Annotated in this window: 61 protein-coding genes (1 of these 61 running past the window's edge); 25 read left to right on the top strand and 36 right to left on the bottom strand. The window is 31.9% G+C overall.

Annotated features, from left to right (window positions below; translation table 11 throughout):
- Together M890_RS0109085 and M890_RS0109080 are read right to left on the bottom strand one after the other, a co-directional pair.
- Positions 1-118, bottom strand: the 5' portion of a protein-coding gene (locus M890_RS0109085; protein WP_084553636.1) for a sensor histidine kinase. Its footprint begins 857 nt before the window's first position; only the first 118 of its 975 coding nucleotides appear in the window; its start codon is at positions 116-118; the stop codon falls past the left edge of the window.
- A 73-nt stretch (positions 119-191) separates the two neighbouring features.
- Positions 192-875, bottom strand: coding sequence for a response regulator transcription factor (locus M890_RS0109080; protein ID WP_028283234.1), 684 nt, complete (start codon positions 873-875; stop codon positions 192-194).
- A gap of 365 nt (positions 876-1,240) precedes the next feature.
- Between M890_RS0109080 and M890_RS16465 the strand changes: the two genes are divergently transcribed.
- The 3 genes from M890_RS16465 (at position 1,241) to M890_RS0109060 (ending at position 4,849) form a co-directional block, all read left to right on the top strand.
- Positions 1,241-2,947, top strand: coding sequence for a T9SS type A sorting domain-containing protein (locus tag M890_RS16465; RefSeq protein ID WP_051437497.1), 1,707 nt, complete (start codon positions 1,241-1,243; stop codon positions 2,945-2,947).
- A gap of 92 nt (positions 2,948-3,039) precedes the next feature.
- Complete coding sequence (locus tag M890_RS16460) at positions 3,040-3,789, top strand: T9SS type A sorting domain-containing protein (RefSeq protein ID WP_051437496.1); 750 nt, start codon at positions 3,040-3,042, stop codon at positions 3,787-3,789.
- Between the two features lie 79 nt (positions 3,790-3,868).
- Entirely contained in the window at positions 3,869-4,849 is a 981-nt protein-coding gene (locus tag M890_RS0109060) for a LuxE/PaaK family acyltransferase (protein WP_028283233.1), read from the top strand.
- 146 nt (positions 4,850-4,995) lie between these two features.
- Here M890_RS0109060 and tyrS read toward each other — a convergent pair whose 3' ends face one another.
- Positions 4,996-6,306, bottom strand: coding sequence for a tyrosine--tRNA ligase (gene tyrS / locus M890_RS0109055; RefSeq protein WP_028283232.1), 1,311 nt, complete (start codon positions 6,304-6,306; stop codon positions 4,996-4,998).
- An 87-nt stretch (positions 6,307-6,393) separates the two neighbouring features.
- On the opposite strand from tyrS, the gene M890_RS0109050 reads away from it, so the two are divergent.
- A complete protein-coding gene (locus M890_RS0109050; RefSeq protein ID WP_028283231.1) occupies positions 6,394-7,401 on the top strand; it encodes an NAD-dependent epimerase/dehydratase family protein in 1,008 nt (335 codons plus the stop codon).
- On the opposite strand, the gene M890_RS15975 is transcribed toward M890_RS0109050, so the two are convergent.
- From M890_RS15975 to M890_RS0109035, 3 genes are read right to left on the bottom strand one after another with little or no spacing between them, the layout of a single operon-like run.
- Entirely contained in the window at positions 7,376-7,804 is a 429-nt protein-coding gene (locus M890_RS15975) for a DUF4296 domain-containing protein (RefSeq protein ID WP_051437495.1), read from the bottom strand. The genes M890_RS0109050 and M890_RS15975 overlap by 26 nt on opposite strands.
- 2 nt (positions 7,805-7,806) lie before the next feature.
- Positions 7,807-9,153 carry a dihydroorotase gene (locus M890_RS0109040; protein ID WP_028283230.1) on the bottom strand — a complete coding sequence of 449 codons (1,347 nt, stop codon included), beginning with the start codon at positions 9,151-9,153 and terminating at the stop codon, positions 7,807-7,809.
- Positions 9,154-9,156: 3 nt separating this feature from the next.
- Positions 9,157-9,882 carry a polyprenol monophosphomannose synthase gene (locus M890_RS0109035; protein ID WP_028283229.1) on the bottom strand — a complete coding sequence of 242 codons (726 nt, stop codon included), beginning with the start codon at positions 9,880-9,882 and terminating at the stop codon, positions 9,157-9,159.
- A gap of 108 nt (positions 9,883-9,990) precedes the next feature.
- Here M890_RS0109035 and M890_RS0109030 point away from each other — a divergent pair, with 108 nt between their 5' ends.
- Positions 9,991-10,641, top strand: a complete 651-nt coding sequence (locus M890_RS0109030) for a DUF4271 domain-containing protein (protein ID WP_028283228.1) — start codon at positions 9,991-9,993, stop codon at positions 10,639-10,641.
- Between the two features lie 17 nt (positions 10,642-10,658).
- A complete protein-coding gene (locus M890_RS0109025) occupies positions 10,659-11,408 on the top strand; it encodes a uroporphyrinogen-III synthase (protein WP_028283227.1) in 750 nt (249 codons plus the stop codon).
- Positions 11,409-11,487: 79 nt separating this feature from the next.
- On the opposite strand, the gene pckA is transcribed toward M890_RS0109025, so the two are convergent.
- Both pckA and M890_RS0109015 read right to left on the bottom strand, forming a co-directional pair.
- On the bottom strand, positions 11,488-13,104 hold the full coding sequence (pckA, locus tag M890_RS0109020) for a phosphoenolpyruvate carboxykinase (ATP) (RefSeq protein WP_028283226.1): 1,617 nt from the start codon (positions 13,102-13,104) through the stop codon (positions 11,488-11,490).
- A gap of 74 nt (positions 13,105-13,178) precedes the next feature.
- On the bottom strand, positions 13,179-13,571 hold the full coding sequence (locus M890_RS0109015) for a DUF423 domain-containing protein (RefSeq protein ID WP_028283225.1): 393 nt from the start codon (positions 13,569-13,571) through the stop codon (positions 13,179-13,181).
- A gap of 78 nt (positions 13,572-13,649) precedes the next feature.
- Here M890_RS0109015 and M890_RS0109010 point away from each other — a divergent pair, with 78 nt between their 5' ends.
- Both M890_RS0109010 and M890_RS0109005 read left to right on the top strand, forming a co-directional pair.
- The gene (locus M890_RS0109010) at positions 13,650-15,014 is read left to right on the top strand and encodes a saccharopine dehydrogenase family protein (protein WP_028283224.1); all 1,365 of its coding nucleotides are present in this window, start codon (positions 13,650-13,652) and stop codon (positions 15,012-15,014) included.
- A 216-nt stretch (positions 15,015-15,230) separates the two neighbouring features.
- The gene (locus tag M890_RS0109005; protein ID WP_028283223.1) at positions 15,231-15,701 is read left to right on the top strand and encodes an Lrp/AsnC family transcriptional regulator; all 471 of its coding nucleotides are present in this window, start codon (positions 15,231-15,233) and stop codon (positions 15,699-15,701) included.
- Positions 15,702-15,752: 51 nt separating this feature from the next.
- Here the strand turns inward: M890_RS0109005 and M890_RS0109000 are convergent, their stop codons facing one another.
- The 4 genes from M890_RS0109000 to leuS all read right to left on the bottom strand — a co-directional run bounded on the left by M890_RS0109000 (position 15,753) and on the right by leuS (position 22,009).
- Positions 15,753-16,736, bottom strand: coding sequence for a T9SS type A sorting domain-containing protein (locus M890_RS0109000; RefSeq protein WP_198018207.1), 984 nt, complete (start codon positions 16,734-16,736; stop codon positions 15,753-15,755).
- A 209-nt stretch (positions 16,737-16,945) separates the two neighbouring features.
- Positions 16,946-17,674, bottom strand: a complete 729-nt coding sequence (locus M890_RS0108995; RefSeq protein WP_051437494.1) for a Bax inhibitor-1/YccA family protein — start codon at positions 17,672-17,674, stop codon at positions 16,946-16,948.
- A gap of 79 nt (positions 17,675-17,753) precedes the next feature.
- The gene (locus M890_RS0108990; protein WP_232219144.1) at positions 17,754-18,464 is read right to left on the bottom strand and encodes a zinc metallopeptidase; all 711 of its coding nucleotides are present in this window, start codon (positions 18,462-18,464) and stop codon (positions 17,754-17,756) included.
- A 635-nt stretch (positions 18,465-19,099) separates the two neighbouring features.
- On the bottom strand, positions 19,100-22,009 hold the full coding sequence (leuS, locus tag M890_RS0108985; RefSeq protein WP_028283219.1) for a leucine--tRNA ligase: 2,910 nt from the start codon (positions 22,007-22,009) through the stop codon (positions 19,100-19,102).
- Positions 22,010-22,137: 128 nt separating this feature from the next.
- Between leuS and M890_RS0108980 the strand changes: the two genes are divergently transcribed.
- The 6 genes from M890_RS0108980 to M890_RS0108955 all read left to right on the top strand — a co-directional run bounded on the left by M890_RS0108980 (position 22,138) and on the right by M890_RS0108955 (position 25,971).
- Positions 22,138-23,013 (top strand): cell division protein FtsX, encoded by an 876-nt coding sequence (locus M890_RS0108980; protein ID WP_028283218.1) that lies wholly within the window; start codon positions 22,138-22,140, stop codon positions 23,011-23,013.
- A gap of 130 nt (positions 23,014-23,143) precedes the next feature.
- The gene (locus M890_RS16735; protein ID WP_157243273.1) at positions 23,144-23,287 is read left to right on the top strand and encodes a hypothetical protein; all 144 of its coding nucleotides are present in this window, start codon (positions 23,144-23,146) and stop codon (positions 23,285-23,287) included.
- Between the two features lie 43 nt (positions 23,288-23,330).
- Positions 23,331-23,591, top strand: a complete 261-nt coding sequence (locus M890_RS0108970; RefSeq protein WP_028283217.1) for a DUF3098 domain-containing protein — start codon at positions 23,331-23,333, stop codon at positions 23,589-23,591.
- Positions 23,592-23,684: 93 nt separating this feature from the next.
- Positions 23,685-24,479, top strand: coding sequence for an undecaprenyl-diphosphate phosphatase (locus tag M890_RS0108965; RefSeq protein ID WP_028283216.1), 795 nt, complete (start codon positions 23,685-23,687; stop codon positions 24,477-24,479).
- 4 nt (positions 24,480-24,483) lie between these two features.
- Positions 24,484-25,179 carry a tRNA pseudouridine(55) synthase TruB gene (truB, locus tag M890_RS0108960; protein ID WP_028283215.1) on the top strand — a complete coding sequence of 232 codons (696 nt, stop codon included), beginning with the start codon at positions 24,484-24,486 and terminating at the stop codon, positions 25,177-25,179.
- 69 nt (positions 25,180-25,248) lie between these two features.
- A complete protein-coding gene (locus tag M890_RS0108955) occupies positions 25,249-25,971 on the top strand; it encodes an energy transducer TonB family protein (protein ID WP_028283214.1) in 723 nt (240 codons plus the stop codon).
- A gap of 40 nt (positions 25,972-26,011) precedes the next feature.
- Here the strand turns inward: M890_RS0108955 and M890_RS0108950 are convergent, their stop codons facing one another.
- Complete coding sequence (locus M890_RS0108950; RefSeq protein ID WP_028283213.1) at positions 26,012-26,629, bottom strand: thioredoxin family protein; 618 nt, start codon at positions 26,627-26,629, stop codon at positions 26,012-26,014.
- Between the two features lie 265 nt (positions 26,630-26,894).
- Between M890_RS0108950 and M890_RS0108940 the strand changes: the two genes are divergently transcribed.
- Entirely contained in the window at positions 26,895-27,458 is a 564-nt protein-coding gene (locus tag M890_RS0108940; protein ID WP_028283211.1) for a DNA-3-methyladenine glycosylase I, read from the top strand.
- Here M890_RS0108940 and aat read toward each other — a convergent pair.
- The 3 genes from aat to M890_RS0108925 all read right to left on the bottom strand — a co-directional run bounded on the left by aat (position 27,455) and on the right by M890_RS0108925 (position 29,685).
- Positions 27,455-28,081 (bottom strand): leucyl/phenylalanyl-tRNA--protein transferase, encoded by a 627-nt coding sequence (gene aat / locus M890_RS0108935; protein WP_028283210.1) that lies wholly within the window; start codon positions 28,079-28,081, stop codon positions 27,455-27,457. The genes M890_RS0108940 and aat overlap by 4 nt on opposite strands.
- A 326-nt stretch (positions 28,082-28,407) precedes the next feature.
- Positions 28,408-28,785, bottom strand: a complete 378-nt coding sequence (locus M890_RS0108930; RefSeq protein ID WP_028283209.1) for a DUF3127 domain-containing protein — start codon at positions 28,783-28,785, stop codon at positions 28,408-28,410.
- A 45-nt stretch (positions 28,786-28,830) separates the two neighbouring features.
- Positions 28,831-29,685, bottom strand: coding sequence for a flavin reductase family protein (locus tag M890_RS0108925; RefSeq protein WP_028283208.1), 855 nt, complete (start codon positions 29,683-29,685; stop codon positions 28,831-28,833).
- A 121-nt stretch (positions 29,686-29,806) separates the two neighbouring features.
- On the opposite strand from M890_RS0108925, the gene M890_RS0108920 reads away from it, so the two are divergent.
- Together M890_RS0108920 and M890_RS0108915 are read left to right on the top strand one after the other, a co-directional pair.
- Positions 29,807-30,991, top strand: coding sequence for a sensor histidine kinase (locus M890_RS0108920; RefSeq protein WP_028283207.1), 1,185 nt, complete (start codon positions 29,807-29,809; stop codon positions 30,989-30,991).
- Positions 30,992-31,339, top strand: a complete 348-nt coding sequence (locus tag M890_RS0108915) for a hypothetical protein (RefSeq protein ID WP_028283206.1) — start codon at positions 30,992-30,994, stop codon at positions 31,337-31,339. It begins immediately after the preceding gene.
- Here M890_RS0108915 and M890_RS0108910 read toward each other — a convergent pair.
- A complete protein-coding gene (locus M890_RS0108910; protein ID WP_028283205.1) occupies positions 31,334-31,723 on the bottom strand; it encodes an HIT family protein in 390 nt (129 codons plus the stop codon). The two genes, M890_RS0108915 and M890_RS0108910, sit on opposite strands and share 6 nt — an antisense overlap.
- Before the next feature lie 135 nt (positions 31,724-31,858).
- Positions 31,859-32,332 (bottom strand): transcription elongation factor GreA, encoded by a 474-nt coding sequence (gene greA / locus M890_RS0108905; protein WP_028283204.1) that lies wholly within the window; start codon positions 32,330-32,332, stop codon positions 31,859-31,861.
- 153 nt (positions 32,333-32,485) lie between these two features.
- Here greA and M890_RS0108900 point away from each other — a divergent pair, with 153 nt between their 5' ends.
- Positions 32,486-32,932: a hypothetical protein gene (locus M890_RS0108900; protein WP_028283203.1), complete on the top strand. Its 447-nt coding sequence runs from the start codon at positions 32,486-32,488 to the stop codon at positions 32,930-32,932.
- Positions 32,933-32,986: 54 nt separating this feature from the next.
- Here M890_RS0108900 and M890_RS0108895 read toward each other — a convergent pair whose 3' ends face one another.
- The 8 genes from M890_RS0108895 to M890_RS0108860 all read right to left on the bottom strand — a co-directional run bounded on the left by M890_RS0108895 (position 32,987) and on the right by M890_RS0108860 (position 40,275).
- Positions 32,987-35,245, bottom strand: a complete 2,259-nt coding sequence (locus tag M890_RS0108895; RefSeq protein WP_028283202.1) for a TonB-dependent receptor — start codon at positions 35,243-35,245, stop codon at positions 32,987-32,989.
- A gap of 311 nt (positions 35,246-35,556) precedes the next feature.
- Positions 35,557-35,964 (bottom strand): alternative ribosome rescue aminoacyl-tRNA hydrolase ArfB, encoded by a 408-nt coding sequence (gene arfB / locus M890_RS0108890; RefSeq protein WP_028283201.1) that lies wholly within the window; start codon positions 35,962-35,964, stop codon positions 35,557-35,559.
- A 1-nt stretch (position 35,965) separates the two neighbouring features.
- Entirely contained in the window at positions 35,966-37,519 is a 1,554-nt protein-coding gene (locus tag M890_RS0108885; RefSeq protein WP_028283200.1) for a DUF4301 family protein, read from the bottom strand.
- Positions 37,509-38,087 carry an ATP/GTP-binding protein gene (locus M890_RS0108880; RefSeq protein WP_028283199.1) on the bottom strand — a complete coding sequence of 193 codons (579 nt, stop codon included), beginning with the start codon at positions 38,085-38,087 and terminating at the stop codon, positions 37,509-37,511. Before M890_RS0108880 ends, M890_RS0108885 begins: the two co-directional genes overlap by 11 nt.
- Positions 38,048-38,680 carry a nicotinamide riboside transporter PnuC gene (pnuC, locus tag M890_RS0108875; RefSeq protein ID WP_028283198.1) on the bottom strand — a complete coding sequence of 211 codons (633 nt, stop codon included), beginning with the start codon at positions 38,678-38,680 and terminating at the stop codon, positions 38,048-38,050. Before pnuC ends, M890_RS0108880 begins: the two co-directional genes overlap by 40 nt.
- Positions 38,664-38,924, bottom strand: a complete 261-nt coding sequence (locus M890_RS0108870; RefSeq protein ID WP_028283197.1) for a YkoF family thiamine-binding protein — start codon at positions 38,922-38,924, stop codon at positions 38,664-38,666. The genes pnuC and M890_RS0108870 overlap by 17 nt, the downstream gene beginning before the upstream one ends.
- A 2-nt stretch (positions 38,925-38,926) precedes the next feature.
- The gene (locus M890_RS0108865; protein WP_036597369.1) at positions 38,927-39,649 is read right to left on the bottom strand and encodes a phosphoglycerol geranylgeranyltransferase; all 723 of its coding nucleotides are present in this window, start codon (positions 39,647-39,649) and stop codon (positions 38,927-38,929) included.
- Positions 39,649-40,275 carry a 4'-phosphopantetheinyl transferase family protein gene (locus tag M890_RS0108860; RefSeq protein WP_028283195.1) on the bottom strand — a complete coding sequence of 209 codons (627 nt, stop codon included), beginning with the start codon at positions 40,273-40,275 and terminating at the stop codon, positions 39,649-39,651. The genes M890_RS0108865 and M890_RS0108860 overlap by 1 nt, the downstream gene beginning before the upstream one ends.
- Before the next feature lie 132 nt (positions 40,276-40,407).
- Here M890_RS0108860 and ahcY point away from each other — a divergent pair, with 132 nt between their 5' ends.
- Complete coding sequence (gene ahcY / locus M890_RS0108855) at positions 40,408-41,724, top strand: adenosylhomocysteinase (protein ID WP_028283194.1); 1,317 nt, start codon at positions 40,408-40,410, stop codon at positions 41,722-41,724.
- A gap of 117 nt (positions 41,725-41,841) precedes the next feature.
- Positions 41,842-42,324 carry a DUF1569 domain-containing protein gene (locus M890_RS0108850; RefSeq protein ID WP_028283193.1) on the top strand — a complete coding sequence of 161 codons (483 nt, stop codon included), beginning with the start codon at positions 41,842-41,844 and terminating at the stop codon, positions 42,322-42,324.
- Positions 42,325-42,360: 36 nt separating this feature from the next.
- Here the strand turns inward: M890_RS0108850 and rpmA are convergent, their stop codons facing one another.
- From rpmA to M890_RS0108835, 3 genes are all read right to left on the bottom strand, one after another.
- On the bottom strand, positions 42,361-42,621 hold the full coding sequence (gene rpmA / locus M890_RS0108845; protein ID WP_028283192.1) for a 50S ribosomal protein L27: 261 nt from the start codon (positions 42,619-42,621) through the stop codon (positions 42,361-42,363).
- A 42-nt stretch (positions 42,622-42,663) separates the two neighbouring features.
- Positions 42,664-43,323 carry a 50S ribosomal protein L21 gene (rplU, locus tag M890_RS0108840; protein WP_028283191.1) on the bottom strand — a complete coding sequence of 220 codons (660 nt, stop codon included), beginning with the start codon at positions 43,321-43,323 and terminating at the stop codon, positions 42,664-42,666.
- A 100-nt stretch (positions 43,324-43,423) separates the two neighbouring features.
- A complete protein-coding gene (locus tag M890_RS0108835; RefSeq protein WP_028283190.1) occupies positions 43,424-43,873 on the bottom strand; it encodes a DUF4199 domain-containing protein in 450 nt (149 codons plus the stop codon).
- Positions 43,874-44,066: 193 nt separating this feature from the next.
- Between M890_RS0108835 and M890_RS0108830 the strand changes: the two genes are divergently transcribed.
- Positions 44,067-45,401 carry a M16 family metallopeptidase gene (locus tag M890_RS0108830; RefSeq protein ID WP_028283189.1) on the top strand — a complete coding sequence of 445 codons (1,335 nt, stop codon included), beginning with the start codon at positions 44,067-44,069 and terminating at the stop codon, positions 45,399-45,401.
- Between the two features lie 20 nt (positions 45,402-45,421).
- Positions 45,422-47,503 (top strand): M16 family metallopeptidase, encoded by a 2,082-nt coding sequence (locus tag M890_RS0108825; protein WP_028283188.1) that lies wholly within the window; start codon positions 45,422-45,424, stop codon positions 47,501-47,503.
- 32 nt (positions 47,504-47,535) lie between these two features.
- Here the strand turns inward: M890_RS0108825 and M890_RS0108820 are convergent, their stop codons facing one another.
- Positions 47,536-48,432 (bottom strand): DMT family transporter, encoded by an 897-nt coding sequence (locus M890_RS0108820; RefSeq protein WP_036597368.1) that lies wholly within the window; start codon positions 48,430-48,432, stop codon positions 47,536-47,538.
- 97 nt (positions 48,433-48,529) lie between these two features.
- On the opposite strand from M890_RS0108820, the gene M890_RS0108815 reads away from it, so the two are divergent.
- Positions 48,530-49,102, top strand: coding sequence for a cation transporter (locus tag M890_RS0108815; protein ID WP_028283186.1), 573 nt, complete (start codon positions 48,530-48,532; stop codon positions 49,100-49,102).
- A gap of 98 nt (positions 49,103-49,200) precedes the next feature.
- Here M890_RS0108815 and gldD read toward each other — a convergent pair whose 3' ends face one another.
- From gldD to mutY, 4 genes are all read right to left on the bottom strand, one after another.
- The gene (gldD, locus tag M890_RS0108810) at positions 49,201-49,779 is read right to left on the bottom strand and encodes a gliding motility lipoprotein GldD (RefSeq protein ID WP_028283185.1); all 579 of its coding nucleotides are present in this window, start codon (positions 49,777-49,779) and stop codon (positions 49,201-49,203) included.
- Between the two features lie 44 nt (positions 49,780-49,823).
- On the bottom strand, positions 49,824-51,128 hold the full coding sequence (locus M890_RS0108805) for a gliding motility-associated protein GldE (protein ID WP_028283184.1): 1,305 nt from the start codon (positions 51,126-51,128) through the stop codon (positions 49,824-49,826).
- A gap of 9 nt (positions 51,129-51,137) precedes the next feature.
- Positions 51,138-51,584, bottom strand: a complete 447-nt coding sequence (locus tag M890_RS0108800) for a single-stranded DNA-binding protein (RefSeq protein ID WP_028283183.1) — start codon at positions 51,582-51,584, stop codon at positions 51,138-51,140.
- Positions 51,585-51,676: 92 nt separating this feature from the next.
- Entirely contained in the window at positions 51,677-52,717 is a 1,041-nt protein-coding gene (gene mutY, locus M890_RS0108795) for an A/G-specific adenine glycosylase (protein WP_028283182.1), read from the bottom strand.
- 137 nt (positions 52,718-52,854) lie between these two features.
- Between mutY and M890_RS0108790 the strand changes: the two genes are divergently transcribed.
- Positions 52,855-53,145: an HU family DNA-binding protein gene (locus tag M890_RS0108790; protein WP_028283181.1), complete on the top strand. Its 291-nt coding sequence runs from the start codon at positions 52,855-52,857 to the stop codon at positions 53,143-53,145.
- Positions 53,146-53,500: 355 nt separating this feature from the next.
- A complete protein-coding gene (locus M890_RS0108785; RefSeq protein ID WP_028283180.1) occupies positions 53,501-55,045 on the top strand; it encodes an Rne/Rng family ribonuclease in 1,545 nt (514 codons plus the stop codon).
- A gap of 198 nt (positions 55,046-55,243) precedes the next feature.
- On the opposite strand, the gene M890_RS17010 is transcribed toward M890_RS0108785, so the two are convergent.
- Both M890_RS17010 and M890_RS0108775 read right to left on the bottom strand, forming a co-directional pair.
- On the bottom strand, positions 55,244-57,154 hold the full coding sequence (locus M890_RS17010) for an OmpA family protein (RefSeq protein ID WP_028283179.1): 1,911 nt from the start codon (positions 57,152-57,154) through the stop codon (positions 55,244-55,246).
- Positions 57,155-57,173: 19 nt separating this feature from the next.
- The coding region (locus M890_RS0108775; protein WP_028282651.1) for a PorP/SprF family type IX secretion system membrane protein at positions 57,174-57,671 on the bottom strand (498 nt) is incomplete at its 5' end.

Raw genomic sequence — 57,671 nt, 5'->3', positions numbered from 1 at the left:
AAATAAATTTTTCTACCCTAAACTGTGTTATTAAAAACGATACGCTAAAGGTTGCGAAAGCAAAAAGAGCTATTTGTCCTATGTTTACAAGATAAAACGCATATAAAAACAGACCCATAAAAAGGGTCAGGAAGATTGTTATTAAAAACGAGGTTTTTAATGCAAACTTGTAAGTCTTTTTTAAGTTCAAATTATTCTACAAATTTATAACCAACACCTTTGACGGTTTTAAAACTGTCGTCGCCAATTTTTTCACGAAGTTTTCTAATATGCACGTCTATTGTACGACCACCAACAACGACTTCGTTACCCCAAACACGATCTAAAATATCTTCTCTTTTAAATACTTTACCTGGTTTAGAGGCTAATAAAGATAATAATTCAAATTCTTTTCTAGGTAAAACAATCTCGTCACCATCCAAAATAATTTTGTACTCCTCTCTATTAATTATTAGTTTACCAATGGTCATTAATGACTTGTTAGTCTCTTCTGTTTTTAAACGACGTAACAACGCTTTAACTTTACTAACTAATACTTTTGGTTTAATTGGCTTAGTAATATAATCATCTGCACCTGCATCAAAACCAGCTACTTGCGAATAATCCTCTCCTCTAGCTGTTAAAAACGTAATAAGGGTTGCGCTTAATTCTGGAATTTTCCTGATAGCTTCACACGCTTCAATCCCATCCATTTCTGGCATCATCACATCTAGAATAATAAGCTGTGGTTTTTCTTTTTTAGCTTTTTTGACTGCTTCTAATCCGTTTTTAGCTGTAATAACTTGATAGCCTTCGTTGGTTAAATTATAACCTACAATTTCTAAAATATCTGGCTCATCATCTACTAAAAGGATTTTTATATCTTTTTTATTCATGTATGTATTCTAATGTTTTAATTGTGGGTCACTTGGTATTTTTTTTAGTAATCGTCTAAAAAACAAACCTTATATCCGGTTAATTTTAAAGACTTTAATCTTGGATTACATAATGGTTATATTAATGTAAAGATAAAACTATTACTAAAACATTTTATTATTAAACGATTAATAACATTAAGATAACATGACACTTAAGTCAAAAAAATTATAAGACTCCTAAAATCAGTTATTAACTATAAATCTGATAGCCAAAGCATTAAAATGATGTTATTTTAACATTAAGAAGCCGGAAAGCATTATAAATAATTGGGTTAAGTGTATTTTCTATGTATCTTTATGGCTTAATTTTATATCCATTAATTATGAAAAAACTTTACTTTTTAATTACTTTATTTACAGCTACTGCCACTTTTGGACAAGAGTTATTGGTAAATGGAGATTTTGAAACTTGGACAGACCCAACAACACCGACTTCTTATGAGCTTATTCAGAGTGTTGAACAAGAATCTACTGAAGTACACACAGGTACTTTTGCTGCTAAACACACAGGAGGTACTACCAAAATCAGTCAAACTGTAACTGGAATTACAGCTGGTACATCTTATACAATATCGCTGTGGTACAAAATAGATGGTGCATTTGGAGATGGTACTGATGCAAGAATTTGGAGTTATTGGAAAGCTGGAAGTAGTAACATTTCAGATAATGCCAATGAATTAAGAGGACCAAATAATGCTTATTTTGATGCTAACGGAAACCAGTGGACAGAATACACTGTTACTCTTACTGCTCCTGCAACTGCAGACACTTTTTATTTCGAAGTTAGAACTTATGGAAGTGCTGTAGTATATTGGGATGATTTTTCTGTTTTCCAAGAATCTACTGCTGTACCAACACTAGGAGTTACGTCTCCAAACGATGGTGACAATGTTGCTGGACCTGACGTTAATGTTGAGCTAAGTGTACAAAACTTTGTAGTAGCAAACGGAACTGGTGATGGTCACATACACTATACTGTTGATGGTGGATCAGTTGTAATGAAATACGATACTACTCCAATTGTTTTAACTGGTTTATCTACAGGAGAACACACTATTGACTTACAATTAGTAGATAATAGTCACATGCCTTTATCTACTCCTGTAACAGCTACAACTACCTTTAATGTATATGAAGTACAAGCTTTACCTTTTACTGAAAGTTTTGATTATACTGCAGGAGAAACTATTGCACAACAACCAGCTTGGACTAACTACTTTTCTGGTGATGATGCGTTAGTAGAAACAGGTAGTTTAACTTATCCTGGAATAACAGCTTCTGGAAACTCAATGTCTTTTGACGGTTCTGGTGCAGACCCAGTTGTAGATTATACACCTACTGCTGCAGGAAAAATATATACATCTTTTATATTACAAGTTACTGCTTTAGATGCAGGTGCTACTGATGGATACTTTGCGACGTTAAGAACTGACTCTGGAAGTTACGAATCTAGATTATGGATAACTCCAACAGGTGCTACAACTTACAGAATAGGAATTAGTAATGGTGGAACATTAACACAAATTGCTCCTACAGATTTAAATGTTGGCGACACTGCTTTTATTGTGTTTAACTATGATATTGATAATGATACAGTTAGCACTTGGGTAAATCCAGTATTAGGTGGTGTAGAGCCTACTGCAGATGCTACAGAAGCTTCAGGAAGCACAGGTAACACTTTTTCTCAGCTTTTAATCCGTCAAGATAGTGCTACAGAAACACCATTTATTATATTGGATGAATTAAGAATAGCAACTACATGGAGTGAAGCCTCTTTAACAACTCAAGAATTTAACACAGCAGCAAACTTTAGCATCTATCCAAATCCAACAAATACAGGATTTGTAAACATTACGACTAAAGCAAATACTGCTGTTAATGTTACTGTATTTGATGTATTAGGAAAACAAGTTTTATCTAAAACACTTAACAACAACACATTAGATGTTACTAACTTAACAACTGGTGTTTATATATTAAAATTAAACCAAAACGGAACGTCTACTACTAAACGATTAATAGTAGAATAATCCCATATTAAGGTATTGTTAAAAGAGTTATCTGTTATCAGATAACTCTTTTTTTTTGTATAGATTTGATGCTAAATTTAACAACACATTTTATGAAAAAAATTTACTTTTTACTTTTTACTCTTTGTTTTACAAACTTACTTTTAGCACAAGGGTCTGAATCTTTTACAAATCATGACTTATCTGGCACCTCATATGCTACGGGTTCATTTGTTGGCGACAATAATATAACATGGAACTATGTCGCTTGTAGAGATGAAAATGGAGATAGCAACAATGCTGGAATTGATGGAAAAGCATTAATGCTTAGAAGGTCTTCTGACAACAGTTCTGTTTCCGCACAATCTGGAGCAAATGGTGTTAAAAGTGTTACAATGAAACTGTACAAAGGATTTACTGGTGCAGGTGGTAGACAAGTTGAATTATTTGTTAATAATGTATCTCAAGGTTCTTCTATTAGTTTTGATGACAACGGAGAACACATATTTACTGTGGATAATATTAATATTGTTGGAGACGTTGTAATTGAAGTTAGAAACACAACATCTAAACAAGTTATCGTTGATGACATAACTTGGACTGCTTACACTTTATCTACTGACACTTTTAAACAATCAGAATTCTCTGTATTCCCTAATCCAACGTCTAACGGATTTGTAAATATCAAAACTGCTAACAACCAACCAGTAACGGTTGTTGCTTATGATGTTTTAGGAAAGCAAGTATTAAACACAAAGTTAACGACTAGTCGTTTAAACGTGTCTAATTTAAAAGCTGGCGTTTACATTTTAAAATTAACGCAAAATGGAGCGACTACTACAAAAAAATTAGTAATAGAATAAGTTTTATTATACCTCACAAAAAAAGCGTTGCAATAGCAACGCTTTTTTTATTTTATATACTTTTGTGTTTTACAATTAAATGAATATTACTAAGGACATATTTACAATTACTACTCCTGATCAGTTTAAGGCAAAAGCCTTAGAGGTGTTTCGCTTTCAGTTTGATAATAATGCAATTTATCGTTCGTTTTGCGATTTACTGTATATTAACCCAAGTGATGTATCAGACTTACATGAGATTCCGTTTTTACCTATTCAATTTTTTAAATCTCATCAGGTTTTAAGTACAACCAATCCTATAGAAACTACATTTACAAGTAGTGGTACCACAGGACAGATTACTAGTAAACATTTAGTGTCTGACTTAAGCGTGTATGAAACTAGTTTTAAGTTAGGTTTTAAGCACTTTTATGGTGACATAAAGGATTACACCATTTTGGCCTTATTACCCAATTATTTAGAACGCGAAGGTTCCTCTTTAGTTTATATGGTAGATCACTTAATTAAAGACTCCAATAAACCTCAAAGTGGTTTTTACTTAAATAATTTAGACCAGTTAAAGAACAAATTAATCTCTCTTGATCATGCTGGAGAAAAGGTGTTGCTTATTGGCGTTACTTTTGCGCTTTTAGACTTATTAGACTTACACACTTTTAACCTTAAACATACTATTGTTATGGAAACAGGTGGCATGAAAGGACGTCGTAAAGAGGTTATTAGAGAAGAACTTCACAATACTTTAAAAGCTGGCTTTGGCGTAGATGCTATCCATAGCGAATATGGTATGACAGAGTTATTAAGTCAAGCTTACTCTAAAGGTCATGGTATTTTTAATTGTCCACCTTGGATGCGTATTTTAACTAGAGATACTGAAGATGCTTTAACCGTTTTTAATAGTCCTAAAACTGGTGGTATTAATGTTATTGATTTAGCTAATATAAATTCTTGCAGTTTTATTGCGACCCAAGACCTAGGTAAAGCACATGATAATGAAGACTTTGAAGTGATTGGCAGGTTTGATAATAGTGATATTAGAGGCTGCAACCTAATGGTCTTGTAAGGTATTAATAAAAGAGACGACCAACTACATATGAAAAAGAGAAATTAGTTTTTAGTTGGTTAACTGAGTTCATAAAAAAAGCCTGCTTATTTTAAGCAGGCTTTATTATTTATAATAGTATTTGAGATATACACCCTCAGCATTTATTAAATAGCTTTAATGATAAAGGTTGTTTTTTTACCTCTGTTAATTACAATGTACTTATCGTTAATTAAATCGTCTTTAGTAATTATATAATCTTCTTTTACTTTATCCTTATTTACAGACACCGAGTTTTCTTTTAATGCACGACGTGCTTCTCCATTACTGGCTAAAAAATCAGTTTCGGCAGCTAATGCAGCAATCATGTCTAAACCAGCTTCGATTTTGTCCATAGACACTTCGGCTTGTGGCACACCTTCAAAAACATCTAAAAATAAATTTTCGTTTAGCTGCTTAATTTCATTTTTAAAATCTTTACTAAATAATATTCCTGATGCTTTTTCAGCATTTTCTAATTCTTCTTTACTGTGTACAAAAGTAGTCACCTCTTCTGCTAATCGCTTTTGTAAGGTTCTAAAACCTGGATTCTCTTTATGATCTAATATTAAAGCCTCAATGGTATCTTTATCTAAAAAGGTAAAAATTTTGATGTACTTTTCTGCATCTTCGTCTGAGCTGTTTAACCAAAATTGGTAGAATTTATATACACTGGTTTTATCAGTATCTAACCAAACATTACCACCTTCGCTTTTACCAAATTTACTTCCGTCTGCTTTTGTAATTAATGGACAGGTCATAGCGTAAGCTTTAGCTGTGTCGTCACCAACATTCATACGTCTTACTAATTCTGTACCTGTGGTGATGTTTCCCCATTGATCACTTCCACCCATTTGTAATTTACAATTAAGGTTTTTGTGTAAATGGTAAAAATCGTATCCTTGGATTAATTGGTAAGTAAACTCAGTAAAACTCATACCTACATTACCTTCTTCTCCAGACAGACGTTTTTTAACACTATCCTTAGCCATCATGTAGTTTACAGTAATACGTTTACCTACGTCACGCGCAAAATCTATGAATGAAAACGACTTCATCCAATCATAATTATTAACTAAAACTGGTGCGTTTATATCGTTAGAGTTAAAGTCTAAAAAACGAGACAATACAGACTTAATACCTGCTACGTTATGATTAAGTGTTGCTTCGTCCAATAAATTACGCTCGTCACTTTTACCAGAAGGGTCTCCAATCATACCTGTTGCTCCACCTACTAAAGCTACTGGTTTGTGACCTGCTTTTTTTAAATGCACTAATAATATAATTGGCACTAAACTACCTATGTGTAACGAGTCTGATGTTGGGTCAAAACCAATATAGGCTGTGGTCATCTCTTTATCAAGTTGCTCTTCGGTTCCTGGCATGATATCGTGTACCATCCCTCTCCATCTTAATTCTTCTACAAATGCATTAGCCATTTTAGTGTGGTTTTATTATTGAAGACGCAAAGATAAAAATCGTGCCATAAACTACATACAATATCTAATATTTATTACCTTAGAGGTATGATTTTAGTTACAGGAGGAACAGGTTTAGTTGGTGCGCATTTATTATTTAATTTATTAAATGAAAATCAATCTGTACGTGCTATTTATAGAAACGAAAAAAAGTTTGAAACCGTTAAACGTATTTTTAGTTATTACACTAAAACACCTGACATACTATTTAATAGTATTGAGTGGGTAAAAGCCGACTTAAATAATATACCAGATTTAACTGAAGCTTTTAATGGTATTACCCATGTTTATCATTGTGCTGCATTTGTGTCTTTTGAGCCAAATAAATTTGAACTACTTAGAAAAACTAATATTGAAGGGACAGCAAATATTGTGAATCTTTGTTTATCAAATCATGTAAAAAAACTATGCTATGTTAGCTCCATAGCTGCTATTGGTACACCAACTACAACTGAAACTTTAATTACTGAAGACACTGATTGGAATAAGGAATTTGATAATAGTGTTTATGCAATTACCAAATATGGTGCAGAGCTTGAAGTTTGGCGTGGCACACAAGAAGGTTTGGATGCTGTTATTATAAATCCAGGTATTATAATTGGTCCTGGTATTTGGAATTATGGTAGTGGATCGCTGATTACCATGGTAAAAAAAGGGATGACCTATTATACTACAGGAAGCACAGGCTATGTGGACGTTAAAGATGTTGTTAATTGCATGATTAAGCTTATGCAAAGCAGTATTGTTAACGAACGCTACATTGTTGTTTCCGAAAACTTAACTTTTAAAGATTTTATATACAAAACTGCGCACTACCTAAATGTAACACCTCCAAAAAAGAAAGCCACAAAGCAAATATTAGCTTTAGGTTGGCGATTAGATTGGTTGCGACATAAACTAACAGGAAAACGACGCTTATTATCTAAACAAACAGCACATTCTGCTTTGTCACAAAGCCAATTTAGTAATAGTAAGATTATAAACGCAATTGATTATAATTTTACAAGTATAAACAATAGCATAGAACAAACTACTTTGCTGTTTTTACACGCTTAACCTTGTCCTTAAGGGTTTCTTTAAGTTCTTTATCTTTAATAAGGTTTTCTTTTTTCTCTACGTCTTTGTAAAAAGTCCTTAAACTTTCAAGGCTATCCCTTACGTCTTTGTAAATTTGGGAATACTCATCAATATCATATGCATAGTAGTTATTACTATTTGCAAATATGGTACTGTCTATTTTGTGTTTTTTATACACAAAAGTATCTGGAACAATCCCTTTGTTTTCAAGCTCGCGCTTATTAATTCCTTTAGCAGATGATACTAATGCTAACTCTACCAGAACATCAACCATTTTATCCTTACTCATTAAATTTTCAGGTTTTTTAGGTCTATCAATTCCGTAACAAGACACAAATAACAAGGTTATAAATATGTATATTACAATGTTCTGTTTTAACATAACTATCTATTAAAAGTTAAGCGTTGCGCGTAGTTAGTATCATAAAACTTAAAGTTTTTGTATGCTAAACCACCATTTACAAACGTATGAGTAATTCTAGATTTAAAAGTTGTACCTTCAAAAGGAGACCATCCACATTTATATAAAATATTGTCTTTGTTGACTGTCCATGGGTTGTTTAAATCTACTACAACTAAGTCTGCAAAATAGCCTTCTTTGATATATCCACGTTTTTCTACTTCAAATAAGATAGCAGGATTGTGACAAAACTTTTCTACAATTTTCTCGATAGAAATATCTCCATCATGATACATTTCAAATAATGCTGGTAATGCATGCTGTACTAAAGGTCCTCCAGATGGTGCAGAGGTATATACATTTGATTTTTCTTCAAAAGTATGTGGTGCATGATCTGTTGCGATGACATCAATTTTATCATCTAATAAAGCTTTAAGTAACTGTTCACGATCTTTTTCGGTTTTAACCGCAGGATTCCATTTAATTAGTGTGCCTTTATCGTCATAATCTTTATCGCTAAACCAAAGGTGGTGTATGCAAACCTCTGCAGTAATCTTTTTATCTTTTAAAGGTAATTTATTGTCAAACAACTCGGTTTCCTTTCCTGTTGATAAATGAAACACATGTAAACGTGCACCTGTTTTTTTAGCCAATTCTATAGCCTTAGAAGAGGAAATATAACAAGCGTCTTCACTTCTAATTATAGGATGAAAATTAACAGGAATATCATCTCCATAACGCTCCTTATAAATGTCTAAGTTTTTTTGGATGGTTGCTTCGTCCTCACAATGTACTGAGATTAATAAATCTGTACTCTTAAATATTTTTTCTAAAACCTCTGGATTATCAACAAGCATATTACCTGTTGACGATCCTAAAAATAATTTTAAACCTGCAACTTCCTTTTTATTGACCTTTAAAATTTCTTCTAAATTGTCGTTAGTACCACCAAACATAAAAGAATAGTTAGCCCAAGATTTTTTAGCAGCAATTGCAAATTTTTCGTCTAATTTTTCAATAGTTGTTGTTTGCGGATTAGTATTTGGCATCTCTATAAAAGAGGTGATACCACCAGCAATTGCAGCTCTAGATTCTGTCTCTATATTTGCTTTATGCGTTAAACCTGGCTCTCTAAAATGCACTTGATCATCAATTGCTCCTGGAATGACATATTTACCCTCTGCGTCAAAAACATTAACATCTGCAGATTTTGGGCTAATAGAATGATCAATTTTTGTAATAAACTGACCTTCGATTAATATATCACCATTAAAAATTGTGCCTTCATTAACGATTTTTGCATTTTTAATAAGTGTCTTTTTGTTTTGCATTGTTTAATTGGATTTGAATAAACTTTTTAATTTCATACTAATAACTCCGAATATAGCTTCAGATATTATGCCAGAACTTAATTTAGATTCACCTTTTGTTCTATCGGTAAATATGACAGGCACTTCCACTAATTTAAACTTTTTTAAATACGCTTTAAATTTCATTTCTATCTGAAACGCATAACCTACAAACTTAATTTGGTCTAAATTTAGTTGTTCTAAAACCTGTCTTTTATAACATATAAAACCAGCTGTAGCGTCATTAATACGCATTCCGGTTATTAATCTTACATAAATAGAAGCACCATAAGACAATATTACACGTCCTAAAGGCCAATTGACTACATTGACACCCTTTACATAACGCGATCCTATTGCTATGTCTGCTTGATTAGTATGACAAGCATCATATAAACGTATTAAATCCTTTGGGTTGTGAGAAAAATCTGCGTCCATCTCGAAAATATATTGGTAATGCTTTTTTAAAGCCCATTTAAAACCATGTATGTAAGCGGTACCTAATCCAGATTTTTCCTTTCTAACCTCTAAAAATAATTGATTATTATATTCTGATTGTAATGCTTTCACTTTTACTGCTGTTTGATCCGGTGAATTATCATCCACCACCAATACATCAAATGCTTTAGGAAGCGCAAACACTGCACTTAAAATAGCTTCTATATTCTCAATTTCGTTGTATGTTGGTATAATAACAACAGCGTCCTGCATCAATACTAATTAAAATTTAGGCAAATGTACATTTTTATAAAATTACTTAATTATAAAAATTACTTAATTATTAATCGATTTGATATTAAAAAATAATAATTTTATGCCATGCTAAGAGACCTATATACTGTTGATATATTAACCCTAACCTTTATAGGTTGCCTAATCATTGTAGCGCTATCAAAGTCCCTATTTACTAAAAGATTTAATGAGTTTATTTTACTACTATTTAACTCTAGACACACTAACCAATATATAAAAGAACAACGTTTTTTTGATTTATTTGAAGGGCTATTATTTTTAAATTTTATTATAAATTTAGGACTGTTATTACACATCTATTTAAGCAATCAAGCCTCAAATGCCATTCCACAAATGGATGTCTTTAAATATGCATTACTAATAGGATTGTTTTTAATTTTGAAGGTCCTTTTTGAAAGGTTACTATCTAGCGTATTAGATATTGAACCAATTATTGATAAGTATATTTTTGAAAAAACCAGCTTTCAAAATTTTATTGGACTACTACTTTTACCTCTTAACGCACTGCTAATCTACAGCATACCACCTAGCCATATTGTTTTAATTACACTGCTTGCTATCCTACTATCTATACAATTATTTGGATTGTTTTTATTTATTAAGAACAATCTTAATGTCTTTAGGAAGAGCTTGTTTTATTTTATTTTGTATCTTTGCACTCTCGAAATTGCACCCTATGTTGTTTTATATAAAATTATTACAACTAATTGGGTCTAAATAAAATTATACAACGTATGAAAGTGAAAACGATTTTAGTCTCGCAACCGGAACCTAAAATAGAAAATTCGCCTTATTTTGATCTTTCTGAAAAACAGAAAGTTAAAATTGACTTTAGACCTTTTATTCATGTTGAGGGTGTGCCATCCAAAGATATCAGACAACAAAAAGTAGATTTAAAAAACTACTCTGCTATTATTCTAACTAGTAGAAATGCAGTAGACCACTTTTTTAGAGTTGCAGAAGAAATGCGCTTTAAAGTGCCAGATTCTATGAAATACTTTTGTCAATCTGAAGCAGTTGCTTACTATTTGCAAAAATATGTTGTTTACAGAAAGCGTAAAATTTATGTTGGTAAACGTAATTTTGCTGACTTATCACCTTTAATAAAAAAATATAAGGATGAAAAGTTTTTACTACCTACAACTGACAAGTTAAAGCCAGAGGTGCCGGAAACATTAAATGCACTTAATATAGACTGGAAAGAAGCTGTATTTTACAAAACAGTTATTAGTGACTTATCAGATTTAGAAAATGTAACTTACGACATATTAGTGTTTTTTAGCCCAAGTGGTATTGAGTCTTTATTCCATAACTTTCCGGAATTTAAACAAAACGATACTAGAATTGCTGTTTTTGGTAACACAACCATTAAAGCTGTTGAAGAAAAAGGATTACGTGTAGATATTGCTGCGCCAACACCTGAAACACCATCTATGACTATGGCACTTCAAAAATATATTGACAAGGTTAACAAAGGTAAATAAACCTTTAAACTATAATACATTAAAAAGCGCCAATTGAAAATTTCAATTGGCGCTTTTTTTATTAACACTTTATCTATTACTATTCAGCATAACGTTGTGGTCCACCACGTCTAATTTCTTCACTAGCATAAGATTCAAATTTCTCAAAATTCTCTCTAAATGCATTAGCTAGTTTAAATGCTGTTTTGTAATATTCTTTATCATCCTTCCAGGTTGCTCTTGGGCTTAACACCTCATCAGGCACTCCTGGACAAGTTCTAGGTTGTGCGACACCAAATACAGAATGGATGTGATAATCTTTATAATTATACAGTCCTAAATCTCCATTAAGCACTGCACTAATCATAGCACGCGTATATTTTAATTTAATTCTGCTTCCTACACCGTAAGAACCACCAGTCCAACCCGTGTTAATCAACCACACGTTAACGTTAGCATCTTTCATTTTTTTACTTAACATCTCAGCATATTTTGTTGGATGTAAAGGCATAAAAGGCGCTCCAAAACAAGCAGAAAAACTTGGTACTGGCTCAGTAATTCCTGCTTCTGTACCTGCTACTTTTGCAGTATAACCAGATATAAAATGGAATGCCGCTTGAGCTGGAGTTAATTTAGATATTGGAGGCAATACTCCAAAAGCATCTGCTGTTAAAAAGAAAATATTCTTAGGGTTCTCTCCTGTAGATGGTACTCTAATGTTTTCAATATGATGTATTGGATAACTTACACGCGTATTTTGTGTAATAGAAGTATCTTCAAAATCAACCTCACCTTCATCATTCATGATCACGTTTTCAAGGATAGCTCCTTTTTTAATCGCACCAAAAATTTCTGGTTCTTGTTCTCCAGACAAGTTAATTACTTTAGCGTAACAACCACCTTCAAAATTAAATACCGTATTTTCTGCAGTCCAACCATGCTCATCATCTCCAATTAAACTTCTGTCAGGATCTGTAGACAAGGTTGTTTTACCAGTTCCAGAAAGTCCAAAGAAAATTGCAGTATCTCCATCCTTACCAACATTTGCACTACAGTGCATTGGTAATGTGTTTTTATAAACTGGTAAAATAAAATTTAGTGCAGAGAAGATTCCTTTTTTAATTTCTCCTGTGTAACCTGTACCACCAATTAAAGCAATTTTTCTAGTAAAATCTAAAATTGCAAAGTTATGCTGACGTGTACCATCCACTTCTGGATCTGCCATAAAACCTGGTGCATTAACTACAGTCCATTCTGGTGTAAAATCTTTTAATTCGTCTTCAGTTGGTCTTAAAAACATATTATAAGCAAACATGTTACTCCATGGATACTCATTTATAACACGAATGTTTAGTTTGTAGTTTTCATCTGCACAAGCAAAACTATCTCTAACAAAAACTTCTTTGTTAGATAAGTAAGCTGTTACTTTATCGTATAGTTTTTGAAACTTATCAGCATCAAAAGGAATGTTGATATTTCCCCACCACACTTTATCCTCAGTAATACTGTCTTTTACAATAAAACGGTCCATTGGAGAGCGTCCTGTAAACTCGCCTGTATTTACCGCTAAGGCTCCAGATGAAGCTACTTTACCTTGACCTTTTTCTAGAGTTTCCTCTTGTAATTGATCTGGTGTTAATTGATATTTTACTTGGGCATTTTTGATTCCGTATTGTTCCAACGCAATCGTTTTCGTAAATTGGGTATGGTCTACCATAATTTGTGTGTGTTGTGTATGTGTTGTTTGAGTTGCAAAGTTAAAATTATTACACTAGAAACGCCAAACAAATACTAATTATTCTGTTTGATCTTTAAAATATTTATCAACAGGACAAGCCATGACAAGATTAATAGTAAGCCTCCTATTGGTGTTACAAACGCTATCGATTTAAAATTAAAAGCGGTTAATGTGTTAGTTGCCAATCCGTAAATAGAGCCTGAAAACAAGAGTATACCTGACAACACCAAGTAAAAGATAATTGTTTTAGATTTTTGCGTTACAAAACTATGACTTCCTATTACCAATAGTAATAACGCATGGTACATTTGGTAACGCACACCAGTTTCATAACTTTGGACCGCTTCGGCAGAGACTAAAGCTTTTAATCCGTGTGCTCCAAAAGCGCCTAAAACAACACTTAATAATCCTAAAATAGTTCCTAAAAGTAATAGCTTCTTATTCATATAAATACTTCGTTTTCGTTTTTATCCCAATTAAAATTTTCTACATTCGTAGTTCAAAAATACTCAACAAATCTCATTATGCGAAAGATATTAGTCATAGGTTCCGGAAAATCAACCTCATACCTTATTAAGTACTTATTAGATAAATCAGAAACCGAAAATTTACATATTACGGTTGGTGACTTAAACGTAGAAAGCGCAAAAATAATGATTGGAAATCATACTAACGCTTCGGCAATTAGCTTAGATGTATTTGATCCAATATCTAGAGAACACGCTATTAAAGCAGCAGATATAGTTGTATCAATGTTGCCTGCAAGATTTCATATAGAAGTTGCCAAAGACTGCATTACTTTTAATAAAAGTATGGTTACTGCATCCTATGTTAGTGATGAGATGCAAGCTTTAGACCAAGATGCAAAAGACAAAGGATTGGTGTTTATGAACGAGATTGGTGTGGATCCAGGATTAGACCACATGAGTGCTATGCAAGTTATTGACGGTATACGTGATAAAGGCGGAAAAATTATATTATTTGAATCGTTTACAGGTGGTTTAGTAGCACCAGAGAGTGATAATAATTTATGGAATTATAAATTTACCTGGAACCCAAGAAACGTCGTTACAGCAGGTCAAGGTGGAGCAGCAAAATTTCTTCAAGAAAACACATACAAATACATACCATACAATCGTTTATTTAGACGCACCGAGTTTTTAGACGTGGAAGGATTTGGACGCTTTGAAGCTTATGCCAATCGCGACTCGTTAAAATACCAAAGCGTATATAATCTTGACAATGTAAAAACATTATATCGTGGGACCATGCGTCGTGTAGGATTTTCTAGAGCTTGGCAAGTCTTTGTTGCATTAGGTATGACTGACGACAGTTACACTATTGATGATAGTGAGAATATGACCTATCGTGACTTTGTCAATGCCTTTTTACCCTACAGTCCAACAGACTCTGTTGAGCTTAAATTTAGACATGCTTTAAAAATAGATCAAGACGATATTATTTGGGACAAGTTTTTAGAGTTAGACCTATTTAGCAAGACTAAAATGGTCGAACTTAAAAAAGCAACTCCTGCACAAATATTACAAAAAATATTACTAGACAGCTGGACATTAGATCCTCAAGACAAGGACATGATTGTCATGTACCACAAATTTGGTTATGAGCTTGATGGTAAAAAACACCAAATAGACTCTACAATGGTTACCCTTGGCGAAGACCAAACTTACACAGCTATGGCAAAAACCGTAGGACTTCCTGTGGCAATTGCAACCTTAGCCATTTTAAATGGTAAGATTACAACTCCAGGTGTACAAATACCAATTACTAAAGAGGTCTATACTCCAATTCTAGAAGAATTAAAAGATTACGGAATTACTTTTAAAGAAACCGAAGTCCCTTATTTAGGCTACAACCCATTAAACATTTAATTTATTTGGGCATTACCACACAACACTTACAAGGTTTTAATTAACCTTTAAGTGTTGCTTAGGTCAGGCTGTACATTATATCTTTTTTGCTTTTAATGGCAAAAAAGGATGCCATTTCCATCCTTAATGCAATTAAAAACAGGATCTTTAACAAACCAAGTTTCAGTTTAAAATAGAATACTTAAATTTATCTTTTAAAATTTAACTCATTTCATCTTGAAAACTACAAACAATAACATTACAATAGATGGTATCGATAAAAAGATACTTCGTGCTTTAATGCAAGATGCTAGAACACCAGTTTTAGAAATTGCACGTCAAGTTGGTATTTCTGGAGCTGCCATACACCAACGCTTAAGAAAACTAGAAAAATCTAAACTTATTGCAGGCTCTAAATTTGTTATAAATCCAAAAGTATTAGGCTATACAACTATGGCGTTTGTAGGTATTTATCTGGATAAAGCCATGAGTAATCCAGAAGCAGTTAAACAACTAAAAAAAATACCAGAAGTATTAGAATGTCATTACACAACAGGAAACTGGAGTATATTAATAAAAATACTATGTAAGGACAACGAGCATTTAATGCATTTGCTAAACAATGATATACAATCTATTGCTGGAGTATCAAGAACAGAAACCTTTATTTCTCTGGACCAACAAATAGAAAGACAAATTAAAATATAATAAAAGCGCCTTTAAAAAAGGCGCTTTTATTATTCATCTTAAAGGTTTTTATTATTTAATAATAACCTTTTTAACAAGGTTACCTTTACCTGATGTAATAGTAACAAAATACAGTCCAGCAGTTAAATCTGCACTTAAATCTAAGACAGTACTTGTTGTTATATTATTTAAATCAATAGTTTTAATCACACGTCCATTAATATCAGACACTTTTACAGCCTCTAAAGCAATTCCGTTATTTTTAATTGTAATTTGTCCATTAGAAGGATTTGGATAAACAGATAGTGCAGCATCTAAATCAAATGATTGTGTGTTTAACGTCAAGCCAGGTATAAAAGTTATAGCATCTAATGCTAATTGCTCTACTCCAGAATTAGAAGAAAACTCAATTACCAATTGTGCTTTGCATGCTGCATTAGCAGATAAATCTGCTGACAGTGATTGCCAAGATCCTTGCAAACCAGGTAAATCATCTATACCATTAGTCTCTGTAGTGGTATCAATTAACGTAAGCGTTGGTGAGGCGCAATCTGAAAATTGAATAGTCACTCTAAAAAAGTCTAAAATATCCCAATTAGTATCATCTAAAAAATATTGCATACTAAACTGTGGATTGGTACCAACAAGATTTACTTGGTCAAAAGTCATAGTAACCGTTCCATCTACATCATCCATAAAAAAGGCTTGAGTCCCTTCAGGTGGAGCAAAACCTAATTCAGACTGGATGGAAGCAGAAGTTGCCACTCCAAAATAATCTCCATCAGAAAAACCAACAGGACCATTAGGAGTCGTTGGATCTAACACAATAGAGTATCCCAATGTTGTGCCAGAACTGGCTTCAGTAACATAAACCAAACCACAGGTGGCATTATAATTAGTTAAAGTATGAGCTGTTGTAGTATTTGTGTCAAAATATTGACATGCGTTACTTACTGCGTCAAATGTTACACCTGGAGTGTTTTCAAAACCATTGCCAACTTGCGACATAATTAACGAGGGTAACAGTAAAATCAAAAAGAGTAGTTTATTTTTCATGATAGGTAAAATTAATAGCATAACAAATTTAACATATTGATTAACACTATATAATAATTTTTGATATTAATTTTAAAAATAGTCCTTCAAACAACAAACAACTATAAAACAGTAGATTACATTTTTATTAACAACTATAACATTTAAGTTTATAGATAAAAAAAAGCACCTAAAATTTAGGTGCTTTTTTTATATTACTTGTATAATTTTTAGTCTCTTGACATAAATATTCTAAGAATGTACCAAAATAACAACATTAAAGATGCAAATAACCCTAATGCTGCAGGTATATAATCTTCAGTAGTGTACTTGTCTTTAATTTGAGACGTTTGATATAAAATAGATCCTCCTGCTAATAAACACATACCTACAGAAAACCAAAGTCCTAGTGTAAATCCTCCAAATAATGATCCTGCAACGATTAATCCTAAAGCTATAAAACCTCCAATGGTTAAACCTGCTTTTAAAAATGAAAAATCTGTTTTAGTCATCATTACCACAGCAGTTAACCCTGTAAATAATGCTAATGTTACTAAAGCTGCTTGCTGTAAAATATCTGGACCAGAATCCATGTAAAAAGCTGCAATGTAAATCATTGGTACAAAAATAACAGCCTGAGCTAATATATATACGCCATAGGCTAAATATTGTTTGTTTTTATCTGCTGTTTTCATTGCTGTACTTTCAGCATAAGTTGTTACTAACATAAAACCACCTAAAAGCAATAGCCACTTATAACCTTCGGTCATTGATAACATAAACTCTATTACTGTTTGGCTTTGTAAAAGTAGATATTCAAACAAAACAAATACTAAAACACCTCCAGCAACGTGTCCATATGTTTTTTTATAAAATGCGACTCTATCAGCTTCAGATGCCACATTTACTAATGTATTCCCTTGATAATTTTCAAAAGAATTCTCAAAATTGTTTTCCATTATTATTGATTATTTAATTGGTTATTCAAATGTAAAAAAAGAAAACCATATTGTATTATTTATCCAGAATTAAAGTGAGTTAATCACGTCTACCTAAAATTTGCATAGCCCAATATAATAACGATGCTAACGCTCCAATTGCTGCTACTAAATAAGTTCTGGCAGCCCATTTAAGTGCATCTTCAGACCCTTTATATTCTTCTGGAGTAACAATGTTTTTTGCTTTTAACCAAGCTAATGCTCTGTTACTTGCATCATATTCTACTGGTAAAGTGATAAAACTAAAAAGTGTTGCAAATCCCATCATAATCAAACCTGCAATTGCAACATAAAGCCCACTTGCACCTAGTGCTCCAGAAGCCATTAATGCAATACCACCAATTATTACCCATTGTGACATGCTAGAGGTAACTTGTACAATTGGCACTAATTTAGATCGCATAGTAAGATAACTATAAGCAGTTGCGTGTTGTACTGCATGTCCACACTCGTGTGCTGCTACTGCAGCTGCTGCTGCATTTGCGTGACTATACACGACTTCACTTAAATTTACAGTTTTATCCACTGGATTATAGTGATCCGTTAGTTGTCCTTTGACAGAAATAACTTTTACGTCTCTAATACCATTATCTGCTAGCATTTTTTCTGCAATTTGTGCTCCTGTCATACCATTACGCAAATGCACTTTAGAGTAATATGCAAACTTACTTTTTAACTTACTACTTACTAAACTACTAATTAAACCTATAACACCAATTAGTATATAGTAACCCATATATCCTGAAAACATATTTTTTTAAATTTTAAAATTGATAGTATAAATATAGCAAAAAGTAAGCCAATTTAAAGGACAGAAAAAATGTCAGACCAAGCCTTTATTTTAATTAACCGTTTAAAATTGCCGAATCAAGTGTTTACATTAAGCTGTAAGACTAATCTGTCTTTAGTTTATCATAACTCAGAAAATAATCTTCTTCACAAGGTGTCATTGCGTGAGGGTAACTATAAACGCAACATCACATCGAATGGTTTGTGAGGCACGAGCAAATTGTATCAAGAGGTCTATTGGTTCTCGATACAATTCTCCTACGTCGAATCACTCGAACTGACGTTTTCCTAATTACTCTTGATTATATCCTAAAATTAGCTCATTGAAGAAATTACTTCGTTCCTCGCAATGACGTTTGCCTTTTAATTATACTAAACAGTTATATTTTTAAAAATAATTATTAACGCAACGTCACATCGAATGGTTTGTGAGGCACGAGCAAATTGTATCGAGAGGTCTATTGGTTCTCGATACAATTCTCCTACATCAAATCACTCGAACTGACGTTTTCCTGATTACTCTTGTTAGTATCCAAAAATTAGCTCAATAAAGAAATTGCTTCTTTCCTCGCAATGACTGTATTTTTTATAATAACGTTAGCCTACAATATTTACAATTTTACCTGGAACAATAATCACTTTTTTAGGTGTACGACCATCTAATTGTGCTATTGTTTTTTCATGAGCCATTACTGTTTTTTCTATATCGTCTTTAGACATATCCATTGGTAACTCTAAGGTAAAACGCATTTTTCCGTTAAACGAAATTGGATAATTTTTGCTACTTTCAACTAAATGACTTGCATCAAACTTTGGAAATGCTACAGTTGCAATGGAACCTTCATTACCTAATTGGCTATATAATTCTTCAGTAATATGAGGTGCATAAGGCGACAATAAAACCAATAGTGGTTGTAACACTTCTTTACTTGTGCATTTTTGAGCAGTCAACTCGTTAACAGCAATCATAAATGTTGAAACCGAAGTATTAAAAGAGAAATTCTCAATATCTTCTTCAACCTTTTTAATGGTTTTATGTAACGTTTTTAAGTTGTCTTTTGTTGGTGTTGCATCGTTTACAAGTAAACCATCTTCTCCAACATACAGCTTCCATAGTTTTTTTAAGAATCCATGCACACCTGTAATACCTGCAGTATTCCATGGTTTAGCTTGCTCTAAAGGTCCTAAAAACATTTCGTATAAACGTAAACTATCAGCTCCATACTGCTCGCAAATATTATCTGGATTTACGACGTTGTATTTGGATTTAGACATTTTTTCGACTTCGCGACCTACTTTATAAACTCCATCTTCTAATATGAATTCTGCATCTTTAAAGTCTTCACCAAATTCTCCATCATTTTTTAATCCTTCGATATCTAATTCATCTGAAGCATTAACATATTGCACTTTTACGTGAATAGGTGCTACTTTTTTATCATTAATTAATCCTTTAGACAGATAGGTATTTGTACCATCTTCACGATAAACAAATGCACTAGTCCCAAGAATCATCCCTTGGTTAATTAGCTTTTTAAAAGGTTCTTCTACTCCAACAAATTCTCTATCTTTTAAAAACTTCACCCAAAAACGAGAGTACAATAAATGTCCTGTGGCATGCTCACTTCCTCCGATATAAAGGTCTACGTTTTCCCAGTAATTAAGTGCATCTTTACTTGCAAAATCTTCTCCTCTATTGGCTTTTTCTTCCATATAACGGAAAAAATACCATGAGCTTCCAGCCCAACCTGGCATTGTATTTAGCTCTAAAGGATGTATAGTTGTATTATTAATTTTATCGTTGCTAACTACAGTATTTGTAGTAGTATCCCAAGCCCAAATGTCTGCACGACCTAAAGGTGGCTCTCCTGTTTCGGTTGGTAAATATTTTTCTACTTCTGGAAGTGTAATTGGTAAATATTGTTTGTCAATCATTTGTGGCATTCCGTTAACGTAGTATACTGGAAATGGTTCTCCCCAATATCTCTGTCTAGAAAATACTGCATCACGCAATCTGTAGTTAGTTTTTCCTTCGCCTTGACCTAATTGCTCCAACTCAAAAATAGCACGTTTAGATGCTTTTTTGTAGTTCATTCCATCTAGGAAATCGCTATTTGCAATTTTTACATTGTCTTTACTCGCGTAAGCTTCTTCGCTAATATCTACTCCTTCAAAAATATTTGGAATAGGTATATTAAAATGTTTTGCAAAGTCGTAATCACGTTGATCACCACAAGGAACAGCCATTACAGCACCTGTACCATAACCAGCTAAAACGTAATCTCCAATCCAAATTGGAATTGGTTTTTTACTAAAAGGATGCTCTGCATAAGCACCTGTAAATACACCAGATATAGTTTTTACATCTGCCATACGATCGCGCTCGCTACGTTTTGAAGTTGCTAATATGTATGCCTCAACGTCTGCTTTTTGCTCTGGTGTTGTTATGGTTTGCACCAACTCATGCTCAGGAGCTAACGTCATAAAACTTACACCAAAAATAGTATCAGGTCTAGTTGTGAAGACTTCTATTTTTAGAGGATGGGATTCCGAAACAAGTTCGGAATGACTTTGGACTTCGTCATGCTGAACTTGTTTCAGCATCTCACTCGTCATTTTAACATTAAAAGTTACACTTGCTCCAACAGATTTTCCAATCCAATTACGTTGACTTTCTTTTAGCGACTCTGTCCAATCTATAGTTTCTAAACCTTGTAGTAAACGTTCTGCGTAAGCAGAAATACGCATACTCCATTGCGTCATTTTCTTTCTTATTACTGGATGACCACCACGTTCTGACACTCCGTTTACAATCTCGTCGTTTGCTAAAACAGTTCCTAAAGCAGGACACCAGTTAACTTCAGTTTCGGCTAAATACGTTAATCTGTATTGTAATAATATTTCTTGTTGTTTTTCTGATGAAAACCCATTCCAATCGTCAGCAGAAAATATTTCGATATTATCATCGCAAGCGACATTTAATCCAGATTCTTTTGGACAATTTCCGTTTAATTTAAAAACGTAAATCAACTCCTTTATATCTTTTGCTTTATTATCATTAAAACAATAATAAGATTCAAATAACTGAATAAAAATCCATTGAGTCCATTTGTAATATTCTGGACTTGATGTACGGACTTCACGACTCCAATCAAAACTAAATCCAATTTGATCTAGTTGACGTCTGTAGGTTTTTATATTAGTCTCTGTAGTAATTGCAGGATGTTGACCTGTTTGTATTGCATATTGCTCTGCAGGTAAACCAAAACTATCATAACCTTGTGGATGTAATACATTAAACCCTTTATGACGTTTATAACGTGCATAAATATCTGACGCGATATAACCTAATGGATGACCAACGTGTAATCCTGCTCCAGATGGATAAGGAAACATGTCCAAAACATAGTATTTTGGTTTGTCACTAGAATTTGAGGCTTTAAATGTTTGGTTTTCTGCCCAATATTTTTGCCATTTGGCTTCGATGTCGTTAAAATGGTATTGCATTTTTGTGTTTTACAGCTTAATTAAGCAACAAATTTAAACTTATTATAAGACTATTAAAAGTTTGACGTTCTAAATCAAAGGGATTTCAATTTCTTTTATATTTTTACATTATAAACTAACATCAATTTATGAGCTCTTCTTTTGAAAGATATCAAAAACGTAGATTAATTTCTTCATACTTTTCTGTAGTACTAAGTATTGCATTAGTCTTATTTTTATTAGGTATTTTAGGTCTTTTAGTCCTTAATGCTAAAAAAGTAGCCGACTTGTTTAAAGAGCAAGTAACGGTTACCATTTATTTAAAAGACAACGCAAAAGATGTCGAAGTCAAGCAACTTGAAAAAAGTTTAGCATTGGCAGATTATGTAAAATCTACCGAATACATCTCTAAAGAACAAGCTGCAGAGTCTATGAAAGCAGAAAATGGTGAGGATTTTATGGAGTTTTTAGGATTTAATCCTTTACAAAATAATATTGATGTTAACCTTAAAGCAGACTTTGTAACATCTGATAAGTTAGAAGAATTAGCTGCAACTGCACTAGAAAAAGGTTTTGTTGAAGAAGTTAGGTATGACAAAGACTTAGTAACCTTAATGAATAGTCGCGTTAAAAAAATTAGCTTTTGGGTGTTATTACTAAGTGCTATTTTTACTTTAATTGCAGTGTTACTTATTAATAGTAGTATTAGACTGTCTGTTTATGCTAAACGATTTACTATAAAAACTATGCAAATGGTTGGAGCCACCAAACGCTTTATACGCAGACCTTTTGTATGGAAAAGCATTAAACTAGGTATACTTGGTGCTATCCTTGCTTTAGTAGGCTTAGGCTTTATCGTGTATTACGTAGACCAAGCTTTTCCAGAATTAGTTTTACGTCAAAGCCCTGTTTTAATAGGTGGTTTATTTTTAGTAATCTTTTTATTAGGTATCCTTATTACTTGGATAAGTACACATTTTGCAACACAACGTTTTTTAAATTTAAAGACCGATCAACTGTATTAATTTAACAGCTTTTAACTAAAGCGTTAACAATACTTTGCACTTTAGCGCGTTATATTTACTTAACCAAAAAATAACGCACTATTAACCAACTAATACTTTAAAATGATTAATAAATCTAAAACTAATGTTTATGAAAAGAATCACATTTGTATTAATAGGTATGGTTGCAATTGTTGCTTATTTAGCAACTACAACTAGTAAATTTGAAACTAAAGTAGCGCACACTGATAAAGTGACTATTAAAAAACATCAAACAAAATTTATTTACGATTAATTTAAATAGTTTAAATTTGTCGCAAATCAACACAAACAATACTTTGGGAGAAAGCAAAAAAAACAATAAAAACAGTTTAAAAACCGAATTAGTTTTTGGTAAACACAACTATAAATTTATGTTTATAGGCTTAGCTTGCATTGCTTTAGGCTTTATATTAATGTCTGGAGGTGGTAGCGATGACCCAAACGTATTTAGTGATGCTATTTTTAGTTGGAGACGCATCCGTTTGGCTCCTGCTTTAGTTATTATTGGCTTTGGAATACAAGTCTATGCTATATTATCTAAGCCTAAAACGGACTAACATTCTCTTTTGTTTTTAGTATATCGAAATTTGAGTATTAAATTTCAACTTCAATATAACATTTGGTCATAGTATTTTAATACTTTTGCCAACATGGATATTTTCGATTCAATTTTATTAGGTATAGTACAAGGATTAACTGAGTTTCTTCCTGTGTCTTCAAGTGGTCATTTAGAAATAGGTAAAGCCATTTTAGGCGATAAAAGTATTCCTGAAGAAAGTTTACTATTTACTGTTGTCCTTCATTTTGCTACTGCTTTAAGTACCATTGTTATTTTTAGAAAAGATATTTTAGAGATTATAAAAGGATTTTTATCCTTTAAATGGAATGACGACACCAAATTTGTAACAAAAATTGCAATCTCTATGCTACCTGCTGCATTTGTTGGTTTGTTTTTTGAAGAACAACTAGAGCAACTTTTTGGTGGCAATATCCTATTAGTAGGTTGTATGTTACTAGTTACAGCTGTTCTTTTATTTTTTGCAGATAAAGCAAAAAACACAAACAAAAATGTATCCTTTAAAGACGCACTTATAATAGGTGTATCTCAAGCAATTGCTATGTTGCCTGGTATATCTAGAAGTGGAGCAACCATATCTACTTCAGTATTATTAGGTAATGACAAAACTAAAGCTGCAAGGTTTTCATTTTTAATGGTTGTGCCTTTAATTTTTGGTAAAATAGCAAAAGACATTTTAGGAGGTGATTTAAATTTTGACAGTCAAAATATTACTGCCTTATCTGCTGGATTTATAGCTGCTTTTGTCGCAGGATTATTTGCTTGCACATGGATGATTAGCTTAGTTAAAAAAAGTAAGCTCTCATATTTTGCTATTTACTGTGCTATTGTTGGTATAATCGCAATATCATTTGCAATTTTAAACTAAGTAAATGACTAAAGAAGACTATTTAGCAGGACAGGTTTTACTTATTGACAAACCATTACAATGGACATCTTTTCAGGTGGTCAATAAATTACGCTGGGAAATCCGTCAAGCCTTTGGCATTAAAAAAATTAAAGTTGGTCATGCTGGGACTTTAGACCCTTTGGCAACAGGTTTATTAGTTATATGTACTGGTAAAATGACCAAGCAGATAGACGCTTTTCAAGGTCAAATTAAAGAATATACTGGTACTATTGTTTTAGGAAGCACAACACCTTCTTACGATTTAGAAACCGAAATTGATAAAACTTTTGAAACTAGTCACATTACCGAAGATTTAATACACCAAACCACAACACAGTTTATAGGAGAGATTGATCAATATCCTCCAATATTTTCTGCATTGAAAAAAGAGGGAAAACGTCTTTACGAATATGCTAGAGCTGGTGAAACGGTTGACATTAAATCTAGAAAAATTACTATTCAAGAATTTGAAATCACAAAAATTGATGGATTAAATATTGACTTTAGGGTTGTTTGTAGCAAAGGTACTTACATACGATCTTTAGCTAATGATTTTGGAAAAGCATTACACTCTGGTGGTCATTTGTCTGTATTACGTCGCACTAAAATTGGTGAATTTGATGTTAAAAAAGGACTTTCTATTGACGATTTTATTAAAAACCTCCCAAAAAAGGATTAAAACACGTCTTTTTATACTTTGCAAACGTATATACAACACTAACTATTAGTTATTAATCGTTTGTAATACATGTCTTTTAAAAATTCTCATAAAGCGTTAGCTATAACATTATTAATTTCAGGTACACTGATACTATCTGTATTGAATGTGACTATTTTTAAAACAAATATAACGGTTACCGAGACTTTATATGCTATTGAAAAAGTTGAAGATGTTATTGAAAATGAAACAGAATTAACACCAACTAAAAACACTAAAAAAGCAACTAACAAGGCCTTTAATACCACTGAAAATTATAAACATTACGCTCAAGCCTACAAACCAATAGCTCCTCCTGAAGATTATACCAATCCAAAATTAGAAACCTATAAAAATAAAGTCGAAAGCGATGAATCTTCTGAAGCAAATAATGGTCATTCTGCAATCTCTGAAAAGACATTAACAAGCTTTAATAGTGTTAATGAAATACTTAATAAACGCTCTCAAAATAAAAGCGTAAAACAAAGTCATGTGGCAAACACTAACAGTTCTATTTACTATTCATTAAAAGGACGTATAGACCTATCCCTACCAATTCCCGTCTACTTATGCGACGCTCAAGGTAAAATTGTGGTTAACATAACTGTAAATAGTAATGGTCATGTTATTGATGCTTACATAAATAACGCATCCACCTCTAACAATGTATGCCTGCAAGAACACGCTTTACAATATGCAAAAGAGGCTAAGTTTAATACCTCTGAAAAAGCAAAACAATTAGGCTCTATTACCTTTGAATTTAAAGGTAAATAAATGCATTCCCTTTTAGTAAAAAAGAGAATAGATGGATAATTTAGCTAATTAAAGTGACTAAATCAGCAATGACCGTTTGTCCTTTATCCTTATTATACCATTGTTGTAATTCTTCTTTAAACTCTGGTGTTAAAATACCATGCTTTGCTTTATAATCATTTACCAACAACGTTGCAGTACTTGGTCTGGGACCATAAGTTGCAATAACATCTTTAGTTGCAGTATCTAAAATAATTAGCTTAGCTATAGATCTAGATCCATTGGTTAAAAATTGATCCATTAACGCTTCATTGTCATCTCTTAGTACAACTCTAAAGTTAATACCTTGATTTAATTCAGCAATTTTATTAATTACAGGTATCACGTGTGCAGCATCACCACACCAACTCTCTGTAATGACAATCCAAGTTTGGTTAAACTTTTTATGTTTTATAGCATCAGCAACACCTTCTCCTATCTTAATTGTTTTATCCCAACGCTTCATGCGCTTGTTGTTAAGCATAGTATAATTTGCCAAAGCCTCAGTAACTTCATGACCTGTATTGGAGTTATTTTCGACTTTAGTCATAACTAATTCTCTATACTCAACATAGCTCATGCTATTATCTAATCCATCTTCTATAATTTGTTTGATAATTGTATTTTTAAGTGTTTCCATAGTACAAAAATACAGCAACTATTATGATTTATAAGTTACTGTTGTTACATTAGTAGATATTATTAAAACTTCCTTACAATGTTAACTTTAAGAACCTTTAAACCTATTTTATTTGTTGGTTATTTTAGTTTATTGGCTTGTAAAAGTTTAAATTTAATTCCAAATTACCATATATTTAAAAACCTATACTTGTTTGATTTAAGACATGTAATAGTCCTTATATACTTACTAATTAGCATAAAGGAATATCGAAAAACGAAACAAAATGAAAAAACATAAATGCGGTTGGTGCGTTGGAGATGATTTATATGAAGCTTACCATGATAAAGAGTGGGGAAAACCTGTATATGATGACGCTACACTATTTGAGTTTTTAATTCTAGAAACCTTTCAAGCTGGCCTTAGTTGGATTACAATTTTACGTAAACGAAACAATTTTTTTGATGCATTTGATCAATTTGATTACAAGAAAATAGCTAATTATAATGAAGACAAAAAATCTGAATTATTACAAAATGCTGGCATTATTAGAAATAAATTAAAAGTAAATGCCACTATTACTAATGCGCAATTATTTATGGACATCCAAAAAGAATTTGGGAGTTTTAGCACTTATTTATGGGCTTTTGTAAACAATACTCCTATAAAAAACAAAGTAGCGTATTACAAAAATGCTCCAGCAAATACTCCTGTAAGTGATGCCTTAAGCAAAGATTTAAAAAAACGAGGATTTAAGTTTGTAGGATCAACCGTTATGTATGCTTTTATGCAAGCTGTAGGCATGGTAAATGATCATGAAGTAGATTGTTTTAGATACAACGAGGTTTAAGTTAAATACTTTAAAAACTGATCTCTAGAAATATCAATCGCACCTAAACTTTCTAAATGATTAGTGTATACTTGGCAATCTATAAGCTTATAATTGGTATTTTGAATAAAACTTATAAATCCTACTTTACTAGCATTACTAACTTTAGTAAACATACTTTCTCCACAAAAAACTCCATTACCCAAATCCACACCATATAATCCACCAACAAGGGTATTATCTAACCACACCTCAATAGACTTAGCATAACCTAATTGATGTAAGTTAGTATAAGCTTCAATCATACCATTAGTAATCCAAGTATCATCTTGACCAGGACGCTTTACAGCTGCACATGCAGCTATTACAGCATTAAAATCTTTATTAACTGTCACAACAAAGTCTGTATTACGTATGACTTGTTTCATACTTTTAGACACTTTTAAATCTTCTGGAAATAATACAAATCTTGGATCTGGAGACCACCACATTATAGTGTTATCGTCTTCAAACCAAGGAAAAATGCCTTTTTGATAGGCATTTAACAAGCGTTTGGCACTTAAATCTCCTCCAATAGCCAAAAGACCATCCTCTGATGCTTTAGTAACATCTGGAAACGCATTATCACTATTTAAAAATTCCATTTACAACAATTTAATTTAGAGATTAAAAATGACATTGACTTAAAAAAACTACAAAAAGCAGTATGATTTAAATTTATAACGTTAAATATCAGGTATTTGTACGAATTTAAAATTATTTTTTAGATATTTATGTAGTCTTTATATTGATAATTAGTTTAATAATGTTTTTAAAATTTATAACTTAAAGACAAACTGAAACCCACTAATCTAAAAAGTCTTGTTTAACCACAAGGCTTTTTTTTATAAAAAAAAACCTCAAAACAAAAGTCATGAGGTTTAAATATTTTACACAGTACAAAATTACTGTATATAAGACTGATTATTACCTAAAATGGTAAATCGTCGTGATCTTCATCTTTTACATTACTAGCTGGCTCAAAAGCTTGAGCTGGTGGCACTTCTGGCATCCCTTGAGGTGCTGCTCCTGCTTGTACTCCTTCAATTCTCCAACCTTGGATAGAGTTAAAATATTTAGTTTCACCTTGAGGGTTAACCCACTCTCTACCACGTAAATTGATATTTACTTTAACATCTTGACCTACTTGATAGTTGTTTAATAAATCACATTTATCTTGAACAAATTCTACTAAAATATGTTGAGGATACTGCTCTTCAGTAGTTACTACTAATTCTCTTTTTCTAAATCCGTTGCTACCAAAACTTTGCGTTTCTCCTATTAGCTTCACTTTACCTTGTACTTCCATTTTCTATATAATTATTAAATATTCGTCTAATTAAATATCGTAACTTTACGATAACAACACTTTCCAAGCGCTTTCTACATCACTATAACTTAAAAAGTCTTTTGCCTTTTTATGTTTTTGCTCAGTCGACAAAGAACTTAAATTATGTTGGTTTTTAAAAGCCTGAATGCTATTTTCCTCAGGTAAGTTTTCAACATTTCCTAAAAGACCTAAATCATTACCTGTTAAAATAGCGCTTTCTCTGATAGCTTTTGGCAAAGCATCAACACCAATACCAAGGGTTGATAAGGGTTTTGGAATTTCAAAAAATCCAGATTTTGCTCTACTATAATAACTACCTCCTGCTCTAGATACTAAATCTAGTTTATTTTGATCAATTGCACCATTTTCATCTAAAACATCCTCTGACACATGCATTTTAACAACTTCACAAATAATTAAATTACCTGCTCCTGCGTTTTCACCAAGGTGTACAATTTGATTGACTTTACACTCCATTTGCACAGGACTTTCTGCAACCCTAAATGGTTTTACCAAATCTGATTTTAACATGGTAAGACCAGCTTTTTCAAATTCGTTTACACCTTCTGGATATTCTGTACTACTTAAAGACATTTGTTGTACAATATCATAATTAACAACATTAATAACAACCTCTTTAGTGGCTTCTGCATTAACCAAAGTATGCTTAATAGTATTATCTCTAACGCGTCTTGCTGGCGAAAAGATTAATATTGGTGGATTAGCACTAAATACGTTAAAAAAGCTAAAAGGTGATAAGTTAGGTTTTCCATTTGCATCTATTGTACTAGCAAAAGCAATTGGTCTAGGAGCCACAGCACTAAGCAAATAGCTATGTAGTTTAGCAGTAGAAAATTCTTGTGGAGTAAAAGATAACATAGTCGTGTTTTATTTACTACAAAAATACACAATCTGTCAGTCAACTAAAAGGCAATTAGTAACCAACCTCCACAATATTATTAACAGAATTGCATTATATTAACACCAAAAACTTACAATCATGTTTTTTACAAAACATCGTCAGCTAATCCGCTGGATAATTATTGTTGCTTCATTTGCTATTATATCTTTAATACTATGGAATACCTATGTGTTTTTTCAGAAGTTTAAAGCCGAAGAACGCAGAAAAATGCAAACGTGGTCTTATGCACAAAGTGATTTTTTAAATAGTTTTAAAAATGGTTTGGATGGCGAAGTAAACAATGTCACAACCTTTATAATTACAGACTCTACCTCAACCACACCAATGATTTTAGTATCTCCTAAAGGAGAAATTAGTAGCTTTAATAATCTTGACACCTTAGGAATTAAAAATGTAGATGCTTTTTTAAGAAAAAGCAAATTACAGTTTGAAAAAGAAAATAATCCGATTGCATTATCTTATTTTAATAATAAAACTAATAGCGATGAAGCTATTGGAACACTTTACTACGGAAACTCTCCGCTTTTAAATAAACTAAAATATTATCCATTAGCACTATTATTGATTATTGTCTTATTTGGAGCTGTGGTTTACTTTTTTTATCGCAGTTCTAAAATTGCTACTCAAAATAAATTATGGTCAGGGATGGCTAAAGAAACTGCACATCAAATCGGGACTCCATTGTCGTCATTAATTGGTTGGACCGAAATTTTAAAAGGCGAAAACACCAATCCTGAATATATAAAAGAAATTGAAAAAGACATTAGTCGCTTACAAACTATTACAGAGCGATTTAGTAAAATAGGGTCGCTTCCAACATTAGAAAAAGTAGATATAGTTGCCGAAACTAAGGAGGCTTATGATTATTTAAAAACTAGATCATCTAGACTTATAAATTTTGACATTAAATTACCAGAACATCCTATATATGTTAATTTAAACACCCAATTATATGGTTGGACAATTGAAAACTTAGTAAAAAATGCAATTGATGCCATGAAGGGAAAAGGTGATTTACAAGTCAGTATCACACAGTTAGAACAACGTGTAAAAATAACTGTTACAGATACAGGAAAAGGAATAAGTAAAAACGAATTTAATACTATCTTTGAGCCTGGTTATACAACTAAAAAACGTGGTTGGGGACTTGGCTTATCATTGGCAAAACGAATTGTAGAGGACTTCCATAATGGTCGTATAAAAGTTTTAAACTCTGAAAAAGGTAAAGGTACCACTATGCAGATTAGCCTAAAAACAATATAAATGTCTGATAGATTACTTACAATAAATACCGTTGATTTAAACAATAATTGTCCAGAGTGCTTTAGTACCAAAGGTTTACAATTAACCTTTAAACAACGTTTTATTGAGACTGCTTTTTATAAAAGTATTACACAAGAGGTGAACACTGAAATGCATTGTACTGTTTGCAATACAACTATTTATCCTGCACGTTGGACAGACGACATTGAGCGCGTTTATGACTACCAAATGAAAGCTTTCCAACCAAAAAAATCATCTAAAAAATATAAAAGTCTATTTTGGATTTTAATTGGTGCAGTTACCATCTTAATAGCTTCAATACTAAGCGTTATAGTTTACCAATTATAAATTAGCAGCAATTGCTTTTGCTAAAGCTTCAAAATCTTCTTTTTGTAAAGCTACTTTATTAATAAACCGTGCATCTTCCATTGTATTTAATGGTATTAAATGTACATGTACATGTGGTACTTCTAAACCGATTACACTTACTCCTACACGTTTACATGGCACTGTTTTTTCTAAAGCTATTGCTACTTTTCTAGAAAATAGCATTAAGGCAGTGTACGTTGCTTCATCTAAATCAAAAATTTTGTTTACTTCCTTTTTAGGAATACATAAGGTATGCCCTTTAGCATTTGGATTAACGTCTAGGAAGGCTAAAAAATCTTCAGTTTCGGCTACTTTATAACACGGAATTTCTCCGTTAACTATTTTTGTGAAAATGGATGACATATTTGTTTCGGTTTAAAAACTAAAGATAAAAAAAGATTCCTGCTAACCTGAAATTTGTTTCAGAATAAACAGGAATCTTCAAAAAATTTACATTTTTATATATTTCCGCTTTAGCGTTATAATTAAAATTAAATATTATCTACTAATTTCGACAATATCAAACTTAATTATGCCACTTGGCACTTGTATTTCGGCAACATCACCAACAGATTTACCTAATAATCCTTTACCAATTGGACTGTTTACAGATATTTTACCTGAGGCTAAATCAGCTTCACCATCTGCTACTAAAGTATAGTTCATCTCCATACCATTGGTTTGATTTTTGATTTTTACTTTAGATAAAACTAATATTTTTGAGGTGTCCATTTGTGACTCGTCAATTACACGTGCTCCAGCCATTTGATCTTCCAGTTTTGCTATACGCATTTCTAGCATACCTTGCGCTTCTTTGGCTGCATCATACTCGGCATTTTCACTTAAATCACCTTTATCTCTAGCTTCTGCTATAGCTTTAGAGGCTTTAACACGCTCTACATCTTTAAGCTGCTTAAGTTCGTCACGCAACTTTTTTAATCCTTCTGCTGTATAATAAGATACTTTACTCATATTTTTATCGTTTAAATAAAAGGACGCTAAAACAATTTAGCGTTAAACACAAAAATCTCGTCGACACGAGATTTAGTCTTACAAATATACAAAATATTTAACTCAACATTGTAATTGTTGTAAATTGCAATCCTAAAAAATTAATAAATTTATATGTTAAGGTCTATAACTACATTAATATGCTGCTTTGTTTTAGTAACCTCTTGTCAAAAAAATGATGATGGTGATAATAACAATAATTTTATACCTGATATTAATTTTGACACTTTTGACTCAATAAACACAACATTACCACAATATAATGATTTACAGTTTCCTGGTGGCAGTATTGTTATTAATGGTTTTGGTTATAATGGTATTGTAATTTACAACACTGGTAATACTTATTATGCATTTGAAATTACAGATCCTAACCACGTCCCTTCTGGTTGCTCCATTTTAAATGTTGAAGGTACCATTGCCACTTGTAATTGTGAAGATGGGAATAGCTATAGCATTGCTGGTGGAGGAGTTCCTTTTGACGGTACTACTGGACAATATAGCTTAAAACCTTACTTTGTTGAAACAAATGGTAATGTAATTAGAGTGTATAGCAACTAAAAAAGCACCTCTAATTTAGAGATGCTTTTAAAGGGTTGTTATAAAAATTATTGATTAAAATTTTAAGGTTACACCTGCTAAAAAGTTAGTGGTTGCTTGTGGATAATAAAAATTTTCTGTGATTGGTGCATCATTAGAGTTTTCTGGTCTGTAAAAATAGCTATACGTATAACCGTTAGACACGTATTTATTATTAAACACATTGTTAACTAACACATTAAAAGCAACCTCTTTAATCCATGTTGGTTTGATACGGTAAGACAGATTTAGGTTATTTACAAAATAGCCATCCATACTTTTACTGTCACTTGATGTATTGTCCAAATATTGTTGACCAACATACTTAGATAATAAAGCGATGTTAGCATTTTTAATTGGCGAGTAGGTTAATGTACTACCAAATATTACATTTGGAGAAAATGATATGTCTGTATCTTCATAGGTTGTTACAACAGCCTCATAAGATACTGTATCATATGTATTAGGATCGTACTGTGTGTCATAAACAATATAATCAAACGCTTTAATTTTGTTTTGGCTAAATGTTGCGTTGGCATCTATCCTAAATTGATCAGATAATTTATATCCTGTTTGTATCTCGATACCTGCTCTGTAACTATCAGCAACGTTTTGTCTAATTGGGTCACCAACATCGTCTAAATCCCCTGTTAATACTAATTGATCTTTATAATCCATATAGTATAAGTTAGCGTTTAGGTAAAAGTTAGAATTTTGTAATTTATAACCAAACTCAAAATCGTGTAATTGTTCTGATACAGGCGTGATTGGATTTTTAGTTAAATCGTCACGATTAGGCTCTCTATTACCAACAGCATAAGACCCATAAACATTACTATAGTTGTTAATCCTATAGGTTAATCCCATTTTAGGATTAAAAAAGTTATATGTTTTTTTAACGTTAATATCTAATAAATCCGAGCTAGTTCCAACAGACTCATAATCCACGGTTCTGTATTGCAAATCTAGTAATGCAAATAAATTTGAATTGATATTGTACTCTGCTTTTAAGTACGTATTAAAATCTTGCTTATCGCCATAACTAAAATAGTAATTGCTTCTTACAGGTATTGGTGTTTCAAACGAATCCCAAATAACTTCACCAAAATGATCCCCTTTATAAGAATTATAACCTCCACCTAAATACAAATTTAAGTTGTCTTTTTGGTAATTAAGTGAATATACTATTGCTGTAAAATTGTTATCTAACCAACGTCTTCTAATAACATCACCTTCATCTGAAGCATTTGCATTATTTGGAAAATAATCACCTAACTCTTCATCATCTTTATATTGCTCATAATAACCTTTACCTCTTGTAAAATTTCCAGAAATATTAGCCGAAAACATTGCGTTAAATTGATGTGATGCATGTAATTGGTAGTGCGTTTGTTGGTAACTATCAATCTCGTTATCGTAAGTATAAAAGTTATATGTTCTACCTGAGTTTAATAAATTTTCAGCTTCAGCATCACTTGGATAATTTCTATCAATAAAAGCCTGAATTCCTTCTAAATCGTTATTAACAACTGCTTCTGGTGTTCCGTACCACGATTGGTAAGTCTCTTCTTTTCCTCCAAAAACAATAGCTTTTATGGATGTTTTTTCATTAACAAAACCAGCCTCTGTATAATAACTATTTAAGTCTGCTCTAGCTCTATCAATATATCCATCACTTTGTATATTAGACACTCTAGCTTCAGCATAAAAATTATTCTTAATTCCAGAACCAATACTAATATTATGCTTTCTAGTTCCAAAACTACCAACAGCATTTGTTGTTGTAGCATAACCATCAGTCGATGGATTAAGTGTTTTTAAGTTTAAACTTGCACCAAAAGCACCAGATCCATTAGTAGATGTTCCAACACCACGTTGTAATTGGATATCCTCTACAGAACTTACAAAATCAGGCATATTAACCCAGAATGTCCCTTGACTTTCTTGGTCATTGTAAGGTATTCCGTTGATAGTAACATTTACACGTGTCGCATCACTACCTCTAACTCTAATCCCTGTATAACCAACACCTGCTCCTGCATCACTTGTTGTTACTACGGATGGTAATTGATCTAATAATACTGGTAAATCCTGACCAAGATTTATGGACTCTAACTCTTCTTTTGTGATGTTTGAAAAAGCTACAGGAGTCTTATCTTTTGCTCTAGTAGCAGATAGTAAGACTTCGTCAAGTTTTGTGATTTTTGTTGAGTCAGACTCAACTGTTTTTTTGTCTTGTGCATTAACACTGACCGATAACACTAATAGTGTTAAAAAAAGAAATAAATTTTTCATTACGATTAAATTACTAATCGAATAAAAAGAGGTAATTATTCTTAATTGTTATTAATTAAAATTTGTAATATACAGACGATCTATACATTACATAGTAACACAAAAAATGTGTTTCAAATTTCCTAAACAGCATTACCTGTTCTAGGTTCAATGGGTATGATCTCAGCCGATATAGGCACCCCTTTTTTGAGAACGCTGCAAAGGTAGATTAGAATTTTGATTTATGAAATACGAATCTTGATTTTTTTTTCAAAGAATAATATACGCAATAATTAATATTGCAAAAACACAATTAAGACTTATATAATAAGCTACTCTATTTTTGGTTTTTTACGATTAGCTTTTATATCTGAGTTGTGTTTTTTGTTTTTTAAGCGTTTTCTTATAACTGCTCTTGGGATTTTGGTTGGTTTACGCTCTGGATCTACTTGTAATGCTTGTTGTAAAATAGCAATTGCACGTTTTACAATAATCCCTTTATTTTTTAATTGACTTCTAGTATCTCCACATTGCATTAATAAGACCTGATCTTTGGTTAACCTAGTTGCTAATTTGGATATAATACGCTCTTTTTGGTCACTTGTAAGTACTACGGAATCATTTATAGAAAAACTTAACTCTACTTTAGTAGCAACTTTATTGACATGCTGACCACCACTACCAGAACTTCTGATAGCTTTAAGGTTAAATTCTTTTTCTAAAGCTTGTTTGTCTAACACTTTATAAGACTTGATGTGTTGGTTTTAATAAGTCGTTAACCGTTTTTACTGGATTAAAGGTAACTAGAGGTACTTCAACAAAAATAGTATTCCAATTCGACATACTTCCGTTCCAAAGTCCAGGCAACTCTAATGCTTTAATATCTTTACCCACTTTTGTTTTCATAGTAATAAACGCTGTTTGGTGATCAACAAATTTTTGAAGATCATACGTTTCCCCTTTATAGTTTTTTGTACTACAAACGATGTCCACAGGATTAAAATGCGTCGCTTTTTTTAAAATACTTTTTTGCTCTTTATCCTTTTTGTTAATTTGAGCAGATTCCACTATTTGCAAAGATAGATTTGCACCTTCATCTTTAACCCAAAATGGTCCTCCACCAGGTTCTCCTTCGTTTTGTACCATTCCACAAATACGGATGGGTCTATCTAGTTTATTTTTTAAATAATCTATTTGGTATGCTGTAGAATATTTTTCAAATTCAGGAGAAATTACAACATTCATTTTACAAATCAAAAACTCTGCAATCTCAACTATATCATCATGAGACAATTGTTTTGTGTCTAAATCTTTAGCATACTTAAACGCTTGTTTTTTTAAATTAATCAACAAACCAGCTAGCATCTTTTTAGACTTTGCGACTTCATCTTCATATTTATAAACTACTACATTGTCTATGTTTTTAATAAAAATAATGTCCGCATCAAAGTCATTTAAATTTTCAAGCAAGGCACCATGACCAGATGGTCTAAAGTATAACTCTTGGTTATCCTCTCTAACAATTTCATTTTTTGTAGAAACCGCTATGGTATCTGTAGATTCTTTTTGATATGAAAAAGAAATGTCAAATTTAGTATTGGTTTTACTTTCAACTATTTGCTGAATTCTAGCAAACTCAGCATCAAACTTTTCTTTATGTTTTTCTGAAATTGTAAAATGAAGCGAAGCTTTACCATTTGATGTCGCGTACAATGCTGCTTCAAATAAGTGCTCTTCAAAAGCGCTTGCCAAATGATCTTTGTACTTATGAAACGGTAATAATCCTTTTGGGAAAGCACTAAAAGCTAATTGATCTTCATTTAAAATAGCTTGTATAAAAGCTACTAATTTTTCATCGTTTGATAATTTATTATAATTTTTATTTTGAGCCTTTAAGTAGGTTACCACTAGGTTATAAAAAGGCAACTTTTCTAGTCCTATAAAAAACAAAGACAAATCGGCTGCTTTAAATTTATTGACATAAGCATTTATACTTTGTTTGTTAGGCTCAAAATCTTTTATAAAGTCAAACAAAAACTTAAACATCCTTGTCGCTGCTCCAGAAGCTGGAACAAATTTGACTATTTTTAATTGATCTTTATGCTTATCATAATTTTCTATTAAATCTAAGGATTGATCGTCAGAAAACTTAAGTATTCCGTCACCAACAGTTGCTGCACGCTCTAAATTAATAAAAGGCAATCCGGTTTTAAGTAACTGTAGTTGTTGCTCTACTTTTTTAAGGGTTAACCCTTTTTTTTCAATAAACTTAGTGTCTAAACTGTTAAACTGCATCGTTATGTTTTGCTAATAATAAATCTATATGTTTTGTCGCTAATTGTAATCTAGTTTTTTTATCTCCTTTTAACAAAACATAAGGCCTATTATATTTTATTAATGCAGATTCAAACTTTTCAAACATTGCTTCTCTTTCCTCAGGCTTGTCTCTTAAATCATCTGCTTCCCAAGGTGTATCAATATACGTTAAAAAGTATAAATCATAATTATTTTTTATGGCGTATTTTTCTAAAACAGGATCACATGTACCAGAGTAATAGGTTTCTGAATATACTTTAGTTTCTAATAAATCTGTGTCACAAATTAAAACTGAATCAGTTTTTTTGGCCAATTGGTTCTCCAATGTCATTTGTCCAACTGCAATTGGCAACAAATCTTTTGACTCGCAAGTTTTACGATGATTATTCCATTTATTTTGTAAATACTCTCTAGCATATTCAGGCACCCAAACCGAGTGATAGTGTCTAGCTAATTGTTGAGACAATGTTGTTTTTCCAGTAGACTCTGGACCAAACAAAACTATTTTTACACAGTTTGCAGGTTGTTGTTCAAGTGTTTTTTCCATTCTAAATAACCATATATTGCAATTATTGTAAATCCTAAATACTGAAAAGAAGTAAAGGTAAATCCTTTATAAAAATATAAAGGAACAGAAATAACATCTCCAATAATCCATAATATCCAATTTTCAATTTTACGTCTAGCCATTAACCACATACCGACAAAAAATATGGCAGTAGTAATAGTATCTACATAAGCCACCCAACCAGTCCACTTATCAAATATTTGGTAAACTATGTATACAAATAACAAGGTGGATATAAATATTATTATGCTAATTTTTTTTTCTTTGTTTGTTGTTTGTGATATGGGTGTTACATGTTGACTATCTACTTTTCTTGTCCAAATATACCAACCATAAACACTCATAATAAAATAATAGGCATTAATCATCATATCACCTAACAAACCCCATTTTAGTAATAGATATACAAAAATTAAAGTGCTAATCATACCTGTTGGAAATACCCAAATTTTATTTTGTTTAGAGTTCCAAACAGATAAAAAACCAAATATTACTGCAATAATTTCTAATACAACATCTATAGTGTCATATTCAAAGTATTGTCCAAAAAAGAAATTAAAAATTTGGTTCATAATCGCTTCTATCAGTTTTTACCACCTTCATTGTTAATACACAAATGTCTTGATTTAAAAAAGAATCTTTAATTTTTTCATTTAAAAAAGGCATTAATTGGTCAAATTCTCCAAAAATTTGAGTGCTTAACGGGTTTTCTAAAACTGTAAAATTAGAAGCACGTAATGCTTTTATAAAATCAATAACATGTTCCTCATAAGCATTACTTAATGGTGACAATGTTAAATCTACAGATATCCTCATGGTTATAATTTTAATTCTTCAAAAAAATCTTGGTTTTGTTCAAAAGCAGTACCTATAACAACAAGATCTGCACCAGCTTTATAGGCTTCCTGAAGCTGAGTTTTATTTCTAATTCCTCCACCTACTATTAATGGAATTTTTAAATCTTGTTTAACAAACTTTATCATCGCTAAAGGTACAGGTTGCAATGCTCCACTACCTGCTTCTAGATAAATTAGTTTTTTACCTAACAACTCACCAGCTTTGGCAGTATCTGCGACTAAGCTGTGTAGCATTGATGGAATAGGCAAAGTATTAGTTACTTTTTGTACTGCTGTTTCTTTTCCGTTTTCAATTAAAATATATCCTGTAGGAATCACTTCCATATTGGTGTGTTTTAAAATTGAAACAGCTTCAATTTGTTTTTCTATTAAGTATTTAGGATTACGTCCAGATATTAATGATAAAAACAAAATGGCATCAGCATCTTGCGATATTTGCGTGACGTCGCCAGGAAACAATATAATAGGCAATCGTGTTAAAGGCTTTAAGGCTTTTACCAATTTTTGGGTCACCTCCACCTCTACTGTGCTTCCACCAACAAAAATATGGGTTATTATGGAATTATTGATATTATCGGTAAATTGCGATATTAATTTAAGATTAAATTTATCAGGATCAATTAATATGGCTAATAATTTATCTTGTTTCGCTTTCGCGGAAAGTATGTCGTTGTAAACACTCATTAACCTATGACATAAGCACAAGTAAAACCTTCAAATTCTAAGAAGCTTGCACTATAGCGTTTTTTTAATCCTTTATAATCTATCCAACAAACGGTTTCTGTATCCATGATAGAAAAAGGTATTACCAAAAAGTGTTCCCTAAATAGCATACCTGGAGTAGCAAACAACTTATATAAAGACTCCTTTATTCCCCATATAACAGTTAGTTTATTAATATAATCTGAAGCCTTTTGGTCTAAATAATTAAATTCATATTCAACAAATTTTTTGGCTATAATAGCAATTTTATCTCGTTGTCTTTCTATATCTATACCAACTTCATTGTCACTAACAATTACACCAGAAAATGTAAAGCTATGCGTTATAGAAATATGCTTGCCATCTTTTAAATGAGGTTTTCCATTAGCATCATAAAATAAATCTTGATCCGTATATCCAAATGCTTTTAGTAAATGTCTAACACTTAAAAAACCACGTTGATGCAACTCACTTTTCATACTTAACACACGACTTAAACTTTCAGGTCTCAAATCTAAATCACTGATTAACTGATCATAAGACTCTTCAATCTTCCAGATTTTAACAGTAGTTTGTGAATTAGGACTAAGGGTTTTATATAGAGGCATTTAATATTCTGAATTCTATTAGTTATCTTTGCAAAGCCTAAGGCGAAATATGCATTTTTGTTAAGCGAATTTAACGATTTTAAGTGCTAATTCCCAAAGGTCATTCATTTATAAAAAAAAGAGACAAATAATATGAGTACAAAAAATGTTGCTTACGTACCTAATAAGGTAAAGGACATGTCGCTTGCGGCTTGGGGAAGAAAAGAAATTAATTTAGCCGAAGCAGAAATGCCAGGTTTAATGAGTTTACGTGAAGAATACAAAAACGAGCAGCCTTTAAAAGGAGCACGAATTGCTGGATGTTTACACATGACAATCCAAACTGCTGTTTTAATAGAAACTTTACAAGCTTTAGGTGCAGAAGTTACTTGGAGTTCTTGTAACATTTTCTCTACACAAGACCAAGCAGCTGCTGCAATAGCAGAAGCTGGAACTGCAGTATATGCTTGGAAGGATATGACTGAAGAAGAGTTTGATTGGTGTATAGAACAAACCTTATTTTTTGGAGAAGACCGTAAGCCTTTAAATATGATTTTAGATGATGGTGGAGATTTAACAAACATGGTGTTAGATAAGTACCCAGAATTATCTGCAGGAATTAAAGGATTATCTGAAGAAACAACTACAGGAGTACACAGATTATATGAGCGTGTTAAAAATGGTACACTAACAATGCCAGCAATTAACGTAAATGACTCTGTAACTAAATCTAAATTTGATAACAAATACGGTTGTAAAGAGTCTGCAGTAGATGCTATACGTCGCGCAACAGATATTATGTTAGCTGGTAAACGTGTTACTGTTTGTGGTTATGGAGATGTAGGTAAAGGTACTGCTGCTTCTTTTAAAGGTGCAGGAAGTATTGTTACAGTTACTGAGATTGACCCAATTTGTGCTTTACAAGCTGCAATGGACGGATTTGAAGTTAAAAAACTAGAAACAGTTGTTGGAAACAGTGATATCATTATCACAACAACAGGAAACAAGGATATAGTACGTGCAGAGCATTTTGAAGCCATGAAAGACAAAGTTATTGTCGCTAATATTGGTCACTTTGATAACGAAATCCAAGTTGGATGGTTAAACAAAAACTATGGTCATACTAAAGACACTATTAAGCCACAAGTTGACAGATATAACATTAATGGTAAAGATATTATCTTACTTGCCGAAGGACGTTTAGTAAACTTAGGTTGCGCAACAGGACACCCTAGTTTTGTAATGTCTAACTCATTTACAAACCAAACTTTAGCACAAATAGAACTTTGGAAAAACAGTGACAAATACGAAAATGACGTATACATGTTACCAAAGCATTTAGATGAAAAGGTTGCTAAATTACACTTAGAAAAAATTGGTGTTGAGCTAACAGAATTAGCAGACTACCAAGCTGATTACATTGGTGTTAAAGTGGAAGGTCCATACAAACCAGAGCATTACAGATACTAAAAATGTTATATTGAGTTTTACTCAGTTAATCATTCTATAATAAAACCCAAACAGCCATGTTTGGGTTTTTTATTTATAAACCTTAAAAATGATTAACTTACCTTTTAAATAAATTTTATGAATTCAGAAAAATTAAATCACACACTCGACAGATTGGAGTCATACATTAAAGACTATACAATTATCAATACTAGAGTATCACAAGGTAGTATTGCTTGGCATATTGATCATAGCCTTAAAGTAATTAACAACGTATGTAATGCATCAATAGAATCTGATCCTTCTACTTATTTAAATAATTTTACTTTTTTAGGTAAATTATTTTTCACACTTGGTTTTTTTCCAAGAGGAAAAGCTAAAGCACCAAAACATGTCAAACCACCAAAAGTAATAACAGAAGAATCATTAGTACTTCAAATTGAAGATGCAAGATCGAATATTAATAAAATAAACACTTTAGATAAAAACGCCTATTTTAATCATCCTTTATTTGGACATGTAAACACAACTAGAGTAAATCGTTTTTTAATTTTACATACAAACCATCATCTAAAAATTATAAACGACATACTAAAACAACAAAAAACCCTTTCTAAATAAATAGAAAGGGTTTTAATTTTTTAGCTAATAAAATTATTAAGCTTGGAAAGGCTCAATAGAAACGTAAGACTTGTTGTCTCTTTTCTTTGTAAATTTTACTAAACCATCAACTTTAGCATGTAAAGTATGATCTTTTCCTTGGTATACATTTTCACCTGGATGGTGAGTGTTACCACGTTGTCTTATGATAATGTTTCCAGCAATAGCAGCTTGTCCACCAAAAATCTTAACGCCTAAACGTTTTGATTCTGATTCTCTACCATTCTTCGAACTACCAACTCCTTTTTTGTGAGCCATGATCTTAAGTTTTTAAATTGTTATACTTAGGTTGTTAAGCAATTAAGCTTTACCACCATCTAATTCGTCTTGCCATTTCTTTAACTCATCCCACTTACCATCAGCAGCTAATTGTGCTTGTGCTGGCCATGTGTCAGTTACGTGGTTACCACGTACACCTGCGATAATTTCAGAAATTTTTGCTGCATCAGTTTTAGCTAATTCAGCAAAAGTAGCGATTCCTGCTTCAACTAATGTTTCAGCAATTTTAGGTCCAATACCTTCAACTTTTTTCAAGTCGTCAGCTTTTCCTGTAGCTTTAGCAGCCTTTTTAGGTGCAGCTTTAGCTTCTACTTTTTTAGTTTCTTTTTTTGGAGCAGCTTTTTCAGCTTTTGCTGCTGGCTTAGCTCCTGAAGCTACTATACTTTCAATTACGATTTCAGTTAAGGCTTGTCTATGACCGTTTTTCTTACGGTAACCTTTTCTTCTTTTCTTCTTGAAAACAATAACTTTATCACCTTGAAGGTGCTTTAAGACTTTTGCACTTACTTGTGCTCCGCCTATAGCTGGGGCGCCTACAGTAATGTTAGAACCATCTGCAATTAAAAGGACATTGTCAAAAGACACTGCTTCTCCTTCTTCTGTTGCTAAACGGTTAACAAAAACTTTTTGGTCTTTTTCAACTTTAAATTGATGCCCTGCTATCTCTACAATTGCGTACATAGCGTAACGTTTTTATTAATTAGTTTATATAAAATAATCTCATTTTCCTGAGAAAACGGATGCAAATATACTTCTAATTAATTAATCTACAAACCTTTTATCAATTTTGAGGCATATTTCTACTGTTTTTAAAAAGCTGCATACAGGTTAAGGTTATAACTACCGTTGTAGCAAAGCCCATAATTGCAACAACAAAGGCTACTAGACCTATATGGACATTATAATCGCTTTTAAAAACAGTTAATAATTTTATTAAAAAATCAGGATCTACCTCTGTTGCGTAAAAGGTAAAAAATACAGTAAACAAAATAGCTGCTATAAAACCTGCAACAATACCTACTGTAAAACCACCTGTGTAACTAAAATTGTCTGCTTGTTCTAGTTTATAATACTTTATAGTTTCATAAATACCAAATCCTGTTATAACACCATTAAATAAACTAAAAAACGGATTGGTATGTAAATTAAAAAGAGCTAAGATTAAAAAAAAGGCAATTAAACATGCACTTATTACTAACCCAAATCTTATTGGAAGGGAAATATTTTTCATGATAATTTATGGTTATTGGTTAATAATCCTTTTAAATTTCGTGAAAATGAAATGATTTTTTTATAATTTGATGTTAATTTTCAACAAATTAGACATTAAAACATAGTTGGATTGCTATTTTTGTTAAAACTGTTGTAACAAAAACCTACAATAGTATACTAATACTTAAACTGATAAATTAAATAATCAAATCATGAAAAAAAGTTTATTCTCATTAGCTGCTTTGCTTTTAGCTGGTTTTACCGCTACAGCACAAGAAGTTAATTACGAAGAGTTTGATTTAGATAATGGCTTACACGTTATCTTACATCAAGACAATTCTGCACCAGTAGTAACTGTAGGCGTTATGTACGACGTAGGTGGTAAAGATTTAGGAGGTGCTCCTGAAACAGGACTAAGAACAGGTTTTGCTCACTTTTTTGAGCACCTTTTATTTGAAGGAACTCAAAACATTGATCGTGGAGAATGGTTTAAAATTGTATCCTCTAATGGTGGAAGCAATAATGCTAACACATCATTAGATAGAACTTATTATTATGAAGTTTTTCCGTCTAACAACCTTGAATTAGGATTGTGGATGGAGTCAGAGCGTATGCTACATCCAGTAATTGACCAAGTTGGTGTAGACACACAAAATGAAGTTGTTAAGGAAGAAAAAAGATTACGTTACGACAACTCACCTTACGGACAATTTTTATTTGCTGTAAGCGACAATTTATTTTCAAAACACCCTTACAAAAACAAGAATATTGGAGAAATGTCTGATTTAGATGATTCTACTTTAGAAGAGTTTCAGGCTTACTTTAAAAAATGGTATACACCAAACAATGCTGCTTTAGTTATTGCAGGAGATATTGATGTTACCGAAGCTAAAAGATTAGCCAAATTATATTTTGAAGACATCCCAAGCGGAGAAGTTCCTGTTAGAAATTTCCAAAAGGAAGATCCAATTACAGAAGCTTTAGAAGCTAAATTTTATGATCCTAACATTCAAATTCCTGCAATAATCACAGGATACAGAACACCTGGTTTTGCTGAGCGTGACTCTTACATTTTAAATATGATTTCTACATATTTAAGTGACGGTAAAACCTCTAAACTTTACAAAAAACTTGTTGATGACCAAAAAATGGCATTACAAGCTGGAGCAATTAACATTCCTCAAAAAGACTATAGCATCTATGCTATTTATGGTTTACCATTAGGTGAAACCTCTTTAGAAACTTTGCTTTCAGAAATGGATGAAGAGGTAGTAAAATTACAAACTGAATTAATATCTGAAAAAGATTTTCAAAAACTTCAAAATAAATTTGAAAACCAATTTGTAAACTCTAACTCTAGCGTACAAGGTATTGCAGCTTCATTAGCAACAAACTATATGTTATACGGCAACACAGATTTAATAAATTCTGAAATAGATATTTATAGAACAGCTACAAGAGAAGATATTCAAGCTGTAGCTAAAAAGTATCTAAATCCTAACCAACGTGTTGTTTTAGAATACCTTCCTAAGAAAGACGATAAATAAAAAAAGAAATTTCAATAGATATGAAAACAAAAATAACAGCCTTATTAGCGGTATTATTTATATCAATTTCTGCTTCGGCACAACTTGATAGATCTAAGCAACCAAAAGCAGGTCCAGCTCCAACTATTACATTAGAAGTACCTGGGGAATTTGAACTAAAAAATGGACTTAAAGTTTTAGTTGTTGAAAACCACAAACTACCAAGAGTATCATACTCTTTAACAATAGACAACCAACCAATTACAGAAGGAGACAAAGCAGGTGTATCTGCAATGTTAGGAGCTATGTTAGGAAATGGTACAACAAATATTAGTAAAGATGTTTTTAACGAAGAAATAGATTTTTTAGGCGCTAGACTTGGGTTTAGCTCTGATGGTGCTTTTGCTAGTGGATTATCAAAATACTCTGATCGTATTTTAGAATTAATGGCAGATGCAGCAATGAATCCTTTATTTTCTCAAGAAGAATTTGATAAAGAAAAAGAACGTCTTTTAGAAGGATTAAAAAACAACGAAAAAAGCGTTGAAGCAGTAGCAGATCGTGTTGGTAGCGCATTATCTTATGGTACTAAACATCCTTATGGTGAATTTTTAACAGAAGAAACTGTAAACAATATCTCATTAGATAACGTTAGAGCTTTCTACCAAAAATATTTTAACCCAAATAATGCTTACTTAGTTATTGTTGGAGATGTAGATTTTAGAACTGTAGAAAAGCAAGTAAAAAAATACTTTAAAAAATGGGATAAAGGAATTGATTTTACAACCAATCTAGTTAAACCAAACCCTAATATAGCTAGCACGCAAATTAACTTTGTGGACATGCCAAATGCTGTGCAATCAAATGTTACTTTAACTAACAATGTTGAGTTAGAGATGAACAATCCTGATTATCATGCAGTATTAATTGCAAACAAAATATTAGGTGGAGGTTTTAACAGCTACCTAAACATGAATTTACGTGAAGCTAACGGTTGGACTTATGGTGCAAGATCTAGCATTGGTACATCACGTTATGGTGCTTCAAGATTTACTGCAAGCACTGCTGTTAGAAACATGGTTACAGATAGTACAGTAATTGAGACTTTAAAAGAAATTAAAAGAATTAAAAACGAACCTGTTACTGCTGAAGCATTAGCAAATGCTAAAGCTAAGTATGTTGGAGATTTTGTTCTTGCTCTAGAAAGTCCTCAAACAATTGCTAGATATGCACTAAGCATTAAATTAAATAAACTTCCTAGCGATTTTTACAAAACATATTTATCTAAAATTAATGCTGTAACTATTGCAGATGTACAACGTGTGGCCAACAAATACTTTAAGCCAGAAAACGCTAGAATAATTATAGTTGGAAAAGGTAGCGATGTTATTCCTGGATTAGAAAAAACAGGAGTCCCAATTAAGTATTTTGACAAGTTTGCAAATCCAGTTGCAAAACCAGAATTTTCTAAACCAATTCCTGACGGAGTAACAGCTAAATCTGTTTTAGACAAATACATAACAGCTATTGGTGGTGCTGCAAATATTGCTAAAGTAAACACTGTAAAAATGAATGGAGATGTTACCATTGAAGGTGTTCCAATTGCATTAAAAGTTGAAGCTAAAACAATGACAAATCCTAATAAAGAATCTATGGAGATGACAGCAGAAGGTATGGGAACTTTAATGAAACAAAAATGGGATGGCACAACAGGCTACAGAGAACAACAAGGTCAAAAAATGCCATTTTCTGAAGATGAAATCAATGAGAAAAAGTCTGACTTAGGATTATTTGCAGAAACTAAATTTGATTTAGCTAACGTAACCCTAGAAAGCATTGTCGATATAGATGGTAAAGACAACTTTAAAGTAAAAGTTATGTCTAACGACAAAGCATCTTACAGATTTTACAATGTTGAAACAGGATTACTAAGTCAAGTAGAAAGTACTTCTAAAGCACAAGACCAAGAAGTTACAACTACAATCAAATACGATAACTATTCTGAAGTAAACGGAGTTAAATTTCCTTACGGACAAACTATTATAGCTGGTCCTCAAACTATTTCAATGAATTTTAAAAATGTAAAAGTAAACGAAGAAGTTACTGAAGCAGATTTTAAATAATAGTTAATACATATCAATTAAAAATCCGAAACTTAAAGGTTTCGGATTTTTTTTGTTTTTCTATTAGCCAAATAAACTCCAATCAAAATAATTAAAGTTCCAATAATTTGGGTAACACTAAAACTTTCTCCATCCAATAGTCCCCAAATTAAAGCAACAATAGGCATGATATAAGTAACTGAAGATGCAAAAACAGGAGTGGACATTTGGACTAAAGTATTAAATAACACCTTAGCCAAAGCTGTACCAAAAAAGGATAAAATCACAACGTATCCAATAGCATTGTTAAAATCAGGGTTACTAAAATTTTCAAGATTAAAAAAACCTGCAAATACCAAAACGATTAAAGCTGGTATAAAAATAACAACATAATTACCTACTGCTATTGCTAAAGGTTTAACCTCTTGCAAGTAACGTTTTATTATGTTAACGTTAATAGCATACATAACTGTTGAAGCGATAACAAATCCAGCATACCAATAATTTTGATTAGGATTTAAATCTGCACCTTCTAATATTAATATAGACGTACCAATAAAGCCAATAATAACACCAACAACCTGCTTAGTAGTACTTGCTATTTTAAATACAGCAGCACCAATTAAAACCGTGTTTAAAGGCACCAAGCTATTTAACACAGATACAACAGCGCTATCTATTTGGGTTTCGGCAATTGCAAAGAAAAAAGCAGGAATAAATGACCCTAAAAAACCCGAGATTGCTATCCATTTCCAATCTGTTTTTTTTATCAGGCTTATCTTTTTATAACCAGCAATAAATAAAAACAATCCAGTAATTAATGTTCGTAAAGCTCCTAGTTGATAAGCATTTAAACCCAATAGCGCCTTCTTAATTAAAATAAAAGACGTTCCCCAAATAAGTGACAAAACAAGTAAATACACCCATTTTGTAGTATTGTTATTTTGCATAGCCAAATTTTACGTTACAAAAATCCAATATAAAAAGCAATAAAGCATAATATTTAGTAGTTTTGTATCTATAACACAATAATAAAATCTTATTAAAATGAAATCATTTAAACATATACTAGTACTAATTGCTATAGCAGCAGTTACTTTTAGTTGCAAAAACGAAGCTGAGCCAGAAGTTAAAACAGCTCCTAATGCTACAGAAACTACAGAAGTAACAAAAAAAGCAGAAATTAATCCAAATGCTAAGTTAGCTAAAGCTGAATTTAAAATTGAAGGTATGACTTGTGCAATGGGTTGTGCAAAAACAATTGAGAAAAAAATGGCTAAAATGGAAGGTGTAAAATCTGCAACTGTAGATTTTGATCGCGAATTAGCTATGGTAGAATATGACGAAGCGTTAGTTACTCCTGCATCATTAGAAACTACAGTTACAAGTGTAGCAGACACGTATAAAGTAAAAGACATGCATACTGTAGATGCTTTTTCTACTGCAAAAAAAGAATGCACAATGAAGTGCAAAGCAGATTGCACTAAAAAAGATTGTGCAGACTGTGCAGCAAAAACAGCAGAATGCAAGAAAAAATGTGCTAATAAAACAGAAGCAGAAAAAATGGCTTGTGCTAAAGACTGTAAAAAAGCATGTTGTGCTGAAGCTAAAAAAGCGTAACAATCAAACATTATCACAAAAAAAAGCCTTGATTTCTCAAGGCTTTTTTTGTTTCAAATTTTAGATGTTTCTGTTATAATATTTATCCAGAAAACAATTTACTTCCACTCTACACTTTCCATTATTCGTTTTATATCTTTTTGAAGATAATTAGCTGCTGGTAAAATAGAATCGTAGTTGGGCTTAGCATAAAAGTATAAAGATCCAGTTAAAAAGTGGTTTATACTATCTGTAATGTAAAACTGAGATTGTGATGCTGCATTACCTCCAACTTCATAAAACATTCCGTACACTTTATTTACAGGATTTTCCCAAACCACCTCTTCAATTGCATCTGCTTTTTTTGTGTGTTCTTGTGTAAAATTTTGAGCATTTTTAAGGTATTTTATTAAACGCTCTTGTCCATCTATTGCTTTATAAGTAAGGTAAATGGTTCCTTTTAATTTTTTATACTCTATGTTAAGTCCAAAACTTTTTACATCATCTTGTAAAGGCTTATATATTATGGTATCACTTAGCATATTTCTGTCAAAAGCAAAAGGCAAATCTTGATTATACGTTTTATAATCTGCCTGAGGATACTCTAATCTAAGATAACCTTTGGGCTTTGGTATTGGGTCGCTACCACAACTTGTTAATGTTACAAAAGTTAAAAGAATAATTATTAATTGTCTCATGGTATAATTACTACAGCAATAGTGATATGCCTATATTTTATTATTTATGGTAAAGTGACTTTAACTCGTTTGATACGTTTTTTGTCTAGTGCTTCAATGGTAAACACATAGTTTTCAAAATGTATTTTACTGTTTCGTTTAGGAAAACCTCCAGAATTTTCTAGAATAAAACCAGCAATAGTCTCAGCTTCACCTTTATTATCTTCAAAAATTGTATCGTTTTCTAACTTAATAATTTTATAAAAATCTTTTAATGCTGTTTTACCTTCAAAAGCATAATTTTTATCATCAAGCTTTGAAAACACTAAGTCTTCGTCATCAAACTCGTCACTAATATCTCCTACAATCTCTTCAATAATATCTTCTAATGACACTAATCCAGAAGTCCCTCCATACTCGTCCACTACAACAGCAAGATGCACTTTTTTCTCTTGGAACTCTGCCATTAAATCATCTAATTTTTTGTTTTCTGGTACAAAAAATGGCGCTCTTAATAATGTAGTCCAATCAAAAGTTTGTTTATCAATATAAGGCAGCAAATCTTTAACGTAAAGCACACCCACAATATTATCCATACTATCCTTATAAACAGGTATTCTAGAATAACCGTTTTCAATAATTTCTGGGATAATCTCGCTGTAAGGCTGCTCTACATTTAATGCAAAAACATCAATACGAGGTTGCATAACTTGTTTGGTGTCTGTATTACCAAAACTTACAATCCCTTGTAGTATTTTTTGTTCTTCTTTAGTAGTGTCATGCTCGCTAGTTAACTCTAAAGCTTGTGACAATTGATCGACACTTATATTAGATTTTTGTTTTCCTAATCTATTATGAATTGTCAAAGTTATACTTCGCATTGGTAAACTTAAAGGCGAAAACAACACATCTAAGACACGTAGTGGATAAGCCATAAATGTCGCAAATTTTAGATTGTTACGACTGGCATAAATCTTAGGTAAAATTTCTCCAAACAATAAAATTAAAAAAGTAATGACTACTACTTCTACTATAAACTTAACTAATGCAGAGTTTATACCTGAAAACAAATAGTTCCCTAAAAAAGCAAATAGTATTACAATACCAATATTTATAAAATTATTAGCTACTAAAATGGTTGCCAATAATTTTTTAGGACGAATTAATAGCTTTGAAATTATTTGAATCTGCTTTTTACCTTGTAATGCTTCGTCTTCAAGATCTGATTTAGTTAATGAAAACAAAGCGACTTCTGCTCCAGAAATCATTGCAGAACATATCAATAATACAATTAACAGTACAAAACCTAGTACAATATTAATGTTGTCAGAAATTACTAATGCTAAAAAACTCGAGGGTTCAGGGTCCATAATCACTTATTAAAACGGTAGATCATCTTCGCTAGAAGCAGAAGGTGTTTGTTTTTGAGTATCAGGTTTTGGTGCTTGTTGTTGTGCAGCTGGTGTTGTTGGTGCTGCTTCAGGATCACGCTTGGTACTTAAAAAGGTAAAGTCAGACACTTGAATCTCTGTACTATAACGATCAATTCCAGATTCGTCTTGCCATTTTCTAGTTTTTATACGACCTTCAACATAAACCTTATCACCTTTTGTTAAATATTTCTCACAAATTTCTGCAGCTTTATTACGCACTACAATATTATGCCAATCTGTATTTGTTACGCGCTCGTTAGTTTGCTTACTAACGTAGGTCTCGTTAGTCGCTAAAGGAAAACGTCCAACACAACCACCTCCTTCAAAGTAGTGCATTTTAACTTCGTCTCCTAAATGCCCAATTAGCATAACTTTATTTAATGTTCCTGACATAAATTGTGTTTTTATTCTAATACAAAATTACAGCTTTAAGCTTCAATGTAAATAAATTTAATAAAAAATATTGAAGCACTGCGTGTAATGATTTAAAAATTAAATTTTTCGATAAAATTCCCTATCAAAATAGGCACTGGATAATCCGTAATTTTATCTAATGCTATACCTTTTGGCAAGGCGCTATCTAACGTTACAATCCAAAATTTGGTATACAAATGTTGATGCGATAATTTATGGATCACTGCTTTTTCATTATACAATGACACCTCAATAGATTGGTCCTTTAGGTAATTAATAAGTTTAATTTGTTTTACAATTTCAGAAAAAGAAGTGTCTTTATCTGTTTCAAGTAAAGGAAATTGATACAAGTTTTGCCAAATACCATTTCCTGTACGTTGTTCTAGTATTGTATTACCGTCTTTAGAAAGGATAACAATAAAGTTATAATACTTTTTGGTAACCTTAGCACTTTTAATTTTAACTGGTAAATCCGTAATTACAGCTTTAGATAATGCGATACATTTTGTGTTAAATGGGCAATTGTCACAATCTGGATTTTTGGGCTTACATAATCTTGCTCCAAACTCCATTATAGCTTGGTTAAAAGTTGCAGGTTCTTTTTTATCAATTAATTGTTGAGCTAATGCTTTAAACTCTTTAAACCCCTTACCTGTATTTATAGGTGTATAAATACCATAAATCCTAGACAATGCTCTATACACATTACCATCTACAACTGCAGTAACGTGATTAAAACAAATAGAAGCAATCGCACTTGCAGTATAATCTCCTACACCTTTAAGTTTAATAATTTCATTAAAAGTGTCCGGAAAGCGTCCATCTAATTCATTTACTATATATTTAGCTGAAGCATGTAAATTTCTAGCTCTAGAATAATAGCCTAGTCCTTGCCATAACTTTAACACATCCTGCTCATCTGCGTTAGCTAAGTCAAAAACAGTTGGAAAATTAGTGGTAAAAGCGTTGTAATATGGAAGACCTTGTACTACTTGTGTTTGCTGTAAAATGATTTCGGAAAGCCAAATATAATAAGGGTTTGTGGTATTACGCCAAGGTAAATCTCGTTTATTATCTGTGTACCAATTAATTAATTGTTTTGCAAAGTTCATTTATTAGAAAAAAGTAAGAAAAGCAAAAGTAAAGTTTATCGCATTAAATTTTAATGAATTAGGTTTGAAATATTGAATATTAAATGCCTATATTTGCCAACCCTTAGAAAAATTAATAACGCAAACAAGAAAAGAAAATGACTAAAGCTGATTTAGTAACAAAGATTTCTGAAAAATTAGGAATAGAAAAAGGAGATGTTCAGGCAACTGTGGAGACTTTTATGGAAGAAGTTAAAACATCTTTAGAAGGTGGTGATAATGTTTACCTTAGAGGATTTGGTAGCTTTATCATTAAAACAAGAGCAGAAAAAACAGGAAGAAATATTTCAAAAAATACGACTATCAAGATTCCTGCTCATAACATACCAGCGTTTAAACCTGCAAAAGTATTTGTAGAGGGTGTAAAAACTAACGTAGACGTAAAGTAAAAAATATTATAAACGAATTATTAATTTAAAAACATTAACCCTATGCCAAGTGGTAAGAAACGTAAAAGACACAAGGTTGCAACGCATAAGCGTAAAAAACGTAGACGCGCTAATCGTCACAAGAAGAAGAAATAGTACCAAAAAGTAGTTTATATAACTACTTTTTTGGTTTATTAAAATTATCGTTCTTTGAAAATAGAGTTTAATATAAATATGTAAAACCTTGCGTATTTTTAAACTCAAACGGATTTAAAAAATCCTGTGATTATCTTACCTTTTTTTATTTTTAAAAAAAAGGTAAGATATATTGTATAATCCATCTATACCTAGTTGTATGGATAAAAATTAACCTTAAATGGATAAAGAATTAATTATTAGATCTAGTCCAGAAGCTGTTGATTTTGCCTTATTAAAAGATGGAAAATTAGTTGAATTACATAAAGAGGAAGATGGGAACAACTTTGCGGTTGGTGATGTGTTTATCGCCAAAATAAGAAAAGCTGTTCCAGGACTAAATGCAGCATTTGTCAATGTTGGTTATGAGAAAGATGCATTTTTGCATTATCATGATTTAGGACCAAAAATGTCCTCTCTTTTAAAATTCACAAAAAGTGTAAGCACAGGTAAACTAAAAGATTTTTCTTTAAAGGATTACCCATTTGAAAAAGATATTGATAAAGACGGAAAGATTACTGACGTCTTAAAATCAAATCAGTCTATTTTAGTACAAATAGTTAAAGAACCAATATCTACTAAAGGCCCAAGGATTAGCTCAGAGCTATCCATAGCAGGTAGATACATTGTTTTAGTACCTTTTTCTGATCGAATTTCTATTTCACAAAAGATAGAGAGTAAAGAAGAAAAAGAACGCTTAAAACGCTTAGTAAGGAGTATTACTCCACCTGGTTTTGGAGTTATTGTACGAACAGTAGCAGAAGGCAAAAAAGTAGCCGAACTAGATAAAGATTTACAAAATTTGCTTAGTCGTTGGACAGCAATGTGTAAAAAATTGCATAAAGCAAATCATCCTACCAAAGTATTGGGTGAGTTAAATAAAGCCTCTTCTATATTAAGAGATATTTTTAACGACACGTTTACAGGTATTCATGTAGATGATGAAGCTTTACATGCTCAAGTTAAAGATTACGTGCAACAATACGCACCAAAAAAAGAATCAATAGTTAAATTACATCAGTCTAACATTCCTATTTTTGAAAAATTTGGAATTGAAAGACAAATTAAAACTGCTTTTGGTAAGACGGTCTCTATGGCTAAAGGTGCATACCTTGTTATCGAGCATACTGAAGCGCTTCACGTCATTGATGTAAATAGTGGTAATAGATCTAACAAATCAAACTCGCAAGAAGACACAGCTCTTGAAGTAAACTTAATCTCTGCTACAGAAGTAGCACGTCAGTTAAGATTACGTGATATGGGTGGAATTATTGTGATAGACTTTATAGACTTAAATACTGCTGAACATAGAAAAAAACTTTACAATCATCTTCGTGACGAAATGAAAGATGATCGTGCCAAACACAAAATATTACCTCCTAGTAAGTTTGGATTGATTCAAATTACACGTCAAAGAGTAAGACCAGAAATGAATATTAAAACCAGAGAGGAAAATCCTAACAGTTTTAATGGAGAAGAAGTCGAAGCACCAATTAACATTGTGCCTAAAATAACTCACGACATAGAACAAATATTTAAAAAAGACTATAAAAAGGTGACCTTAAACACACATCCTTTTATAGCAGCCTTTTTAACAAAAGGTTTTCCATCTATTCGTTCAAAATGGTTTTTTGAACACAAAAAATGGGTTAAAATACAACCAAGAGATGCTTACACATACCTTGAATATCATTTTGTTGACAAAGATGGTAATCAAATTAAATAACAAAAAGCCTTACTATGTAAGGCTTTTTTTATGCTTAATATTTAGTCTATTAAACATCAAAAATAAAATCCATTTAACATTATTTAATGTATAATATATTTAAATATCAGTCCTTAATTACACACATAAGAATAAAAAAAAGCCTTACTTAAAGTAAGGCTTTTTTATGGTTTGTAATTTGGTTGTTAATTGTATAGATTACTTTTTAGGACCTCCACTTGTAATAAAAAATTGACTTCTTCTATTAAGTTCATGTTCTTGATCTGTACATGGCTTACAGTCCACTGCTGGTTCTGTTTCTCCACGTCCTGAAGCACTAATTCTGCTAGCATCAATTCCTTTAGAGATCACATACTGTATAGTCGTTTGTGCACGTCTTTCAGATAATCCTTGGTTGTACTGCTTAGACCCTCTAAAATCTGTGTGAGAAGTAGCTTGTATTACCATATCAGGATACTTGTTCATAACTTGAACTAAGTTATCTAATTCAAAAGCAGCACGTGCAGTAATATTAGATTTATCAAAATCAAAGTATATTGGATTAAGCACCACTTGTTCTGGAGTAATAATCTCTTCAATTGGTTTTAAGTTAACTGTAACAGCAACTTCTTCTTCGTTACTTCCTTTAACAGCTACTTTATTACTTTCATAACCTTCCATTGTAACTTTTAATTCTGTAGGTGTATCACACTCAACAATATACTCCACTTTACCATCAGTATTAGCTGGTTTAGATGCTAAAACGTTACCATTTGCATCTACTAATGTTGTTAATGCACCTGAAACTGGCTTACCTGTTTTTTCATCTAAAACCGTACCTACTATTAATACATCACATAATGGTTGTAATTTTTTGATAGCATAAATATCATCACTTCCTTTTCCTCCTTCACGATTTGAAGACACAAAACCTTCTCCAGTTTCTTCGTTCATTCTAAAAGCAAAATCATCACCATTACTATTAATTGGTATTCCAACATTACGTATTGGAGCTAACTTTCCATCAATCTCTTTTGTATAAAATACATCCATACCTCCAAGACCTAAATGACCTGTTGAAGAAAAATAAAGGGTGTTATTACTACTTACATAAGGAAACATTTCTTGTCCTTCTGTATTAACTTTTTGTCCCATATTTACAGGTGTACCAACATTTCCGTTAGCGTCTAAAGTAGCTTTGTAGATATCAAACTTTCCAAATCCACCTGGCATATCACTTGCAAAATAAATTATAGAACCATCTTGGCTTATTGTTGGGTTTTTAATAGAATAATTTTGGCTATTAATAGGTAATGCTTCTACTTCAGAGAAACCATTACTACCTTTTTTAGCTTTAAATAAGTGTAAGACACTATATTTAGTGTTAGACAAGCTGTCTTTTTCGTAGATGTTTTCAAAGAAACTTTCTCTAGAGAAAAACATTGTTTTACCATCTGGTGTAAAACTTACAATACCTTCGTGGTATTTAGTATTAATTTTACCATCTAATAAGTTTTCTGCTTGGTAACTTCCATCTTCTGCAACAGTATATTCATAGATATCTAAGAAAGGCTCTTCATTCCAACCATAGTTTTTTCTGCTTGCATTTCTAGAAGACGTAATATAAAGTTTACCATCTTGAAGTGTACCTCCAAAATCAGACATATTACTGTTAAGGTCTAAACTTTGTACATTAAACTTTTTACCTTTATCTAAAATTTTTGATAAATACTCTGGATTAGCTTTGTACATAACAGCACGATCATCTGCTGGACGCATAGATGCAAATTTATCCATTTGTACATTAGAAGCTTCGTACTTACCATTAGCTTTTAACATTTCAGAATATTTAAATAGCATTTCTGGCTCAGAAGCGCCTGCTTCAAGTGCCTTAGCATACCATTTTTCAGATTCTACTGTACTAAAAATGTTATAATTAGCCTCTGCTAATCTAGAATATATGTAAGCGTTACCTTCTCCTTTTTCAATTAGCTTGTTATAAGCTTCAATAGCATCAACAAATTGAAATTTAGCAAAATGTTTATCGGCTTTTTTTGTCGCATCACTTTGAGCAAACACACTGGTACTGCTTAGTAATATCGCGAATATAAATAGTTGTATTTTTTTCATTGTATTGGTTAGCTTATGATTAGAAATAACGTGGTGAACGTGATACTTTTCTTGGAAGATTAATATCAAAGTTGATAAAAATCTCGTGTGATGAGTTGGTTACAACATCTAATTGTGATTGGATACTGTCATACGCATAACCTATTCTTAAATTAGGTGCTACTAAAAAGTTGACCATACCACTAAAAGAGTCGTCTAAGCGGTAACCTGCTCCTACTTCTACAAAGTCATACATAAATAAGTTTAAGTTAACATCAAAACTTACTGGTGCATCAAAAGCAACTTTAGCTAAAGCGTGTGGCTTTAGCTTAAAGTTTTCTGATAAATCAAATACGTATCCTGCTGCTCCAAAAAAGTGTTGCGTTTCTGATCCTATTTTAAAGCCATTTGCATCTAAATGCACAGAATTTAAAATGTTAGGCATAGAGGCAGATATATAAAACTTACTTGGTTTGTAAAAATATAATCCAGCTCCAATATTTGGAGTAACTTCATTAATATTTTCTGAGAAAAAAGG

The sequence above is a fragment of the Olleya marilimosa CAM030 genome (genome assembly GCF_000518485.1).
GTDB lineage: Bacteria > Bacteroidota > Bacteroidia > Flavobacteriales > Flavobacteriaceae > Olleya > Olleya marilimosa.
Note: the sequence above shows the minus strand (reverse complement) of the source record. Positions and strands in the feature narration are given on the sequence as shown.

Bases quoted from the DNA above. Each gene is read 5' to 3' on its own strand.
- pnuC (WP_028283198.1), bottom strand. From the start codon at position 38,680: ATGAACCAAATTTTTAATTTCTTTTTTGGACAATACTTTGAATATGAC.
- tyrS (WP_028283232.1), bottom strand. From the start codon at position 6,306: ATGGCTAATGCATTTGTAGAAGAATTAAGATGGAGAGGGATGGTACAC.
- M890_RS0108880 (WP_028283199.1), bottom strand. From the start codon at position 38,087: ATGGAAAAAACACTTGAACAACAACCTGCAAACTGTGTAAAAATAGTT.
- M890_RS0108995 (WP_051437494.1), bottom strand. From the start codon at position 17,674: ATGGAAAACAATTTTGAGAATTCTTTTGAAAATTATCAAGGGAATACA.
- M890_RS0109080 (WP_028283234.1), bottom strand. From the start codon at position 875: ATGAATAAAAAAGATATAAAAATCCTTTTAGTAGATGATGAGCCAGAT.
- M890_RS0108870 (WP_028283197.1), bottom strand. From the start codon at position 38,924: ATGAGGATATCTGTAGATTTAACATTGTCACCATTAAGTAATGCTTAT.
- M890_RS0108950 (WP_028283213.1), bottom strand. From the start codon at position 26,629: ATGGAAACACTTAAAAATACAATTATCAAACAAATTATAGAAGATGGA.
- M890_RS0108955 (WP_028283214.1), top strand. From the start codon at position 25,249: ATGTCTTTTAAAAATTCTCATAAAGCGTTAGCTATAACATTATTAATT.
- M890_RS0108850 (WP_028283193.1), top strand. From the start codon at position 41,842: ATGAATTCAGAAAAATTAAATCACACACTCGACAGATTGGAGTCATAC.
- M890_RS0108925 (WP_028283208.1), bottom strand. From the start codon at position 29,685: ATGTTATCTTTTACTCCACAAGAATTTTCTACTGCTAAACTACATAGC.
- rplU (WP_028283191.1), bottom strand. From the start codon at position 43,323: ATGTACGCAATTGTAGAGATAGCAGGGCATCAATTTAAAGTTGAAAAA.
- M890_RS17010 (WP_028283179.1), bottom strand. From the start codon at position 57,154: ATGAAAAAAATACAACTATTTATATTCGCGATATTACTAAGCAGTACC.
- M890_RS0108790 (WP_028283181.1), top strand. From the start codon at position 52,855: ATGACTAAAGCTGATTTAGTAACAAAGATTTCTGAAAAATTAGGAATA.
- M890_RS0108815 (WP_028283186.1), top strand. From the start codon at position 48,530: ATGAAATCATTTAAACATATACTAGTACTAATTGCTATAGCAGCAGTT.
- M890_RS16460 (WP_051437496.1), top strand. From the start codon at position 3,040: ATGAAAAAAATTTACTTTTTACTTTTTACTCTTTGTTTTACAAACTTA.
- M890_RS0109035 (WP_028283229.1), bottom strand. From the start codon at position 9,882: ATGCAGGACGCTGTTGTTATTATACCAACATACAACGAAATTGAGAAT.
- M890_RS16735 (WP_157243273.1), top strand. From the start codon at position 23,144: ATGAAAAGAATCACATTTGTATTAATAGGTATGGTTGCAATTGTTGCT.
- M890_RS0108800 (WP_028283183.1), bottom strand. From the start codon at position 51,584: ATGTCAGGAACATTAAATAAAGTTATGCTAATTGGGCATTTAGGAGAC.
- M890_RS0108785 (WP_028283180.1), top strand. From the start codon at position 53,501: ATGGATAAAGAATTAATTATTAGATCTAGTCCAGAAGCTGTTGATTTT.
- M890_RS0109000 (WP_198018207.1), bottom strand. From the start codon at position 16,736: ATGAAAAATAAACTACTCTTTTTGATTTTACTGTTACCCTCGTTAATT.
- M890_RS0108825 (WP_028283188.1), top strand. From the start codon at position 45,422: ATGAAAACAAAAATAACAGCCTTATTAGCGGTATTATTTATATCAATT.
- M890_RS0108965 (WP_028283216.1), top strand. From the start codon at position 23,685: ATGGATATTTTCGATTCAATTTTATTAGGTATAGTACAAGGATTAACT.
- leuS (WP_028283219.1), bottom strand. From the start codon at position 22,009: ATGCAATACCATTTTAACGACATCGAAGCCAAATGGCAAAAATATTGG.
- M890_RS0109015 (WP_028283225.1), bottom strand. From the start codon at position 13,571: ATGAATAAGAAGCTATTACTTTTAGGAACTATTTTAGGATTATTAAGT.
- M890_RS0108990 (WP_232219144.1), bottom strand. From the start codon at position 18,464: ATGTTTTCAGGATATATGGGTTACTATATACTAATTGGTGTTATAGGT.
- M890_RS16465 (WP_051437497.1), top strand. From the start codon at position 1,241: ATGAAAAAACTTTACTTTTTAATTACTTTATTTACAGCTACTGCCACT.
- M890_RS0108920 (WP_028283207.1), top strand. From the start codon at position 29,807: ATGTTTTTTACAAAACATCGTCAGCTAATCCGCTGGATAATTATTGTT.
- M890_RS0109040 (WP_028283230.1), bottom strand. From the start codon at position 9,153: ATGCAAAACAAAAAGACACTTATTAAAAATGCAAAAATCGTTAATGAA.
- M890_RS0109060 (WP_028283233.1), top strand. From the start codon at position 3,869: ATGAATATTACTAAGGACATATTTACAATTACTACTCCTGATCAGTTT.
- mutY (WP_028283182.1), bottom strand. From the start codon at position 52,717: ATGAACTTTGCAAAACAATTAATTAATTGGTACACAGATAATAAACGA.
- M890_RS0108830 (WP_028283189.1), top strand. From the start codon at position 44,067: ATGAAAAAAAGTTTATTCTCATTAGCTGCTTTGCTTTTAGCTGGTTTT.
- M890_RS0108980 (WP_028283218.1), top strand. From the start codon at position 22,138: ATGAGCTCTTCTTTTGAAAGATATCAAAAACGTAGATTAATTTCTTCA.
- M890_RS0109030 (WP_028283228.1), top strand. From the start codon at position 9,991: ATGCTAAGAGACCTATATACTGTTGATATATTAACCCTAACCTTTATA.
- M890_RS0108910 (WP_028283205.1), bottom strand. From the start codon at position 31,723: ATGTCATCCATTTTCACAAAAATAGTTAACGGAGAAATTCCGTGTTAT.
- M890_RS0108865 (WP_036597369.1), bottom strand. From the start codon at position 39,649: ATGAGTGTTTACAACGACATACTTTCCGCGAAAGCGAAACAAGATAAA.
- M890_RS0108835 (WP_028283190.1), bottom strand. From the start codon at position 43,873: ATGAAAAATATTTCCCTTCCAATAAGATTTGGGTTAGTAATAAGTGCA.
- ahcY (WP_028283194.1), top strand. From the start codon at position 40,408: ATGAGTACAAAAAATGTTGCTTACGTACCTAATAAGGTAAAGGACATG.
- M890_RS15975 (WP_051437495.1), bottom strand. From the start codon at position 7,804: ATGTTAAAACAGAACATTGTAATATACATATTTATAACCTTGTTATTT.
- M890_RS0108860 (WP_028283195.1), bottom strand. From the start codon at position 40,275: ATGCCTCTATATAAAACCCTTAGTCCTAATTCACAAACTACTGTTAAA.
- M890_RS0108885 (WP_028283200.1), bottom strand. From the start codon at position 37,519: ATGCAGTTTAACAGTTTAGACACTAAGTTTATTGAAAAAAAAGGGTTA.
- greA (WP_028283204.1), bottom strand. From the start codon at position 32,332: ATGAGTAAAGTATCTTATTATACAGCAGAAGGATTAAAAAAGTTGCGT.
- pckA (WP_028283226.1), bottom strand. From the start codon at position 13,104: ATGGTAGACCATACCCAATTTACGAAAACGATTGCGTTGGAACAATAC.
- M890_RS0108930 (WP_028283209.1), bottom strand. From the start codon at position 28,785: ATGGAAGTACAAGGTAAAGTGAAGCTAATAGGAGAAACGCAAAGTTTT.
- M890_RS0108895 (WP_028283202.1), bottom strand. From the start codon at position 35,245: ATGAAAAATTTATTTCTTTTTTTAACACTATTAGTGTTATCGGTCAGT.
- M890_RS0108805 (WP_028283184.1), bottom strand. From the start codon at position 51,128: ATGGACCCTGAACCCTCGAGTTTTTTAGCATTAGTAATTTCTGACAAC.
- M890_RS0109050 (WP_028283231.1), top strand. From the start codon at position 6,394: ATGATTTTAGTTACAGGAGGAACAGGTTTAGTTGGTGCGCATTTATTA.
- M890_RS0108900 (WP_028283203.1), top strand. From the start codon at position 32,486: ATGTTAAGGTCTATAACTACATTAATATGCTGCTTTGTTTTAGTAACC.
- rpmA (WP_028283192.1), bottom strand. From the start codon at position 42,621: ATGGCTCACAAAAAAGGAGTTGGTAGTTCGAAGAATGGTAGAGAATCA.
- M890_RS0108820 (WP_036597368.1), bottom strand. From the start codon at position 48,432: ATGCAAAATAACAATACTACAAAATGGGTGTATTTACTTGTTTTGTCA.
- M890_RS0108915 (WP_028283206.1), top strand. From the start codon at position 30,992: ATGTCTGATAGATTACTTACAATAAATACCGTTGATTTAAACAATAAT.
- M890_RS0109025 (WP_028283227.1), top strand. From the start codon at position 10,659: ATGAAAGTGAAAACGATTTTAGTCTCGCAACCGGAACCTAAAATAGAA.
- aat (WP_028283210.1), bottom strand. From the start codon at position 28,081: ATGGAATTTTTAAATAGTGATAATGCGTTTCCAGATGTTACTAAAGCA.
- truB (WP_028283215.1), top strand. From the start codon at position 24,484: ATGACTAAAGAAGACTATTTAGCAGGACAGGTTTTACTTATTGACAAA.
- gldD (WP_028283185.1), bottom strand. From the start codon at position 49,779: ATGAGACAATTAATAATTATTCTTTTAACTTTTGTAACATTAACAAGT.
- M890_RS0109010 (WP_028283224.1), top strand. From the start codon at position 13,650: ATGCGAAAGATATTAGTCATAGGTTCCGGAAAATCAACCTCATACCTT.
- M890_RS0108940 (WP_028283211.1), top strand. From the start codon at position 26,895: ATGAAAAAACATAAATGCGGTTGGTGCGTTGGAGATGATTTATATGAA.